The organism is Uliginosibacterium sp. 31-16 (assembly GCF_030730865.1).
GTDB lineage: Bacteria > Pseudomonadota > Gammaproteobacteria > Burkholderiales > Rhodocyclaceae > Uliginosibacterium.
This window is the reverse complement of sequence record NZ_JAVALZ010000005.1, coordinates 56,281-113,951: the sequence shown is the minus strand read 5'-3', so window position 1 is coordinate 113,951 and position 57,671 is coordinate 56,281. Positions and strand designations below refer to the sequence as shown.

At 61.7% G+C, this 57,671-nt stretch carries 48 protein-coding genes, 3 tRNA genes and 1 riboswitch (1 of these 52 running past the window's edge); of the genes, 30 read left to right on the top strand and 21 right to left on the bottom strand.

The genetic code is table 11. The features are described 5' to 3' along the window. Positions 1–161: 161 nt before the first annotated feature. The 5 genes from Q9Q94_RS16640 to Q9Q94_RS16620 form a co-directional block, all read right to left on the bottom strand. Positions 162–1,307, bottom strand: coding sequence for a sugar ABC transporter permease (locus Q9Q94_RS16640; protein WP_305981254.1), 1,146 nt, complete (start codon positions 1,305–1,307; stop codon positions 162–164). Positions 1,308–1,411: 104 nt separating this feature from the next. Beyond that, positions 1,412–2,959: a D-xylose ABC transporter ATP-binding protein gene (gene xylG, locus Q9Q94_RS16635; protein WP_305981253.1), complete on the bottom strand. Its 1,548-nt coding sequence runs from the start codon at positions 2,957–2,959 to the stop codon at positions 1,412–1,414. Between the two features lie 138 nt (positions 2,960–3,097). Further along, positions 3,098–4,114: a D-xylose ABC transporter substrate-binding protein gene (gene xylF, locus Q9Q94_RS16630; RefSeq protein ID WP_305981252.1), complete on the bottom strand. Its 1,017-nt coding sequence runs from the start codon at positions 4,112–4,114 to the stop codon at positions 3,098–3,100. 197 nt (positions 4,115–4,311) lie between these two features. After that, positions 4,312–5,214 carry a permease-like cell division protein FtsX gene (gene ftsX, locus Q9Q94_RS16625; RefSeq protein ID WP_305981251.1) on the bottom strand — a complete coding sequence of 301 codons (903 nt, stop codon included), beginning with the start codon at positions 5,212–5,214 and terminating at the stop codon, positions 4,312–4,314. Continuing rightward, positions 5,211–5,864, bottom strand: a complete 654-nt coding sequence (locus tag Q9Q94_RS16620) for a cell division ATP-binding protein FtsE (protein ID WP_305981250.1) — start codon at positions 5,862–5,864, stop codon at positions 5,211–5,213. Before Q9Q94_RS16620 ends, ftsX begins: the two co-directional genes overlap by 4 nt. Positions 5,865–6,072: 208 nt before the next feature. Here Q9Q94_RS16620 and Q9Q94_RS16615 point away from each other — a divergent pair, with 208 nt between their 5' ends. Then, positions 6,073–7,620, top strand: a complete 1,548-nt coding sequence (locus Q9Q94_RS16615; RefSeq protein ID WP_305981249.1) for an AAA family ATPase — start codon at positions 6,073–6,075, stop codon at positions 7,618–7,620. 420 nt (positions 7,621–8,040) lie between these two features. On the opposite strand, the gene Q9Q94_RS16610 is transcribed toward Q9Q94_RS16615, so the two are convergent. After that, complete coding sequence (locus tag Q9Q94_RS16610; RefSeq protein WP_305981248.1) at positions 8,041–9,159, bottom strand: dienelactone hydrolase family protein; 1,119 nt, start codon at positions 9,157–9,159, stop codon at positions 8,041–8,043. A gap of 61 nt (positions 9,160–9,220) precedes the next feature. Continuing rightward, positions 9,221–10,222 (bottom strand): signal recognition particle-docking protein FtsY, encoded by a 1,002-nt coding sequence (gene ftsY / locus Q9Q94_RS16605; RefSeq protein WP_305981247.1) that lies wholly within the window; start codon positions 10,220–10,222, stop codon positions 9,221–9,223. Positions 10,223–10,293: 71 nt separating this feature from the next. Between ftsY and Q9Q94_RS16600 the strand changes: the two genes are divergently transcribed. From Q9Q94_RS16600 to Q9Q94_RS16575, 6 genes are all read left to right on the top strand, one after another. Further along, positions 10,294–11,685 carry a pitrilysin family protein gene (locus Q9Q94_RS16600; protein ID WP_305981246.1) on the top strand — a complete coding sequence of 464 codons (1,392 nt, stop codon included), beginning with the start codon at positions 10,294–10,296 and terminating at the stop codon, positions 11,683–11,685. Positions 11,686–11,698: 13 nt separating this feature from the next. After that, positions 11,699–12,994: a pitrilysin family protein gene (locus Q9Q94_RS16595; RefSeq protein ID WP_305981245.1), complete on the top strand. Its 1,296-nt coding sequence runs from the start codon at positions 11,699–11,701 to the stop codon at positions 12,992–12,994. Between the two features lie 239 nt (positions 12,995–13,233). After that, complete coding sequence (gene rsmD, locus Q9Q94_RS16590; RefSeq protein WP_305981244.1) at positions 13,234–13,782, top strand: 16S rRNA (guanine(966)-N(2))-methyltransferase RsmD; 549 nt, start codon at positions 13,234–13,236, stop codon at positions 13,780–13,782. Then, positions 13,775–14,263, top strand: coding sequence for a pantetheine-phosphate adenylyltransferase (gene coaD, locus Q9Q94_RS16585; protein WP_305981243.1), 489 nt, complete (start codon positions 13,775–13,777; stop codon positions 14,261–14,263). Before rsmD ends, coaD begins: the two co-directional genes overlap by 8 nt. Before the next feature lie 76 nt (positions 14,264–14,339). Further along, positions 14,340–14,588: a YfhL family 4Fe-4S dicluster ferredoxin gene (locus Q9Q94_RS16580; protein WP_305981242.1), complete on the top strand. Its 249-nt coding sequence runs from the start codon at positions 14,340–14,342 to the stop codon at positions 14,586–14,588. Positions 14,589–14,727: 139 nt separating this feature from the next. Next, the gene (locus Q9Q94_RS16575; RefSeq protein WP_305981241.1) at positions 14,728–15,231 is read left to right on the top strand and encodes a hypothetical protein; all 504 of its coding nucleotides are present in this window, start codon (positions 14,728–14,730) and stop codon (positions 15,229–15,231) included. A gap of 68 nt (positions 15,232–15,299) precedes the next feature. Here Q9Q94_RS16575 and Q9Q94_RS16570 read toward each other — a convergent pair whose 3' ends face one another. Beyond that, positions 15,300–17,261: a dynamin family protein gene (locus tag Q9Q94_RS16570; RefSeq protein ID WP_305981240.1), complete on the bottom strand. Its 1,962-nt coding sequence runs from the start codon at positions 17,259–17,261 to the stop codon at positions 15,300–15,302. Between the two features lie 114 nt (positions 17,262–17,375). Further along, complete coding sequence (gene mutM / locus Q9Q94_RS16565) at positions 17,376–18,197, bottom strand: bifunctional DNA-formamidopyrimidine glycosylase/DNA-(apurinic or apyrimidinic site) lyase (protein WP_305981239.1); 822 nt, start codon at positions 18,195–18,197, stop codon at positions 17,376–17,378. Between the two features lie 86 nt (positions 18,198–18,283). On the opposite strand from mutM, the gene Q9Q94_RS16560 reads away from it, so the two are divergent. The 11 genes from Q9Q94_RS16560 (at position 18,284) to gluQRS (ending at position 27,174) form a co-directional block, all read left to right on the top strand. Further along, positions 18,284–19,918 carry a tetratricopeptide repeat protein gene (locus Q9Q94_RS16560; protein WP_305981238.1) on the top strand — a complete coding sequence of 545 codons (1,635 nt, stop codon included), beginning with the start codon at positions 18,284–18,286 and terminating at the stop codon, positions 19,916–19,918. 12 nt (positions 19,919–19,930) lie between these two features. Then, a complete protein-coding gene (lolB, locus tag Q9Q94_RS16555) occupies positions 19,931–20,503 on the top strand; it encodes a lipoprotein insertase outer membrane protein LolB (protein ID WP_305981237.1) in 573 nt (190 codons plus the stop codon). Beyond that, entirely contained in the window at positions 20,500–21,363 is an 864-nt protein-coding gene (ispE, locus tag Q9Q94_RS16550; RefSeq protein ID WP_305981236.1) for a 4-(cytidine 5'-diphospho)-2-C-methyl-D-erythritol kinase, read from the top strand. The genes lolB and ispE overlap by 4 nt, the downstream gene beginning before the upstream one ends. Before the next feature lie 57 nt (positions 21,364–21,420). Then, positions 21,421–21,494, top strand: a tRNA-Gln gene (locus tag Q9Q94_RS16545). An 81-nt stretch (positions 21,495–21,575) separates the two neighbouring features. Then, positions 21,576–22,532 (top strand): ribose-phosphate pyrophosphokinase, encoded by a 957-nt coding sequence (locus Q9Q94_RS16540; RefSeq protein WP_305981235.1) that lies wholly within the window; start codon positions 21,576–21,578, stop codon positions 22,530–22,532. An 86-nt stretch (positions 22,533–22,618) separates the two neighbouring features. Further along, positions 22,619–23,230 (top strand): 50S ribosomal protein L25/general stress protein Ctc, encoded by a 612-nt coding sequence (locus Q9Q94_RS16535; RefSeq protein WP_305981234.1) that lies wholly within the window; start codon positions 22,619–22,621, stop codon positions 23,228–23,230. Further along, positions 23,230–23,823, top strand: coding sequence for an aminoacyl-tRNA hydrolase (gene pth, locus Q9Q94_RS16530; protein WP_305981233.1), 594 nt, complete (start codon positions 23,230–23,232; stop codon positions 23,821–23,823). Before Q9Q94_RS16535 ends, pth begins: the two co-directional genes overlap by 1 nt. After that, entirely contained in the window at positions 23,820–24,911 is a 1,092-nt protein-coding gene (gene ychF, locus Q9Q94_RS16525; protein WP_305981232.1) for a redox-regulated ATPase YchF, read from the top strand. Before pth ends, ychF begins: the two co-directional genes overlap by 4 nt. Then, on the top strand, positions 24,911–25,327 hold the full coding sequence (gene arfB / locus Q9Q94_RS16520; RefSeq protein WP_305981231.1) for an alternative ribosome rescue aminoacyl-tRNA hydrolase ArfB: 417 nt from the start codon (positions 24,911–24,913) through the stop codon (positions 25,325–25,327). The genes ychF and arfB overlap by 1 nt, the downstream gene beginning before the upstream one ends. Positions 25,328–25,667: 340 nt before the next feature. Continuing rightward, a complete protein-coding gene (locus Q9Q94_RS16515) occupies positions 25,668–26,261 on the top strand; it encodes a response regulator (protein ID WP_305981230.1) in 594 nt (197 codons plus the stop codon). Positions 26,262–26,271: 10 nt separating this feature from the next. Continuing rightward, positions 26,272–27,174: a tRNA glutamyl-Q(34) synthetase GluQRS gene (gene gluQRS, locus Q9Q94_RS16510; RefSeq protein WP_305981229.1), complete on the top strand. Its 903-nt coding sequence runs from the start codon at positions 26,272–26,274 to the stop codon at positions 27,172–27,174. A 107-nt stretch (positions 27,175–27,281) separates the two neighbouring features. Here gluQRS and clsB read toward each other — a convergent pair whose 3' ends face one another. From clsB to Q9Q94_RS16490, 4 genes are all read right to left on the bottom strand, one after another. After that, entirely contained in the window at positions 27,282–28,448 is a 1,167-nt protein-coding gene (gene clsB / locus Q9Q94_RS16505; protein ID WP_305981228.1) for a cardiolipin synthase ClsB, read from the bottom strand. After that, entirely contained in the window at positions 28,445–29,191 is a 747-nt protein-coding gene (locus Q9Q94_RS16500) for an endonuclease/exonuclease/phosphatase family protein (RefSeq protein WP_305981227.1), read from the bottom strand. The genes clsB and Q9Q94_RS16500 overlap by 4 nt, the downstream gene beginning before the upstream one ends. A gap of 25 nt (positions 29,192–29,216) precedes the next feature. Beyond that, positions 29,217–30,317, bottom strand: a complete 1,101-nt coding sequence (nadA, locus tag Q9Q94_RS16495; RefSeq protein WP_305981226.1) for a quinolinate synthase NadA — start codon at positions 30,315–30,317, stop codon at positions 29,217–29,219. 79 nt (positions 30,318–30,396) lie between these two features. After that, positions 30,397–30,849 (bottom strand): rhodanese-like domain-containing protein, encoded by a 453-nt coding sequence (locus Q9Q94_RS16490; RefSeq protein ID WP_305981304.1) that lies wholly within the window; start codon positions 30,847–30,849, stop codon positions 30,397–30,399. Positions 30,850–31,209: 360 nt separating this feature from the next. Here Q9Q94_RS16490 and glnA point away from each other — a divergent pair, with 360 nt between their 5' ends. The 9 genes from glnA to zapD all read left to right on the top strand — a co-directional run bounded on the left by glnA (position 31,210) and on the right by zapD (position 39,635). Further along, positions 31,210–32,610, top strand: coding sequence for a type I glutamate--ammonia ligase (glnA, locus tag Q9Q94_RS16485; protein ID WP_305981303.1), 1,401 nt, complete (start codon positions 31,210–31,212; stop codon positions 32,608–32,610). Between the two features lie 168 nt (positions 32,611–32,778). Further along, positions 32,779–33,252 (top strand): DUF4124 domain-containing protein, encoded by a 474-nt coding sequence (locus Q9Q94_RS16480; RefSeq protein ID WP_305981225.1) that lies wholly within the window; start codon positions 32,779–32,781, stop codon positions 33,250–33,252. Positions 33,253–33,294: 42 nt separating this feature from the next. Further along, the gene (glnL, locus tag Q9Q94_RS16475; RefSeq protein WP_305981224.1) at positions 33,295–34,371 is read left to right on the top strand and encodes a nitrogen regulation protein NR(II); all 1,077 of its coding nucleotides are present in this window, start codon (positions 33,295–33,297) and stop codon (positions 34,369–34,371) included. Positions 34,372–34,419: 48 nt separating this feature from the next. Beyond that, complete coding sequence (gene ntrC / locus Q9Q94_RS16470; RefSeq protein WP_305981223.1) at positions 34,420–35,835, top strand: nitrogen regulation protein NR(I); 1,416 nt, start codon at positions 34,420–34,422, stop codon at positions 35,833–35,835. Positions 35,836–35,875: 40 nt separating this feature from the next. Beyond that, complete coding sequence (locus tag Q9Q94_RS16465; RefSeq protein WP_305981222.1) at positions 35,876–36,679, top strand: biotin--[acetyl-CoA-carboxylase] ligase; 804 nt, start codon at positions 35,876–35,878, stop codon at positions 36,677–36,679. A gap of 5 nt (positions 36,680–36,684) precedes the next feature. Next, positions 36,685–37,434, top strand: a complete 750-nt coding sequence (locus tag Q9Q94_RS16460) for a type III pantothenate kinase (RefSeq protein ID WP_305981221.1) — start codon at positions 36,685–36,687, stop codon at positions 37,432–37,434. Positions 37,435–37,480: 46 nt separating this feature from the next. Further along, positions 37,481–38,191: an SPOR domain-containing protein gene (locus Q9Q94_RS16455; protein ID WP_305981220.1), complete on the top strand. Its 711-nt coding sequence runs from the start codon at positions 37,481–37,483 to the stop codon at positions 38,189–38,191. Continuing rightward, a complete protein-coding gene (coaE, locus tag Q9Q94_RS16450; RefSeq protein WP_305981219.1) occupies positions 38,166–38,819 on the top strand; it encodes a dephospho-CoA kinase in 654 nt (217 codons plus the stop codon). Before Q9Q94_RS16455 ends, coaE begins: the two co-directional genes overlap by 26 nt. A 60-nt stretch (positions 38,820–38,879) precedes the next feature. Continuing rightward, positions 38,880–39,635 (top strand): cell division protein ZapD, encoded by a 756-nt coding sequence (gene zapD, locus Q9Q94_RS16445; protein ID WP_305981218.1) that lies wholly within the window; start codon positions 38,880–38,882, stop codon positions 39,633–39,635. Positions 39,636–39,693: 58 nt separating this feature from the next. Here the strand turns inward: zapD and Q9Q94_RS16440 are convergent. From Q9Q94_RS16440 to Q9Q94_RS16415, 6 genes are all read right to left on the bottom strand, one after another. Continuing rightward, a tRNA-Lys gene (locus Q9Q94_RS16440) sits at positions 39,694–39,769 on the bottom strand. A 28-nt stretch (positions 39,770–39,797) separates the two neighbouring features. Beyond that, a tRNA-Lys gene (locus tag Q9Q94_RS16435) sits at positions 39,798–39,873 on the bottom strand. A gap of 90 nt (positions 39,874–39,963) precedes the next feature. Next, the gene (gene metF, locus Q9Q94_RS16430; protein WP_305981302.1) at positions 39,964–40,800 is read right to left on the bottom strand and encodes a methylenetetrahydrofolate reductase [NAD(P)H]; all 837 of its coding nucleotides are present in this window, start codon (positions 40,798–40,800) and stop codon (positions 39,964–39,966) included. Between the two features lie 57 nt (positions 40,801–40,857). Then, complete coding sequence (ahcY, locus tag Q9Q94_RS16425) at positions 40,858–42,318, bottom strand: adenosylhomocysteinase (RefSeq protein WP_305981217.1); 1,461 nt, start codon at positions 42,316–42,318, stop codon at positions 40,858–40,860. A gap of 23 nt (positions 42,319–42,341) precedes the next feature. Beyond that, positions 42,342–42,436: riboswitch (S-adenosyl-L-homocysteine riboswitch) on the bottom strand. A gap of 324 nt (positions 42,437–42,760) precedes the next feature. Beyond that, positions 42,761–44,398 carry an electron-transfer flavoprotein:ubiquinone oxidoreductase gene (locus Q9Q94_RS16420; protein ID WP_305981216.1) on the bottom strand — a complete coding sequence of 546 codons (1,638 nt, stop codon included), beginning with the start codon at positions 44,396–44,398 and terminating at the stop codon, positions 42,761–42,763. Between the two features lie 10 nt (positions 44,399–44,408). Further along, on the bottom strand, positions 44,409–45,335 hold the full coding sequence (locus Q9Q94_RS16415; RefSeq protein ID WP_305981215.1) for a LysR family transcriptional regulator: 927 nt from the start codon (positions 45,333–45,335) through the stop codon (positions 44,409–44,411). 114 nt (positions 45,336–45,449) lie between these two features. Here Q9Q94_RS16415 and Q9Q94_RS16410 point away from each other — a divergent pair, with 114 nt between their 5' ends. Genes Q9Q94_RS16410 through Q9Q94_RS16400 form a run of 3 tightly spaced genes read left to right on the top strand, consistent with a single transcriptional unit; the run spans position 45,450 to position 47,911 of the window. Further along, positions 45,450–46,202, top strand: a complete 753-nt coding sequence (locus Q9Q94_RS16410) for an electron transfer flavoprotein subunit beta/FixA family protein (protein WP_305981214.1) — start codon at positions 45,450–45,452, stop codon at positions 46,200–46,202. Then, entirely contained in the window at positions 46,199–47,131 is a 933-nt protein-coding gene (locus Q9Q94_RS16405) for an electron transfer flavoprotein subunit alpha/FixB family protein (RefSeq protein WP_305981213.1), read from the top strand. Before Q9Q94_RS16410 ends, Q9Q94_RS16405 begins: the two co-directional genes overlap by 4 nt. Positions 47,132–47,134: 3 nt before the next feature. Continuing rightward, positions 47,135–47,911, top strand: a complete 777-nt coding sequence (locus Q9Q94_RS16400) for a ferredoxin--NADP reductase (protein WP_305981212.1) — start codon at positions 47,135–47,137, stop codon at positions 47,909–47,911. Between the two features lie 588 nt (positions 47,912–48,499). Here the strand turns inward: Q9Q94_RS16400 and Q9Q94_RS16395 are convergent. Beyond that, positions 48,500–51,721, bottom strand: a complete 3,222-nt coding sequence (locus Q9Q94_RS16395) for a transglutaminase family protein (protein ID WP_305981211.1) — start codon at positions 51,719–51,721, stop codon at positions 48,500–48,502. Between the two features lie 193 nt (positions 51,722–51,914). After that, on the bottom strand, positions 51,915–57,671 hold the 3' portion of the coding sequence (locus tag Q9Q94_RS16390; protein WP_305981210.1) for a carboxypeptidase regulatory-like domain-containing protein. Its footprint extends 2,013 nt past the window's final position; 5,757 of the gene's 7,770 nt are visible here — the last part of the coding sequence; the start codon falls outside the window, past its right edge — the gene reads right to left on this strand; its stop codon occupies positions 51,915–51,917.

The window sequence follows — 57,671 nt, the reverse complement described above, 5'->3', positions numbered from 1 at the left end:
GATAGCCGCACGACGCTGATCGCCCATGCAAAACGTTGAGTCTGTGAGGCGCGCCTCTGAAAGCCGCGCGCAGCGGCCGTCTTCGGCATGCATCAACGGGAATGCTTGCCAATGGCTGCTCTCCAGCCAGCACCCTTGGAGAAAGCCGCCCGGCGCGGCTGTCAGCGCTCGCTTGACCCGGACATCACGTCGATCCAGACCGCCAGCAGCAGGATCGAGCCTTTGACGATCATCTGCCAGTAGCTCTCCACACTGAGCATGGACATCCCGTTATCCAGGCTGGCCATGATCAGCGCACCGATCAGCGCGCCAAGCACGGTGCCGGAACCGCCGCGCATCGAGGTGCCACCGATGAAGCAGGAGGCGATGGCGTCCAGCTCGCCCATATTGCCTGCCGAGGGTGAGCCGGCGGCCATGCGGGCGGTGGTGGTCAGACCGGCCAGCGCACACATCAGGCCCATCACGCCGAAGAGCGCCATCTTCACCAACCGCGTATTCACACCGGACAGGCGGGTGGCTTCCAGATTCGAGCCCACCGCGTAGATGCGCCGGCCAAACACGGTGTTGCGCGCCATGAACGAGAAACCGCCGAGAATCGCCAGCATCAGCAGCACCGGCACCGGAATGCCCTCGTTGCTGTTGAGCGCCTCGACAAAACCCGCAATGATCAGCGCGATGATCAGCAGCTTGGCGCCTTCCTGCCACAGCGGCGGCACGGCCAGCTGATAGCGCTGGCGATTGGCGCGGCTGCGGAATGTCATCACCACCAGGAACAGGAATACCGCGGCACCGATGAAGTAGCCCAGCATCATCGGCAGATGACCCTGGCCGAAGCTGACGAAGCTCTCCGACTCGATCGGCGTCGTCGTGCCCTTGGTCACCGCCAGCAGGATGCCGCGGAAGATCAGCATGCCGGCCAGCCCGACGATGAAGGACGGCACGCGCAGGTACGCCACCCAGTAACCGTTGAACAGCCCCAGCACCAGCCCCAGACCGAGCACGATGGCAAAATTCAACGCTACCGGCAGCTGGTAGGTTGCATCCAGCACTGCCGCCACGCCGCCAAGCAGACCGAGCAGCGAGCCGACCGAGAGATCGATCTCGCCGGCGATGATCACGAAGACCATGCCGGAGGCGAGCATGCCGGTGATCGCCATCTGGCGCAGCAGGTTGGCGAAATTGCGTGCGGTCAGGAAGGCGCCGTCGCTCTGCCAGGTGAAGAAGGCCCAGATGAGCGCGATGGCGATCAGCAAGGCGAGGATCTTGTAGCGGGAAAAAACCTGCTGGATCGAATGAAAAATGGTCATTGGTGCACCTGTCCGGTTTGTCTCGGCACTCACTCAGTTTCGTAGGTCGGACTTCAGTCCGACTCCCTGTTGCCCGCGCCGGTCGGAAGTCCGACCGGACTATTTCAACATGCAGTACTCAATGCGTCCTCTTTCTGCCCGATGGCTGCGGCCATCACGGTTTCCTGGCTCAACCCGTCATTGACGAAATCACCGCGCAGGCGCCCTTCGCCAATGACCAGCACGCGGTCGCTGACGCCGAGCACTTCGGGCAGTTCCGAACTGATCATGATGATGGACATGCCTTCCTTCACCAGTTCCATCATCAGCTTGTAGATCTCGTACTTGGCACCCACATCCACGCCGCGGGTCGGCTCGTCGAGGATCAGCACGCGCGGGGCCGGCAACAGCATCTTGGCGAGCACGGCCTTCTGCTGGTTGCCGCCGGACAGCCCCTTGATCGGCAGCACGGGGGTGGCGGTCTTGATGCACATGCGGCTGATCATCTGCTCGATGATCAGCATTTCGGCCGGCGGGTCGATCACCCCGAAGCGGCTGTACTTCTCCGGCACCGACAGGGTGATGTTGTAGCCCACGCCCATCAGCGGCACGATGCCGTGCCGTTTGCGGTCTTCCGGCACCAGACACAGGCCGGCCTGCACAGCGGCTTGCGGCGAGCGGATTTCCAGGCTCTTGCCATCCAGCACTACGGTCGCCTCATAACGCCCTGGATAGCAGCCGAAGATCGCCATCGCCAGCTCGGTCCGCCCGGCGCCGACCAGCCCCGCCACGCCGAGGATCTCGCCCTTGCGCAGCTGGAAGGAGATGTTGTCGACCCGCTTGCGCGCGGGGTTGTCGACGTCATGACAGGTCACGTTGCGCGCTTCGAAGATCACCTCGCCGATGGCGTGTTCTTCGCGCGGGAACAGGTTCTTGATCTCACGCCCGACCATCAGGGTGATGATCTGGTCGACCGACAGCTCGCCCATCGGCCGGGTTGCCACATGCGTGCCATCACGGATCACGCTGATGGTGTCGCACACGGCGGCGATCTCGTCGAGCTTGTGCGAGATCATTACGCAGGCCACGCCCTTTTTCTTCAGGGCCAGGATGATGTCGAGGAGGATTGCGGTTTCGGCCTTGGTCAGCGAGGAAGTGGGCTCGTCGAGAATCAGCAGGCGGGCCTTCTTGTTCAGCGCCTTGGCAATCTCGATCAGCTGCTGATGACCGCCGCCGTATTGGGACACCGGCAGCGCCACATTCACTTCCGGCATTTTCAGCTCGGCCATCAGTTCGGCCGCACGCTGATACATCGCGGCGTAATTGAGCGTGCCGCCGGGGCCGGTGATCTCGTTGCCAAGGAAGATGTTCTCGGCCACCGACAGGTGCGGCACCAGCATCAGTTCCTGATGGATGATGACGATACCGGCCGCCTCGGTTTCGCGGATGCTGCGCGCGCGCAAAGGCTGGCCATCCCACAGGATCTGCCCCTCCCACTCCCCGTAGGGATACACGGCGGAGAGCACTTTCATCAGGGTGGATTTGCCCGCGCCATTCTCGCCGCACAAGCCTACACATTCGCCGGCGCGCACCGCCAGGTCGATGCCATCGAGCGCCTTGACCCCCGAAAAGGCTTTGACGATGCCACGCATTTCAAGCAGGAATTCGGACACTCCGCCTCCGACAGCCGCCTCTGGATTGACTCTGCAGCACACCTGCCGCAAGAGCAAGGCAGGAAGCCAATCACCAGAGAGGCTGCCTGCACAACAAGGCGGCAAGCCCCTTGCGGGGATGCCGCCTTTTTACCGGACTTACTTCAGTCCCAGCTGATCCTTGGTGAAGAACTTGTCCGTCACCAGCAGATCGACATTGGCCTTGGTGATGATGGTTGGCGTCAGCAGCACCGAATCCACCTTCTTCATGCCATTGTCCAGCTTGGCGTTGTAGGCCGGCGCCTCACCCTTCACGAGTTGCACCGCCAGCTTGGCGGCGCTGGAAGCAATCAGCTTGAGCGGCTTGTAGACGGTGAGCGCCTGGGTACCGGCCACCACCCGCTTGACGGCAGCCAGCTCCGCATCCTGCCCGGAAACCGCCACCTTGCCGGCCAGCTTCTGGGCTGCCAGAGCCTGAATCGCACCGCCTGCCGTGCCGTCGTTCGAGGCGATGATCGCGTCGATCTTGTTGGCATTCTTGGTCAGCACGTTCTCGGTGATCTTGAGCGCTTCTTCCGGGCTCCAGTCCTTCACCCACTGGTCGCCGAGAATCTTGATGTCACCCTTGTCCACAAAGGGTTTGAGTACCGACATCTGCCCGGCACGCAGCAGTTTGGCGTTGTTGTCGGTCGGCGCGCCACCGAGCAGGTAGTAGCTGCCCTTGGGTACCATCTTGACGATGCCTTCAGCCTGCAGCGCGCCGACGCGCTCGTTGTCGAAGGAGATGTAGGCGTCCACATCGGCATTCAGGATCAGGCGGTCGTAAGACACCACCTTGATGCCGGATTTCTTGGCTTCCTTGATGGCATTGGTCAGCACCTTCGAGTTGAAGGGCACGATCACCAGCACGTCGACCTTCTTGGCGATCAGATTCTCGATCTGTGAGATCTGGCGCTGCTCGTTGGCATCCGCCGACTGCACATTCACCTCGGCACCGAGGCCCTTGGCTGCTTCGACGAAATAATCGCGGTCCCGTGCCCAGCGTTCGACGCGCAGGTCATCAATGGAGAAACCGATGACCGGCTTGTCCTTCGACGCAAAGGCCGGCAAGGCAGCGAGAGTGGAAACGGCGGCCAGAACGGCCAGAACGGTACGGCGGGTAGTGAAAATGCTCATCAGGGTCTCCTTTGGTTTGGCGAAGAGAGACCGCGGCCTCTCTCGATTCCCGCCGCAGGCTATCCGGCAGCGGGGTCCAGCGGCACATCAGACGAACTGTTCTTGTTCTGAAACTACGGACGCCACCTTAGTGCGAGAGTCGGACTTTCGCAATAGCGGCTGACCCTGTGCAGCCTACCAAGCGCCTCGATCAACGTTCAGTCCACCGCCCCATCGTGCAGGTGTCGGCGCACCGACAGACCAGCCCCCAGCCAGCCCAGTACTGCCGCAAAGACCAGCAGCGCAAGCCCCTGCCACACGCTTGGCCCAGCCAGATCCACCACAATGTTGTAGGCCCGCGCCAGAGCCTGTACGCGCGGCGCAATCAGCAGAACCAGACCCTGCACCATGCCCCAGGCCAGCACGCCACCGAGCAGCCCCTGCAGCAGACCGAAGTAGAGGAAAGGTCGCCGCACGAAAGCCCGCGTCGCCCCCAGCAGCAGGCTCACGGTAATTTCGTGGCGCTGCGTGAGAATCTGCAGGCGGATGGTATTGAACGTCACAATGATCAGCGCCGTGCCAAGAAGCGCGGCCAGCAGCAGCGCCACCCAGCGCCCCAGTTCAACCGCCGCATGCAGCCGCTCGACCCAGGCCGAATCAAGCTGCACGTGCAATACCTCCGGCATGGCCGTCAGGCTGGTGCGAATGGCCTCGAAGACCTTGGGATCTTCACCACCCGGCTCAAGAATGAAGGCATCCGGCAAGGGGTTTTCGCTCAGCGCCCCGGTCACGTCAGCGAAACCGCCGCGCGCGGCGAGCTGCTTGAGTGCGGTATCGCGGCCGATGAACCGGATGGCCACAATACGCTTGTCGGCACGCAGGCGGTTCTCCATTGCCTGGGCTTTCTCGGCCGTCACTTCCTTCTTCAGGAACACGCTGATCTCGGGCTTGCCCGTCACGCCATTGGCGAGGCTGGCCAGATTGTCGATCAGCACGTAACTCAAGGCGGGCAGCGTCAGCGCAATCGCCACCACCAGTGCGGAGAGCAGCGTGGACAGCGGTTTGCCAGCAAGGCGATGCAGAGCCTGACGAAATGCCATGCCATGGGGAAGAAAACTCATGCCAGCAACCTCCCCTTGGCCAGTTCGATGCGTCGTGCGCCATAGGGCGAGAACAGGGTGTCATCGTGCGTCGCCAGCAGGATGGTGACACCGGCGGCGTGGAATGAACGGAACAGCGCGGCGATCTCGCGCGCATAGGCCGGGTCGAGGTGTGCAGTCGGCTCATCGGCGATCAGCACCGAAGGGCGATTCACGATGGCCCGGGCAATTGCCACGCGATGTTGCTCGCCGCCAGACAGCGTCAGCGGCATGGCTTTTTCAAATGTTCCCATGCCGACTTTCTCCAGTGCCACGCGCACCCGCTTGGCCGCATCCCTGGGCGGATAGCCCGTCACCAGCAGCGGCAGCATCACGTTGTCGTATACCGTGCGATCGGTCAGCAGGCGGTGCTCCTGCATCACCAACCCAAGGCTGCGGCGCAGATACGGCAGCTGATTCTGGCGCAGGCTGCCCACATCCTGCCCGGACACCCAGACCTTGCCCGCCGTAGGCTTCTCCAGCCCGGCAATCAGCTTGATCAGCGTGCTCTTGCCCGCGCCGGAATGCCCGGCCAGCACCAGCAGTTCACCGTGGCGGATTTCAAGGCTCACGTTCGCGAGGGCTTCATGCCCTCCGTCGTAACGCTTGCTGACGTGTTCGAAACGGATCATGAAAAAGAGAAAATCGCGGCAAGGAAAGGCGCCAGTTTACCCGCAAGCTCCATCTCGCGCCGCGCAACCGGTCAATCCGGGCAGCTTGCTAGAAGATCTCCGCTGAGCGGCAAGCCTGCCCGGGAAGAGGCCGACGCGGTGCCGGGCCACAGGCAGCGAACGCGTTCGGCATACAATCGGCGTTCCCTCATGCTCTGGCCATGCTCCGATGAACGATATCGACGACCTCCGCACCGCGCTCTCCGCGCGCTTTCCGATCCTGTGCATCGAGACCCACGAGGAGCCGCGGGCGCGCGCCCTGCTGCACAAGCTGGCCCTCGAACAGGGTGGCGGCCTCTATGAGTGGAGCATTGCCGATGGCCTGATCCACACCAATTTCCAGTATGGCAGCGAGCGCCGCGCCAGCTGGCAGACCGTCGAAGGCTGGCAACCGCCACGCGAAGAGGCCAGCGGCCAGCGCCGCGTGGTGGAGCAGACACAGGAACTGCAGGCCGCGCTGCAGCACATCGACAAGGCCGGCGAGGCCGGACTGTACCTGCTCTTCGACGTACATCCCTTCCTCGAACAGGCCGCCGTCCAGCGCCTGCTGCGCGAAATCGCCTTCGCCCACACCGACAATCCCCGCACCCTGGTGCTGATCGGCCCGAGCATCGTGCTGCCGCCCGAAATTGCCCGCCATGCCCTGTTTCACACCCTGCGTCTGCCGGACGCGGTGCGCGTGCGCGCCATCTTCACCGAGGAGATCGAACTCTTCGCCCACTCGCGCGAAGGGCGCAAGGTGCAGGGTGAGCAGGCCATCGCCGACCTGCTGGTGCAGCATCTGGTCGGCCTGTGCGAGGAAGATGTGCGGCGCCTGCTGCGCCTGTCGATCCGTGACGATGCGGCGATCACCCGCAGCGACATCGCCCGCATCGTGCAGGCCAAGCGCGAGATGTGTGCCGAATCGGCGCTGGAAATCGAATTCGCGGTCGCCGATCTCGCGACCGTCGGCGGCATGCCCAACCTGAAACGCTGGCTGGCCCTGCGCCAGATGGCCTTCGCCGGCCAGGCACCGAACCTGCCCGCACCGCGTGGCGTGCTCCTGCTGGGTGTGCAGGGGGCCGGCAAGAGTCTGGCGGCCCGCACCATCGCCGGCGCCTGGAACGTGCCGCTGGCACGACTGGACATGGGCAGCCTGTTCGACAAGTTTCATGGCGAAACCGAACGCAACCTGCGCAAGGCGCTCGCCGCCGCCGAATCGCTCGCCCCCTGCGTGCTGTGGATCGACGAAATCGAAAAGGCGCTGGCACAGGGCTCGGCCGAGTCCGACGGCGGCGTCGGTCGGCGCGTGCTGGGCACCCTGCTGACCTGGATGTCCGAACATGATGAACGGGTCTTCATCGCCGCCACCGCCAACGATATCCGCGCGCTGCCGCCGGAGCTGATGCGCAAGGGCCGCTTCGACGAAATCTTTTTCGTGGATCTGCCCGACGCCGAGACGCGGCGCGAGATTCTCGGCATCCACCTCGCCCGCCGTGGTCACGCCGCCACCGGCTTCGACCTCGAACAGCTGGCCCGCGCTAGCGAAGGTTTCACCGGCGCCGAAATCGAACAGGCCATCGTCGGCGCCGCCTTCGAGGCCCACGCCAGCCGCCAGCCGCTGGCCACCGGCCACATCGCCGGCGAGATGGCGCGCACCCGCCCGCTCTCGGTGCTGATGGCCGAAACCATGGCTGAGTTGCGCAGCTGGGCGCAGGCGCGCACCGTGCTGGCCTGAGACCACCCGGAGAGCCGCATCTGACGGACTTCTCCGGCACGCCATACCTGAAAGCGGCACTGCACCTTCTTCTCCGGCACACCTGCCGGGAGAGCAAGGCGCCATGCGGCTCTGCAGCCATCCCTCGCAGGAGCGGCAAATCGCCGCTGGCACAAAAAGGGGCTCTGTATGCGTCAAGTGTTGCAACACTCCTCGCCGGGCGTTGCCCTTTCCAACCGTTCGGGTCGAGTGATGGGCGCAGCCCATCGTATCGAGACCGGGGCCGTGCCTCTCGCCCTGCCCTCGATACACCGCGCAAGCGCGGCACTCGGGCCGAACGGACTTCGGGACCACAACAGCTAATTCCGACAGCGCCAAAAAAGGGCGCCCGCAGGCGCCCTTCGACTTTCGACTTTCGACTTTCGACTCCCTACTCCCGACTCACCGCTTGATCCCGAATTGGCGATCGAGCCAGTCGTAGGCGTAGTCCTGCTGCGGCGCTTCAAACACATGGCCGCCAGCCCAGATTTTCGACTCGAATTTGTCCGCCGCTTTCCACGCGCCCCACACCTTGCTCATCTTGCCAAAGGCGGCATTCACCGAATCGAGCGGGAACAGGGTGTCCTTCTCGCCCGCATAGATCAGCATGGGTTTCGGCGCTGCCAGGCTGGCCACATCCGGATAGTCCAGATAGTGCAGCAGGCCCGGGTGCAGCATCTGCCAGGCCGAGCCGCCACGCAGCTGGTTATTGCCCGGCACCATCAGTCCGTCGGCGGTGGCCATCCAGTTCACGGCGACCGAGGCGGTCACCGCATCCGACAGCGCGGCAGCTTGCCAGGCACGGAAAGCGCCCATCGAGAAACCGACGGCCGCCACCTGCTTCTTGTTCACTTCCGGCAGGCTGGCCAGGAACTCGGCGGCGCGCGCATCTTCCAGCGCCATCAGGCCGGCCATCGAGCTGCCCATGTTGAACATGTTGGCGGCCAGCGCCTGCTGCATGTCATACGTCATGCCGGCGCGGTCGCCCCAGCCCAGCGCATCGCTGGCGAAGACGACGTAGCCGCGTTTGGCCAGCTCGTCGCCAGGGAAACGCTCGGTGAAGAATTTCTTGGCCCAGCCCTTGGCTGAAGCCAGCTTGGCATCATCGCCCCAGGGCTCGATCCACTTTTCCTTGCCGATGTCGAACTTGGAGCCGTGGTCGTGATAGAACACCGCCGCCGGGAACGGACCCTTGCCCTTGGGCAGCAGCAGCAGGCCGGACACCCGGCTATCCGCCGTAATGTTGAAAACGACCTTGCGCGCAACATACGTGCCGCGATCCACTTCATCGATGACCTGCGCGTCAAAAGGCGTCTTGTCCGGCGCCTGCCAGGTCAGCTCCCAGGCTTTGGCCACACCGGCCTTGCGCCAGGCAGCTAGATTTTTGACCTGCTCATTCCAGCCCAGCGGAAAAGTCAGGCGCGACTTGATCTGCGCGGCCATCACCGGCAGGTTGTCCTTGGTCGTCCCGGCGGTCTGGAAATCCGGACTCGCGGCCACGCCGGTCCCTATCGCGCTCATCGCCACGATTCCTGCCAACAGCCTGCTGCACACTCCCATGATGTCTCCTTCATGATCGGTTTTATGAAGATGCCTCGGCAGCGGCCGTGTTACCGGTCGCCAAGAGTGCGTCAACATACTCCGTTGCCATGAAAGGCTGCAAATCCTCAATGCCTTCGCCCACTCCGATAAAGCGCAAAGGCTTGGGATGGGTGCGGGCTATCGCGGCAATCACGCCCCCCTTGGCGGTGCCGTCGAGCTTGGTGATGATCAGGCCGGTGACGCCGATGGCCTTGTCGAAAGCCTTGAGCTGGGCCAGCGCGTTCTGGCCGACATTGCCATCGAGCACCAGCAGCACTTCGTGCGGCCCCGTCGGCTCGGCTTTCTGGATCACCCGGCGCACCTTGGCGATTTCATCCATCAGGTGCATCTGGGTCGGCAGGCGACCAGCGGTGTCGATCATCACCACGTCGATGCCGCGCGCCTTGGCCGCGCTGATGGCATCGAAGGCCACGGCAGCCGGGTCACCGCCATCCTGGGCGATCACCGTCACGTGATTCCGGTTGCCCCATTCCACCAGTTGCTCACGCGCTGCAGCGCGGAAGGTGTCACCCGCCGCGAGCAGCACGCTCTTGCCATGCTGCTGGAAGAAGTTCGCCAGCTTGCCAATGGAGGTAGTCTTGCCCGCGCCATTCACCCCGGCGAGCATGATGATGAAAGGCTTGTGCGACTCGAACGCCATCGGCTGCTGCAGCGGCCTAAGCAGCTTCACCAGATGCTCGGCGAGTGCGGCGCGCAGTTCTTCGCCGGTTTCCAGCTTGTCGTGCTTCCAGCGCCGGCGCAGTTCCGCCAGCAGGGTGTTGGTTGCCTCCACGCCGCAATCGGCCATCAGCAAGGTGGCTTCGAGCTCTTCGAGCAGCTCTTCGTCAATGCGGCGCAGCGAGAACACGCTGCCCAGCTGCGAACTGGTACGCGACAGGCCTGCCTTCAGGCGTGTCAGCCAGGATTGGCTGGGCGCCACCTCGGCAGCAGGGGCGGATTGGGCTTCTTCAGCCTTGTCGGATTTTTTGAAGAAACTAAACATGGGGATCTTGAGTCTATGATGCGGCTCGGCACGGATGCGCCGACCTGTAAAACGGAGAGGAAGTCTATCAGATGCGTTTGATTGATCTGTTTCGCCCTGCCCTGCTCGCCAGCGCGCTGAGCCTTGGCATGGCCTGCCTGCCTGCGGCGGCCAACCCTTTCGAAACCACCCTGCCCAACGGGCTGAAAGTGATCGTCAAGGAAGACCATCGCGCCCCCACCGTGACCCACATGGTCTGGTATCGCGTCGGCAGTCTCGACGAGACTACCGGCACCACCGGCGTGGCCCATGCTCTGGAACACATGATGTTCAAGGGCACGCAAGCCCATGGTCCGGGTGAATTCAACAAATTGGTGGCGGCGCTAGGCGGGCAGGACAACGCCTTCACCACGCAGGATTACACCGCCTACTTCCAGCTTGCCCCGCGCGAGCGCCTGCCCGAACTGATGGGGCTGGAGGCAGACCGGATGGCCAATCTGGTGATTGACGATGCGCTGTTCAGCAAGGAAATCGCCGTCATCAAGGAAGAGCGCCGCTGGCGCACCGACGATCAGCCGCGTTCGAAAGCCTACGAGGCCCTGATGGGCACGGTGTATCACGCCCACCCCTATGGCCGCCCGGTGATCGGCTGGATGAACGATCTGGACAACATGACGGCACAGGATCTGCGCGACTGGTACGCGCGCTGGTATGGCCCCAACAATGCCACGCTGATCGTCGTGGGAGATGTCGAACACGCCGCCGTGTTCAAGCTCGCTGCCGACACCTACGGCAAGCTCTCGGCCCGCCCGCTGCCGGTGCGCAAACCGCAAGGCGAGGCCCCGCAGAGCGGCATCCGCCGCGTCACCGTCAAGGCGCCAGCGGAGCTGCCCTACCTGATGCTGGCCTGGCGCGCACCATCGCTGAACACCATCGACGCAAAACAGCCCGCCGTGCGCGACGCCCTCGCCTTGCAGGTGCTGGCGGCCGTGCTGGATGGTTACGACGGCGCACGCCTGGGCCGCACGCTGGTTCGCGAGCGCAAGCTCGCGGTGTCGGCCGGGGCCGGCTACGACCCGATTTCGCGCGGCCAGCAGAGCCTGTTCATGCTGGAAGGCGTGCCCAGCAAAGGCGTCAGCGTCGCCCAGCTTGAAGCGGCCTTGCGGGCCGAGCTGGACAAGATCGCCAAAGACGGCGTGCGCGCTGCGGAACTGGCCCGCATCAAGGCCCAGCTGCTGGCCAGCAAGGTGTTCTCGCGAGATTCCAACATGGGCCAGGCCATGCAGATCGGCGGACTGGAGATGACGGGCTTCTCCTGGCGCGACGAGGAGGCCCTGCTCGACGCCCTGCGCAGCGTGACGCCAGCCGAAGTGCAGGCTGCGGCAAGAACGCTGCTGGGGAGCGATGCACTGACCATCGCCGATCTCGTGCCCTTGCCGATTGACCCGAACGCGCCCAAGACTGCGCCGAACTTCAAATACTGACAGGAAGCCCGCAATGAGAAACCTGCTTGCCTGCCTCGCCCTGAGCATGACCGCCCTGACGGCACAGGCCGGGGTGCCCATCCAGACTTGGCACACACCCAACGGCGCCCGTGTGCTCTTCATTGAAAACCACAATCTGCCGATGCTCGACGTGCAGGTCGACTTCGCCGCGGGCTCCGCGCGCAGCCCCGCTCCGGGCGTCGCGGCCATGGCGCACAGCCTGCTCGACGCGGGCATCGGCAGCGGCAAAACGGCGTTGAATGAAAACGCCATCGCCGACCGCTTCGCCGATGTCGGCGCCCATCTCGGTGGCGGGCTGGATGCCGATCGCGCCAGCCTCAACCTGCGCGTGCTGAGCAACGCAGCCGAGCGCGATGCGGCGCTCGGCCTGCTGCGCCAGATTCTGGCCCGGCCGCAGTTCCCGGCGGCGGTGCTGGAGCGCGAACGGGCCCGCGCCATTGCCGGTCTGCGCGAAGCGCAAACCCAGCCTGCGGCAATCCTCGACAAGCGCTTTGCGCAACTCACCTACGCTCGCCATCCTTACGGCCAATCCACCGAAGAAGCAGACCTGAAGCGCATCACGCGGCAGGCGCTGGTCAACTTCCACCGCCAGCATTACACCGCCCGCGCTGCGCAGATCACGCTGGTCGGCGATCTGCAGCGCAGTGACGCCGAAGCGATTGCCCGTGATCTGGTCGCCGATCTGCCCAGCGGGAGCGCCGCCGCTGCCCTGCCCCCGGTCGAACTCCCGCCGGGTCGCAGCGAGCGCATCCCGCATCCGGCGGCGCAGGCGCACATCGCCATCGGCATGCCCGCGCTCAAGCGCGGCGATCCGGACCAGATGGCGCTGTCCGTCGGCAATTACACCCTGGGTGGCGGCGGTTTCAATTCGCGCCTGATGCAGGAGATCCGCGACAAGCGCGGCCTCGCCTACGGGGCCTACAGCTATTTCGCGCCGATGGCCGCTGAAGGGCTGTTCCAGATCGGGCTGGAAACCAAGGCCGAACAGGCGGAAGAGGCCGTCAAGCTGGCGCAGGACACGCTGGCAAAATTCCTCGCCGAGGGCCCGACTGAAGCCGAACTTGCGGCCGCCAAAGCGAATCTGATCAACAGCTTTTCCCTGCGTCTGGACAGCAATGCCAAGCTGCTCGGCCAGGTTGCCGACATCGGCTTCTACCAGCGCCCGCTCGACTCGCTGGATACCTACACCGCCCGCGTCGAGGCCGTCACGCTGGCCGACATCCGCGCCGCCTTTGCGCGCCATGTGAAGCCGGAGCATCTGGTGACGGTGATCGTCGGCGGAAAATGAGCCCTGCCTGAAGACCCGCATGCAGCGGGGCTCTTCAGCCACCCACACCGCACAGCCTTGCTGCATGCGGGGTGGCGGGCATGCCCGCCGGAAAGAGCCGCCCGATGCGGCAGTACAGGCAGGCCACCACCGGCCTTTGCCCATGTGCCCGGTGTTCCCCGCACTCACCACGCCGAAGGGGCTGTTGAAGCCAGCAAGGCGTGCGAAAATGCGCGCCTTTCCACTTCCGTGAGCTTGCCGTGAGCAAAGTTCGCATCGTGGGCGGCACGCACCGCTCGCGTCTCATCGATGTGCCCGACGCCATCGGCCTGCGCCCGACGCCAGACCGTGTGCGCGAAACCCTGTTCAACTGGCTGGGGCAGGATCTGGACGGTCTGCGCGTGCTTGATCTTTTCGCCGGCAGCGGCGCGCTGGGCTTCGAGGCCGCTTCACGCGGCGCGGCCGAGGTGGTGATGGTGGAATTCGCGCCGAAGGTGATGGCCCATCTGCGCGCGGCACAGAGTGCCCTGAAGTTCGACAATGTGCGCCTGCTGCCCGGTGACGGGCTGAAATTCCTGCAGACCGCGCCAGCGCGGTTTGACGTAGTCTTCCTTGACCCACCCTATCGCCAGGGCTGGCTGGAGCGCCTGGCGCCGCATCTGTGCCAGGTCCTTTCGCCCGGCGCGAAGGTCTACATTGAAGCCGAACAGGCCGTGGAATCTTTCGCCGGTTTGACGCTGCTGAAGCAGGGCAAGGCCGGTCAGGTACACTACCAGCTGTTTTGCGACCCTCAGGACGCCCATGAATAGCCATCTCGCGATCTACCCCGGCACCTTCGACCCGCTCACGCGCGGGCACGAGGATCTGGTGCGCCGCACCGCCCGCCTGTTCGATCACGTGATCGTCGGCGTGGCCGGCAGCCCCGGTAAACGCCCGCTCTTCGAACTCGACGAGCGCGTCGAACTGGCCCGCGAAGTGCTGGCCGATGTGCCGAATATCGAAGTGCTTGGGTTCACCGGCCTGCTCATCGACTTCATCCGCGAGCATGGCGGGCACATCATCGTGCGCGGCCTGCGCGCCGTGTCGGACTTTGAATACGAATTCCAGATGGCGGGCATGAACCGCCGCCTGCATCCGGACGTGGAAACCATCTTCCTCACACCCGGCGAGGAGCACATGTTCCTCTCCGCCACCATCGTGCGCGAAATCGGTCTGCTCGGCGGCGACGTCAGCACCTTCGTGCACCCCTGCGTCGCCGAGCGCATCCGCCAGAAACTGGCGACGCGCTGAAAACATCGCTCCGCGCCGTCATTCCGGCGCAGAGCAGAATGCATCCATACACTCAAACTCTCTGAAGGAAACAAGCATGGCCCTGATGATCACCGACGACTGCATCAACTGCGATGTGTGCGAGCCGGAATGCCCGAACAGCGCGATTTCGCAAGGCGAGGATATCTACGAGATCGACCCGGCGAAGTGCACCGAGTGCGTCGGCCACTATGACGAACCGCAATGCCAGCAGGTCTGCCCGGTCGACTGCATCCCCCACAATCCGGATGTGGTGGAAAACCACGACCAGCTGATGGCCAAGTTCATCAAGCTGACCCAGAAGTAACCCCCTCTGAAGAGCCGCCTGCAGCAAGGCTCTTCAGCCCCCATGCTGGCAAACCCACGCCCTGAGCGGATCTGCCCGGGGAATGCCTGCACAAGCCCGCCGCAAGCGGCTCTCCAGCCAGCCCTTCAAAGGAAAACGGATGCGTAAAATTCTGCTGGGCGTGCTCGCGGCGGGGGCGGTGTGGTATCTGGCCATCGGCGGCCGCGAGCTGAAAGAGGCGCACATCTACGAGGCCTACAACGCTTACTGGAGCGCCTTTCACGACAACAACAGCGAAGCCGCCTGCGCGCTGTTCGATACGGCGTACAGCGCGAAGATCCGGACCCGCACACCGGCAGGCAGCGTTGAGGAAAGCGCCGACCATGCGGCAGCCTGTGCCGGCGTGGCGAAGTTTTACGCCCTCAAGCAGCAGATGGAAAGCGCCACCGGCCAGACCTTGTATTTCAATTCGGAATTCAATGTCGAACGCATCGATATCACGCCCGACAAGAAACTGGCCCGCGCACAGGTGCGCAGCGAAATCCGGATCGGCACGGAACAACGCCTGTTCCTGAAAATCACCGAGCAGCGCACCGACGTGTTCGCGCGCAGTCTGGGCAAGACGCGCATCACCGCCTCCGACGGCAGTGTCTCGATGTTCTGACGGACGCAGCGCCAGCCCCATGAAAAAACCGGGCCGCAGCCCGGTTTTTTTCTGTGTGCGGAGTGTCCTCAGGCCGCCAGCTCGTCCTCGCGATGCGAGCCCTCCAGCGATCCGCCCAGAGCACTTTCGATGACCTTGCGCATCGCATCGATTTCCTCGACCTGACGCAACAGCGCACCTTCCGCCTGCAGCAGCTCCTTGATGCGTTCTTCCAGCGTGCCGGTGGCTTCATGCACGCGTTTGACGCTCTCCAGCCGGCGCTTGAGCTGCAACTGGTATTCGCGCACCTGGGTTTCCAGCGGCGACATCACCACGCGCAGCCATTGCTCGACATCCCGGTTGGCAATCTCGAAGGTCTTGCGCGCTTCCAGCGCCACGGTCTCGAAGAAACGCTGGGTCAGCGTGCCCTTGGTGTGCGTGACCATCGACGCCAGCGTGTTGATCTCTTCGTTGAAGGCGGATTCCAGGCGCAGGATGTCGCGCTCGTAACGCATCGTCGAGAAGCTGTTCGGCGGTGCCAGCTTGAGGCCATGCTCCACCGCAAAGCGCTTGTACATGGCGTCGAGCATCTTGCTGATTTCGTTGATGTCCTCGGACGAATCACGCAGCTTGCTGCGCAGGGTCTCGAAAAACTCCTGCATGGCCGAACGCAGGTCGCGCGAGAAGGTGGCGCCGCCCATCGCGTCACGCGTGCGGCGGGTTTCGGAGCGCACCGCATCCATGCCGATGTGCGAAAACACCTTGTTTGAAAGATTCGTAAATACGCTGCGCACGGCGTGGTACTTCTGCAGGCCGCGATCGAACTCGTCCTTCTCGGCGCGCACCTTGCGCATCATGTATTCGATCACGCTCTGGTTCTTGCCACGCAGGTCGGCCATTTCCTTGAGCTGTTCGCGCAGCCCGATCAGCCGGGTGTGCAGCAGTTCGCTGGCGCGGTGAATGATTTCGCCGGTTTCCAGCAGCGCGTTTTCACGGATGATCTGCTGGCGCGTGGGCAGCAACTCGGTCGACAACGCAGTTTCCAGCGCACCGATGCGTGAGCGCTCAAGCAGGGTGGCGTCCTGGCTGACCTTGGCCAGCAGCGCCTTCTGTGCCGAAACCGGGAAGACCATGTCGTCGGACAATTCGAGCGTGGTCGCAACCGAATGCACCTGCTTGTCGATCTCGGCGTTGATCTCGGCTTCGCTTCGCAGACCATCCCACAGACCGTCGATCTTGTTGAGCACCACCACGCGGCCATGGCGCTGGGTCCGCCCGACATTGACGTGACGTTGCCAGACCTGCAGATCACTGTGGGTCACGCCGGTGTCGGCCGCCAGGATGAACAGCACGGCATGTGCCGAAGGCAGCAGCGACAGGGTCAATTCCGGCTCGGAACCGATGGCGTTCAGCCCCGGGGTATCAACGATGACCAGTCCCTGCTCCAGCAGCGGATGCGGGAATTGCACGATGGCGTGGCGCCAGCAGGCGATTTCAACCATCCCGTTGGCGTCCGGCCGGGTGCCTTCGACACCTGTATCGTCAACCGCGAAACCCAGCGACTCGGCCTGCTCGCGCGGCACCAGACGAGTTTCCGAAACGCGCGAGAAGGCACGCTGCAGGCTTTCGGCATCATTCAGGCTGATCGGCTCGAAAACCCATTCAGCCGGCATGCGCCGCAGATCGGCCACGCTTTCCTGACGGTCCCGCGTCTCGATCGGCAGCAGGCGCACACCCGGCTGCTGTCCGGCCTCCCATTGCAGCTCGGTCGGGCACATGGTGGTGCGGCCGGCGCTGGAGGGCAGGATACGGCTGCCATAGTGCGAGAAGAAGACGGCGTTGATCAGTTCCGACTTGCCGCGCGAAAACTCGGCCACAAAGGCCACCACCAGCTTGTCTTCCTTCAGACGGTCAAGCACGCACTGCAGGCGCAGATCGGTCTGGGCGTCACCGATGTCGTTATGGTTCAGCCAGCCACGCAGGTGCTGCACGGCGTTGCCGACATCGGCACGCCAGCGGGTGTAGGCGGAAAAACTGTCAATCAGGGCCATCCGTGGCTCCTCCTGGTGATGCTGTTGCGGCCCGCCAGCAAACGGCAGGCAGAATTGATCTGGAAGCGTAGCATACCCCAATGCAATCAAGGCGTTGCCGGACAGATCGAGAAATCACTTTGACTTGCGCTGACAACGCGGACAGAAGAAGGTGGCCCGCTGCCCCATCACCAGACGCCGGATCGGCCCGGCACAGACGCGACAGGCCTCGTCATCACGCCCATAGACGTAATACTGCTGCTGGAAATAGCCTGAGGAACCGTCGCTGTGCACGAAATCGCGCAGGCTGCTGCCGCCTGCGGCCAGGGCATCCTGCAGCGTCTCGCGAATGCAGGCGGCAAGCCTGTCACAGCGGGCTTTAGAGAGCTTTCCTGCCGGTGTCTGCGGATGAATGCGGGCGCGGAACAGGCTCTCGGAGGCATAGATGTTGCCCACCCCGACGAGCAGGTGACCATCCATGATCAGCAGCTTGATCGGCGTACTGCGCCCGCGGCACAGGGCCTGGAGGGCGGTGCCATCGAAGCCGGCGTCCAGCGGTTCCAGTCCAAGCTTCGCCAGCAGCGGATGAGTCTCGGCCGGATGCTCCAGCCACAGCGCCGCGCCGAAACGGCGGGGGTCGCGCAGACGCAAGGCCTCGCCGCCAACCTCCAGATCGAAATGATCATGCTTTTCGGCGGGCAAGCCGGCCGCCACGATGCGCAAACTGCCGGACATGCCCAGATGCAGCAGCAGACAGCCTTCAGAAAAGTCCAGCAGCAGGTATTTGGCACGCCGCCGCACAGCCAGAAGCGTCTGCCCTGTCAGTCGCTGCGCCAGATCGGCCGGCACCGGATAGCGCAGGCGTGGCTGGCGCACCCGCACCGCCGTCACAACCTTCCCGAGCAGATGTGGCGCGATCCCGCGACGGGTGATTTCAACTTCCGGCAACTCGGGCATGCAGACATCCTTCGGGCGGGGTTTCCAAGGCAAAACTCTACACTGCTGTTAAGATTCCACGCACAACCGCCCCCGCAAAGATCATCATGGCTACCCCCTTTCGCTTGCGCCCGCTGCTTCTGGCTCTTGGTTGCACCTTCGCGCTGAGCGGCGCCGGCACTGCCTTTGCAGACACGCCTGGCGCCAAGTCAGAACCAGCACCAGCCTCCAGACCGCGTCCGCCGCTTTCCAGCGCCCAGTTGCTGCTCCAGATGATGCTCAGCGAGATCGCCTATGCACGCGGCGACGTGGACGGCGCTCTGGCAGGCTACGTCGACCTCAGCCGGCGCAGCGACGATCCGCGTATCGCCCGCCGCGCCAACGAGATCGCCACCACCAGCATCCTGCTCAACGCTTCCGGCAATCCGGCCGAAGCCGAAGCGGCGATCAAGGCGGCACTGACTCGCCAGGAAGCCATGCGCGGCACACTGCTGCTGCAACTGCCGGCATTGTTCGGACGCAGCCAGGACAAGGCGGCCGTAGCCCAGACCATCGAACGTCTGACCGCGCCTTACCTCAGTCTCCCGGAAGCTCAGCTGGCCCGTGCCCAGGCGGCCCTGGATGCCGGACAGAACTCCACTGCCTACACCGCCTCCAGTGAGGCCTTGCGCCTCAAGCCGGACTCCGAGCGTGCGGCCCTGCTGCTGGCCCAGAGTGCCCCGCCCGAGCGCCGCAAGGAAAGCATGGAGGCTCTGGGAGTCTTCGGTCAGCGCCATCCGCAAGCACTGGATGCACGCCTGAATTACGCACGCTGGCTGGCCATGGAGAAACACACCAGGGAAGCGAGCGCGCAGTACCAGAAACTGCTCGGCGAATACCCGGAAAATGACCAGCTGGCTTTTGCCATTGTCGGCATTGCTGCCCAGGCAGGCGACATGGCGACAGCCGAAGACCTGCTGAAACGCCTCATCCAGAATGGCTGGGGCGACGTCGAGCGCATACGCCTCCTGCTGGGCGAAGTACAGGAAGAGCGAGGGCGTCACGCTGAAGCCCTGCAGAGCTACGACAGCGTCCGCCTCGGCGCGCAGTTCGTTACAGCACAGATCCGCAAGGCCCGTCTGCTTGCCGCCCAGGGCAAGACGGATATCGCCCTGCAAAGCTTGCGTGATGCCGCCGCACGCAGCAGCGAACTCACCCCGCTGCAGGCGGCAGAAGCACAACTGCTGCGCCAGAACGGGCAACTCGAAGCCGCCCACAAGGTGCTGCTGGGCATCCTGGCGCGCGAACCGGACAATCTGGAGGCCCTCTACGATGCTGCTCTGGTTGCCGAGCAGTTGTCGCAGACCGCGCTGATGGAACAGCGTCTGCGCCGCGTGATCGAACTCAAGCCGGACCACGCACACGCCCTGAACGCGCTGGGCTATTCCTTTGCCGATCGCAACCAGCGTCTGGACGAGGCCGATGGCCTGCTGGCCCGGGCCATTGAACTGGCGCCGGACGATGCGGCTATCCTCGACAGCGTGGGCTGGCTGCGTTTCCGCCAGGGCAAGCAGGATGAAGCCCTGAGCGTCCTGCAGCGCGCCTATACCCTGTTTCCGGATGCCGAGGTCGCAGGCCACCTGATTGAAGTTCTGTGGGTCAGCGGCCAGCAGAACGCGGCACGCAAGCTCATGGCCGATGCACTCAAGGCCAGCCCGTCAAGCATCCCGCTCAAGGCACTGGCCGCCCGCCTCGGTCTGTAACAAGGAGTTCGCTTGACATCACGGTTTCACAAGTTCTGCATCGGCCTGTTTGTCTTGCTGCTGGCCGCCTGCAGCAGCCAGCCAAAGCCCGACCTACCCCCTCGTCCGTTACGTGACAGCCTGCAGAAATTCACTCTCGAAGGTCGCATCGCATTCAGTCAGTCAGGCCGCTCCAGCACCGTAAGGCTGAGCTGGGAACACGCGCCCGAAACAGACCTGATCGGCTTTGCCAGCCCGCTCGGCAATCAGCTTGCAGAACTGCAGCGCGATCAGCAGGGCGCACGCTGGACCACCTCCGACGGGGAGCGCTATGAAGCTCACAGCGCCGATCAGTTGCTCACCCGCCTGACCGACACGCCGATACCCCTCGACAGCCTGTCCCTGTGGGTCCTCGGCAGGATTGGTCGCCAAGGAGAAATTCTGGAGCGCGACGCGTCAGGCCGCCTGCTTGTGGCCATCGACAACAACTGGCGCGTGCGCATCACCGCCTATGAAAGCGAGCAGCCAAACGCCCTGCCCAAGTCCCTGGAAGTAGAAGGCAGCGGCTTGCGCGTGAAACTCGCCATCGAGGCCTGGCAGCTATGAGCGATTTCCTGCTCTGCCCGGCACCCGCCAAGATCAACCTGTTCCTGCACGTCACCGGCCGTCGTCCGGACGGCTATCACCTGCTCCAGACAGCCTTCCGCATGCTGGATCACGGCGACACGATCGGGGTACGCATCCGCAATGATGGCGAGATCCATCGCGTCAATGACATCCCCGGCGTGCCGGCTGAATCCGACCTGATCGTACGTGCAGCCCGCCTGCTGCAGGCCAGGACCCACTGCCGCCTGGGTGCCGACATCCGTGTCGACAAACGCCTGCCCATGGGCGGCGGCCTCGGCGGCGGCAGCTCGGACGCGGCCACCACCCTGCTTGCCCTGAACCACCTGTGGGCGCTGGACGTTCCCCGCAGCCGCCTGCAGTCCTGGGCACTGGAGCTCGGCGCCGACGTACCCTTCTTCGTTTATGGCCGCACCGCACTGGCTGCAGGAGTTGGCGAAGAACTCCAGCCGCTGGAGCTCACCCCTGGCTGGTACGTCATCATCGAGCCACCCGCGTCGGTGCCTACCGCAGAAATTTTTTGCGCAAAGGAATTGACTCGCGACACCGAGCCCCTCATAATTGCGGGCTTCGCAGTTGCCGAAACAGAAAAACGCCTGAATCAAGGGCGCAATGATCTGGAGCCGGTAGCTTGCAGCCGCTACCCGGTGATTCAGAAGGCGCTGGACGCTCTGAAACCCTTCGGTAGCCCTCGCATGAGTGGCTCGGGAGCCTGTGTGTTCCTGCCGTGTGGGTGCCAGGCTGAAGCGGAGACAGTAGTAAAGATTTTGCAGGCGGAATGGAAAATCTGGTGCGCTTCGGCGCTGGATAAACACCCGCTGCTGGCTTGGGCCAGAGATTGAAAGTTTTTTTGTTTGACGGATTCAAGCGTTGGGGTCCGGCAAGCAGCAAAGGTTTGTTGGGGAGTCGCCAAGTTGGTCAAGGCACCGGATTTTGATTCCGGTATTCGAAGGTTCGAATCCTTCTTCCCCAGCCCCATATGATCGGGCAGGTCACAGCCGAGGCTGTCGGCCTGCCCGATTTTTTTCTGCCAACGCAATTTCATGAGGTAGTCATGGCTTACCGCAGCCTGATGGTCTTCACCGGCAACGCCAATCCCAAGCTGGCCGCCGACGTCGTAAAACGCCTGGGCATTGCCGTCGGCTCCGCCACGGTCGGCCGCTTCTCCGACGGAGAAGTGAATGTCGAACTGCTTGAGAACGTCCGGGGCAAGGATGTTTTCGTACTGCAGCCAACATCGGCTCCCACCAACGACAATCTCATGGAACTGATGATCATGGTCGACGCGCTCAAGCGCGCATCGGCAGGACGCATCACCGCCGCCATCCCCTATCTCGGCTATGCCCGTCAGGATCGCCGCCCGCGCTCGGCGCGCGTGCCGATCACCGCCAAGATGGTGGCCAACATGCTGCAGGCCGTGGGAGTGCAACGCGTTCTCACCGTCGACCTGCACGCCGACCAGATTCAGGGCTTCTTCGATATCCCGGTCGACAACATCTACGCCACCCCGCTGCTGCTGTCTCACCTGCGCAAGGCTGAGCAAGGCGGCAACCTGATGGTGGTTTCGCCTGACGTCGGTGGCGTCGTCCGCGCCCGTGCCGTAGCCAAGCAGCTTGAAACCGAACTGGCCATCATCGACAAGCGTCGTCCGAAAGCCAACGTTTCCGAAGTGATGAACATCATCGGTGACGTGAAGGATCGCACCTGCGTGATCGTGGATGACATCGTCGACACCGCCGGCACCCTGTGCAAGGCTGCGCAGGCGCTCAAGGAACATGGCGCCAAACGCGTGGTGAGCTACATCACCCATGCCGTGCTGTCGGGAGCCGCCATTGCGCGCATTCAGGATTCCGAGCTGGACGAACTGGTTGTCACGGACACCATCGCCCTGCGCGACGACGCCAAGGCCTGTCCGAAGATCAAGCAGATCTCGATTGGCTCGCTGCTGGCAGACACCATGCTGCGCATCAGCAACGAAGAGTCCGTGTCCTCGCTGTTCATGGATGAATAAGTTTTCGGGCGGCGCCTTCGGTTCCGCCTTTTTGTGTCGGTGAAAGCCTGGTCGCGGGCCGCCACCCTTTAAGTCTGGAGATTCACATGCAATTCAACGTTAAAGCAACCAAGCGTGACGTGACAGGTACGGGTGCGAGCCGCCGCCTGCGTAACGCTGGCACCACCCCCGGCATCATCTACGGTGGCGACAAGGCTGCCGTTCAGATCTCGCTGGATCACAACGATCTGTTCCACGCCCTGCGCAAGGAAGCCTTCCACAGCTCCGTGCTGAACATCGAAGTCGACGGCAGCACCGAAACCGCCGTGCTGCGCGATGTGCAATGGCACCCGTTCCGCCAGATCGTGCTGCACATTGACTTCCAGCGCGTCGATGCCACTCACGTCACCCACATCAAGGTGCCGGTCCACTTCATCAACCACGACGTTTGTCCTGGCGTGAAGCTGCAAGGCGGCGTGTTCTCGCACACCATCAACGAACTGGACCTGAAGGGTCTGCCGGGCAAGCTGCCGGCCTTCATTGAAGTCGACATGAAGGATCTGAACGTTGGCGGCGTGATTCACCTGTCCGACATCAAGCTGCCGGAAGGCGTCGAGCTGGCTCACGCCACCGAAGGCTCCAAGGTTGTCGCTTCCATCGTCGCTCCGCGCGGCGGCTCTGCCGAGCCTGAAGCGGGCGAAGACGAAGCCAAGGCCTGATGAGCCCATCGGCTCCCAAGCTGATTGTCGGCCTCGGTAACCCCGGGGCCGAATATACCGAAACCCGGCACAACGCCGGGTTTTGGTTTTGTGAGCGCCTGGCGCAGGATCTGGGCGCCCGCCTCAATCATGAAAGCCGCTTTCACGGCTTCGTGGGCAAAGCCGGTGATACCTGGCTGCTGCTGCCACAAACCTTCATGAACCGCTCAGGTCAATCGGTACTGGCCCTGGCGCACTTCTATCGCATCCTGCCCGGCGAAATTCTCGTGGTGCACGATGACCTCGACATTCCTCCCGGTCAGTTGCGCCTGAAATTCGGCGGCGGGCTGGGCGGCCACAACGGCCTCAAAGACATTACTTCGCGCCTGTCGTCGCAAGACTACTGGCGCCTGCGCATCGGCATCGGACACCCCGGTGACAAGAACGAAGTGGCAAACTTCGTCCTGAACCGGCCGCGCCGCGAAGAGCAGACTGAAATCGATTCGGCCATCGACCGGGCTCTGCTGGCCTGGCCCAAGATAGCCAAGGGCGACTGGAACGCCGCCACCCAACACATCAACGCGCGCCCTGCGGCGCCCAAGGAAAAAGCATGAGCCTCAAGTGCGGCATCGTCGGCCTGCCCAACGTCGGCAAATCCACCCTCTTCAACGCCCTGACCAAGGCCGGCATTGAAGCGGCGAACTACCCGTTCTGCACCATCGAGCCAAATGTCGGCATCGTCGAGGTGCCGGATGTGCGCATGCAGCAGCTCGCCGAAATCGTGAAGCCCCAGCGCATGCAGCCCGCCATCGTCGAATTCGTCGATATCGCCGGTCTGGTTGCCGGGGCATCGAAGGGTGAAGGCCTGGGCAACCAGTTCCTCGCCAACATCCGCGAGACCGACGCCATCGTGAACGTGGTGCGCTGCTTCGACGACGAAAACGTTGTTCACGTTTCCGGCCGCGTTGACCCGATCGCCGACATCGAGACCATCCTCACCGAACTGGCCCTGGCCGACATGACGGCGGTGGAAAAAGGCATCCAGCGCGAAAACAAGAAGGCCCGCTCCGGCGACAAGGATGCGCAGAAATTCGTCGCCGTCCTCGAAAAGCTGCTGCCGCACCTGAACGAAGGCAAGCCGGCGCGTACCTTCAAGCTCTCGGAAGAGGATCTGGAGCAACTCAAGCCGCTGTGCCTGATGACCCTGAAGCCCGCGATGTACGTCGGCAACGTCAAGGAAGACGGCTTCGAGAACAACCCGCACCTTGATCGCCTGCGCGAGCATGCCGCCAAGGAAGGCGCGCCGGTCGTCGCCCTGTGCGCGCAGATCGAAGCCGAGCTGGCCGATCTGGATGACGAAGACAAGCTGGCCTTCCTTGCCGATATCGGCCTCGAAGAACCCGGTCTGAACCGCCTGATCCGCGCCGGTTACGATCTGCTCGGCCTGCAGACCTACTTCACCGCCGGGGTGAAGGAAGTCCGCGCATGGACCATCCACAAGGGCGACACCGCCCCGCAAGCGGCCGGCGTGATCCACACCGACTTCGAGAAGGGCTTCATCCGTGCCCAGACCATCGCCTTCGAGGACTTCATCCAGTACAAGGGTGAGCAAGGCGCCAAGGAGGCCGGCAAGATGCGCTCGGAAGGCAAGGAATACGTCGTCAAGGATGGTGACGTGCTGAACTTCCTGTTCAACGTCTAATGCCCGCAGACTCGCCGGAATTCGACATTCCGGCGCATGAGATCGAAATCACCGCCACGCGCTCACAGGGCGCGGGCGGGCAGAACGTCAATAAAGTCTCCAGCGCGATTCACCTGCGCTTCGACATCCCGGCCTCCTCGCTGTCCGACGCGCACAAGGCCCGCCTGCTGGCGTTGAACGATCAGCGCATTAGCCGCGAGGGCGTGCTGATCATCAAGGCGCAAACGCAACGCAGTCAGGAACTCAACCGCCTCGACGCGCTGCGTCGCCTGCATGAGCTGGTCGCCAGCACCGCCCGGGCGCCGCGCCACCGCACCCCCACCAAACCTACGCGCAGCTCGCAGCGCAAGCGTCTGGAAGGCAAGGCGCAGCGCGGGCAGGTCAAAGCCCTGCGCGGCAGGATCAGCACCGAATAATCGCACGCCCGCAAAGCCGCACCCGGCGGACTTCTTCAGGGCATATCCCTGCAGATCCGCAAGATTGCTGGCTATGCAGCACACCATCCTGAAGAAGTCCGCCAGAAGCGCCTGACCGGGCAGGCCCCGTTCCGTTCGCAGAGGAAGGCGCTGCCGTTGAGGGGCGCAGCTCGCGCTTGTGTCAGAGCGTGACACAGCACTGACTTTGTCCGGATCGCGAACCATACTCTGATCAAGCACAAGCTTCCGGGCATCGCGGCCCGATGGACGTGCCTTTAACTAAAGTTATAGGTATGCTGCGCTGGAACTACATCCCGGCGCCACTTGTTCAGGAGTTCTGATGTCTGCCCGTGTCACCCCTGCATTCCTTGCCAAAACGCATCTTGCCTTTCCACTGCAAGGCTGGAATCTGGCGGGCGACACCGCCGAGCCGGCGGCAGAGGGAAACGACGAGTTGTTCACGTTCCAGGAAGAAAGCGAAGACGCCGGACGTTCGTCCCTGCACAGCCAGACGCCTTGGGTGCTGCTCATCGTTGATGACGAGCAGCAGGTGCACGAAGCCACAACCCTGACCCTGCGCCGCGGCCGCGTCGCCGAACGGCCATTCCGTTTCCTGCATGCACATTCCGCCGCCGAAGCGCGCGAGATCATCAACGCTGAACCACAGATCGATCTGGTGCTGCTGGATGTGGTGATGGAAACCCGTGACGCCGGGCTCAAGCTGGTGACCCAGTTGCGTGGCCCGATGGGACGCAATGACCTGAAGATCCTGATCCGCTCGGGCCAGCCGGGTTTTGAAAACGACGCGACCGTGCGCGAGCGCTACCCGGTCGATGGCTACATGCAGAAAACCGCGCAGACCTATACGCTGCTGATGGAAGTCATCGGCAATCTGCTGCTGGGAACGACACCGGATCACCACAGCGCCTGCTAATCTTGCGCGCATGCACAACCATGCGTACATCGGCCGCTTCGCCCCTTCTCCCACCGGCCCGCTGCACATCGGCTCACTGATTGCCGCCCTCGCCTCCTGCCTGGAAGCGCGCGCTCACCACGGCCAGTGGCTGGTCCGCATGGAGGACGTGGATGCACCGCGGACCATCCCCGGCGCGGCCGACACCATCCTGCATCAGCTGGATGCCTGCGGCTTTGAATGGGATGGCCCGGTGCTGTGGCAGAGCCTGCGCCTGGAGGCCTATCGCGACGCGCTCGACACCCTGCTCGCGCAGAAGCTGGCCTACCCGTGCGGCTGCACCCGGCGCGAGATCGCCGACTCTGCACTGATCGCACCGGATGGCGCCCACCGTTATCCGGGCACTTGTCGCGATGGCTTGCCCGCTGGCCGCAGCGCCCGCGCCTGGCGCGTCAGGACCGACACCGGCACCCTGCGCTGGCACGACGCAATTCAGGGGCCGCAGCAGGAAGATGTTTGCGCGGCCGTAGGGGATTTCGTGCTGCTGCGCGCCGACGGCCAGTTTGCCTACCAGCTGGCGGTCGTGGTCGACGACGCCTGGCAGGGTGTGACCCACATCGTGCGCGGCGCCGATCTGCTGGATTCCACCGGACGCCAGATCTATCTGCAAGGTCTGCTCGGAGCGCCGCTGCCGGCCTACGCTCACCTGCCGGTAGCCAGCAATGCGGCGGGCGAAAAACTCTCCAAACAGACGCTGGCCACGCCGCTCGATGCCCGCAACCCGGTGGGCGATCTGCTGCGTGCATTGCGCTTTCTGGGCCAGAATCCGCCCACCGATCTGTGCGGTGCCAGTCTGGCTGAAGTCTGGTACTGGGCGCGGGAGCACTGGTCGCTGGCGAGCGTGCCGCGCGTTCGACAGCAGACGATTGCCTGAAAAGCCGCGTCCAGCCTGCCTCACGCAGCAGGCAGGCTGCACAGCGGCGGCTGACGGACATCTCCGGCAGCACTACCTGAAGAAGCCCGCTGCATGCGGCTCTTCAGCTATACGGATTGCCGTCCGCCATACCCGGCCAGGCCCATCGCCGCACGCACGGTGCCGTAGGCAAACCAGCTGAGGCAACGCAGCCACAGCCCCTGGCGCTGCCAGCGCTCGGGCGTGAGATCTACGCCGCCATCGACGATGGCGCGCTCCAGACATCGGCGCAGCCTTGCCGCAAACACCTTGTCGCGCACCACAATATTCGCCTCGCGCGCCAGCAGCAGACTGAAAGGGTCGATATTGCTGGAGCCCACGGTAGCCCAGTCATCGTCCACCACGGCCACCTTGGCGTGCAGGAAGCTCTTGCGGTATTCGACGATGCGCACCCCGGCGTTCAGCAGGTGCGGATACAACACACGACAGGCGTGAAACAGCAGCCAGTATTCGACCCGCCCCTGCAGCAGAAGGGTAACCTTTACGCCCCGCCCGGCCGCTTCAACCAGCGCGTGACGGAAAGCCCGGCCGGGGAAAAAGTAGGCATTGGCGATCAGCACTTCACGCTGCGCACCTTGCAGGGCCTGCAGATAGGCGACCTCAATGTCACGCCGGTGGCCCAGATTGTCGCGCACCAGAAAATCCGCGCGCATCCGGCCAACCCGCTTGCGCACCGGCGTCACCCAGCGCAGGGGCAGCTGGCGGCGCTTGAAACTGGCCCAGCTCATCATCCGCCACAGACGCACCATCGCACTGTGGATGCGCACCACGAGCGGCCCTTCGATGCGCACCGCAAAATCGAAACGCGGCGGGATCTGGCCCGGCGTATCCATGTCGTCAATGATATTGATGCCGCCCACAAAGGCGATCTGCCCATCTACGACCACCAGCTTGCGATGCAGGCGGCGCAGGCGATGTCGGCCCAGAGAGAGAGGACGAATTTCGCGCCGGTAGATGAAAACCTCCACGCCATCGGCGGCCATGTCCGCCATGAATTCATCGGCAAAATTCCGCGCACCGAAGCCATCGACCATGAGCCGGACCACGACTCCACGCAGGGCCGCGGCACACAGCGCAGCAGCCACCGAGAGCCCCGTTTCATCGCGCGCGAAGATATAGGTTTCGAGCAGGATTTCACGTTGTGCGGAATGGATCGCCTCAAGCAAGGCGGGGAAATACTCGGCCCCGGATTCGAGCAGCTTGAGGCGATTGCCGGAAAGGGAACCGTCGCTCATGGCAGGCTAACCTGTACGGACAACAAGGCATGATCCGACACGCCCGACCACGGCTTGCCCCAATGCACGGCAACCATTCTGGCCACCATGCCGCGCAGATAGATCCGGTCCAGCCGCAAGACCGGCAAGGAGCTCGGATAGGACCGGGCAGGCGCACCGGTCAATTCGGTAAACGCTTCCGTCAGCCCCAGGCGGAGCGGCAACCAGTCGTTGGCACGCACCCGCCAGTCATTGAAATCCCCGGCAATGATCAAAGGTGCCCGGCGTGGCACATGGTGCTCCACATACTCCGAAAGCAACTCGAGCTGGCGCTGACGCTGGCGCTCGGTCAGCGACAGGTGCACGCACAGACAGTGCAGCTCCTCACCGTCGGGCAAGCGCACCTCGCAATGCAGGATCCCCCGCTTTTCGAGCCGGGAGAGACTGACATCACGATTACGCGTCCGCTGGATCGGAAAGCGCGAAAGCACCGCGTTGCCATGGTGTCCGTGCTCGTAGGCGGCGTTCGCGCCGTATGCGGAATGCCAGTCGGTCCCGGCAAGGAACTGGTGCTGCGGCTGGTCCGGCCAGTCATGATGCCGTCGCTCATGCTTGTGGTGCAGCCCCTGCACTTCCTGCAGCAGACAGATGTCGGGGTCGAGCCCACGCAGACATTCACGCATCTGGTGAATCGCCATGTGGCGATTCAGATGCGAAAAGCCCTTGTGTATGTTGTAACTGCAGATCCGCAGGGTTGTTGGCATAGACCTTACATGCGAACCATCGGGTTCATGACACGGCCAGCATGCGCTCCAGCGAAAGTTTCGCCAACTCGGCCTCGTGGGCAGGCACGCTGATCTGATTGACCACACGACCTTCGGCGAGATTCTCCAGCGTCCACGCCAGATGTTGCGGATCGATGCGCTGCATGGTCGAGCACATGCACACCATCGGACTCATGAACTGCACCAGCTTGCCCTCGTGCTTCACTTCTTCGGCGAGACGATTGACCAGATTCAGCTCGGTGCCAACCAGCCATTTCGTACCGGGTGCCGCGTCCTTCACCACCTTGATGATGTATTCGGTGGAGCCCACGTAATCGGAGTGCTGGCAGACCTCGAAGGCCGACTCCGGGTGCGAGATGACAAAACCATCCGGATTGGCCTTGCGCCAATTGGCGATGTGCGAGGGCTGGAACATCTGGTGCACCGCGCAGTGGCCCTTCCACAACAGCATTTTGGCCTTCTTGATCTGCTCCGGCGTCAGGCCGCCATAAGGCTGGTCCGGATCCCACACGGCCATGTCTTCGAGCGGGATGCCCATCTTGTAACCACTCCAGCGCCCCAAGTGCTGGTCCGGGAAGAACAGGATCTTCTCGCGCTGGGCAAAGCTCCACTCGAGGATCTTCGGCGCGTTGCTGGAGGTGCACACGATGCCGCCGTGCTCGCCACAGAAGGCTTTCAGATCTGCGGCCGAGTTGATATAGGTAACCGGCGTCACCTGCTCGTCGGGCGTGCCCAGCACTTCGCGCAGATCACGCCAGCAGCGCTCGACCTTCGACAGATTGGCCATGTCCGCCATCGAACAGCCCGCAGCCAGGTCCGGCAGTATCGCGATCTGGTTCGGCTTCGAAAGGATGTCAGCCACCTCGGCCATGAAATGCACGCCGCAGAACACGATGAACTCGGCATCGGTCTCGCCCGCCAGACGCGAAAGTTTCAACGAATCGCCGGTCAGGTCGTGATGCTGATAGACGTCGGCACGCTGGTAGTGATGCACCAGCAGGACAACGCGCTTGCCAAGTTTCTCCTTGGCGGCGCGGATGCGTTCGTGCGCCTCGGCGTCCTGAAGGGTATTGAAATGGTCGAAGGAGATGATGGAGGTCTGCATGCGGGGACGGAAGTCGGTAAGGGGCCAGGCCCCGGAAAGCCGCAGATTCTACTCCTCCCGCCCGTCTCCTTGAACCACGCTAGCTTTGTTGCCATGGCAGGCCGGCATGGCGCCAGCCACCAACCCTGCCACGCTGACCATTGGCGTCCTTGTCACCCTCAAAACCTTCAAGAACATTGTAGCAATCGGGCATGCCGGCTTCGGTCGCGGCGATCGCCGCATTGTGCGAGCGCGCGCCGCTGCGACAGATGAACAACAGCAGCGACTCGGGATCTGCCTGCTTTTTCAGATGCGTGACGAAATGCGGGTTCGGCACGCCGCCGGGGTAGCTGTTCCATTCGATTTCAATGGCCCCAGGAATACGCCCCACCCAGTCCAGTTCAGCGCGCGTGCGCACATCAACAATGCGCGAGCCCGGTGCAAGCTGCAAAACGGTATGCGCCTCCTGCGGGGTCAGAGCCCCTTCGTAAGGCAGGCCCATTTTTTCGGCGCGCTCCTTGGCAAGGCGCAGGATATCGGTCAGGGTTCCCATGATTATTTTTATCCGTAGCAAGTCAGACAGATGACAAGTATGCGACGCGCAAGTCATTTTCCTCAACGCCCTGAATTGGTGCAGAATTTCCGCAATACGCACCAATTCAGGGCGTTTACGCAAAGCCACGCGCAGCAATGGCCTTGTGGCACAATCGCGACTTCCTGTGAGCCGGCAATGTGCCGGTCTGTATCGGGATACGGGCATTCTGCGGCCACGACTGGCATAGTCCATGCTTTATCTCGAAGAGTAACGCACGGCCTGAGAGTACGCCCTTTGTACTGGCAGCTGATGGCGGACAGGTACCGCAACCGATCAATTCTTCATTAGTTAGGAGCTGAAGTGAGCACGAAGACCCCTCTGGACGTTATCAAGCTGATCAAGGAAAGCGAAGCCAAGTTCGTTGATCTGCGCTTCACCGACACCCGCGGCAAAGAACAGCACGTGACCGTGCCGTCCCACGTTGTGGACGAAGAGTGGTTCGACCACGGCCACGCCTTCGACGGCTCCTCCATCGCAGGCTGGAAAGGCATTCAAGCCTCCGACATGCTGTTGTCGCCGGACGCCTCCACCGCCAACATCGACCCCTTCTTTGACGAAACCACGGTCATCATGACCTGTGACGTCATCGAGCCGTCCGATGGCAAAGGCTACGACCGCGACCCGCGCTCCATCGCCAAGCGCGCTGAAGCCTATCTGAAGTCCTCCGGCCTGGGCGACACTGCCTTCTTCGGCCCGGAACCCGAATTCTTCATTTTTGACGGCATCAGCTGGCACAGCGACATGTCCGGCTGCTTCGTCAAGATCAACTCCGACGAAGCCGCATGGGCCTCCGCAGAAGGTCAGGACGGCAGCAACATCGGCCACCGTCCCACCGTCAAGGGCGGCTACTTCCCGGTTCCCCCGGTCGACAGCCACCAGGATATCCGCGCCTCGATGGTGCTGATCCTCGAAGAACTGGGCATCCCGGTTGAAGTGTTCCACCACGAAGTGGCCACCGCCGGCCAGAACGAAATCGGCACCAAGTTCAGCACCCTGGTGCAACGCGCCGACTGGACCCAATTGCTCAAGTACGTGGTGCACAACGTTGCTCACCAGTACGGCAAGACCGCCACCTTCATGCCCAAGCCCATCGTTGGCGACAACGGTTCCGGCATGCACGTGCACCAGTCGATCTGGAAAGACGGCAAGAACCTGTTCGCCGGCAACGGCTACGCCGGCATGTCCGAGTTCGCCCTGTACTACATCGGCGGCATCATCAAGCACGCCAAGGCACTGAACGCCATCACCAACCCGGGCACCAACTCCTACAAGCGTCTGGTTCCGCACTACGAAGCGCCGGTCAAGCTGGCCTACTCGGCTCGCAACCGTTCCGCTTCGATCCGCATCCCGCACGTGCAGTCTGACAAGGCTCGCCGTATCGAGACGCGCTTCCCGGATCCGCTGGCCAACCCGTACCTGTGCTTCTCCGCTCTGATGATGGCCGGTCTGGACGGTGTGCAGAACAAGATTCACCCGGGCGAGCCGGCCGACAAGAACCTGTACGACCTGCCGCCGGAAGAAGACGCGCTGATCCCGACCGTGTGTGCTTCGCTGGAAGAAGCGCTGGCCGCTCTGGACAAGGATCGCGAGTTCCTGACCCGTGGCGGTGTGTTCAGCAACGAATTCATTGACGCTTACATCGAACTGAAGATGGGCGAAGTGAACCGCACCCGCATGACCACGCACCCGGTCGAATTCGACATGTACTACTCGCTGTAATTGGCGATACGTACAGGGGCTCCGGCCCCGGCGTGAAAAAGGACGGGCTTGCCCGTCCTTTTTTTGTACACCCGGCTGCCCTGCCCTGCGTTGATCAGGCTCTGGCTTGTATTTTGGCCTGTCGCGCATACACTTCGCGCTTACCCGAAAGTTCTTCAGGATCTGCTCATGAACCGGACTCACCTCCTTGCCGTCATCGCCACCAGCCTGCTGGCCTCAACCGCTCAGGCTGATATATACAAGTGCATGGATGACAGTGGCCACACCACCTACACCAACGGCAAGCCTGAAGCCGGCCAGAAAAACTGCGCTCTGATGACCAAGGATCAGCCCGTCAGCACGGCAGCCCCGCAGAAAAAAGCCTCTGCCACACCAACTCCGGCCTCTTTCCCAAAGGTTGATGGCGACACGCAAAAAAGTCGCGACAATGATCGGCGCAAGATCCTCGAAACCGAGCTGGCAACCGAAACGAAGGCCCTTGCCGCAGCTAAAAAAGAACTTGCCGAGCAGGAGGCCACCCGCCTTGGCGACGAGAAGAATTACCAGAAGTTCATCGACCGCGTTCAGCCCTACAAGGACAAAGTTGCGTTGCACGAACGCAACATTGACGCGCTGAACAAGGAAATAGCCAAGCTCAAATAGCCTGGCATGGCTGGGCGTACTTCTTGCTAACGTACATTCTTCATGAGCCCCCCCAGCCTGAGTTCACCTGAAAAAACCCTGTCATCCTCCACTGCGGGGCTTGAACTGCTTTCCTCCGCCGTCGTGATGGTCAGCGCCGACCGCTCGGTGTGCTACGTCAACCCTTCGGCAGAGCATCTTTTTTCGACCAGCAGCCGACAATGCCTGGGGCACCACCTCTCCGCCCTGCTGGGTGATTTGCCCGGCCTGTGGGCGGCACTGGACAATGCGCTGGCCAACAACTGGAGCCACACGGGCCAGAACCTGACCATCAAACGCCCCAAGCTGCCAGCCCTGCATCTGGACTGCACCGCCTCCCCGGTCGACCTGCCTCCAGCACGCCTGCTGCTGGAGTTCCGCCCACTGGATGCCCAGCTGAAAGTGGCCCGCGAAGAGCGCTTGGCCGAACAACAGCAAGCCAACCGCGAACTGGTGCGCAATCTCGCCCACGAGATCAAGAATCCACTTGGCGGTATCCGCGGCTCCGCACAGCTTCTGGAGCGGGAGCTGGACGATCCACAGTGGAGGGAATACACCCAGGTCATCATCGCAGAGGTTGACCGCCTGCAAGACCTGATGAACCGCCTGCTCAACTCGCATCGCATGATGCACCCTTCCATCGTGAATGTTCACGATGTGCTGGAACGCGTGTTGCGACTCATCCAGGCAGAGTTTCCCGACGTGACCGTGCGCCGTGACTATGACGTCAGCCTGCCGCACCTGACTGCTGACCGAGAACAGCTGATCCAGGCGGTGCTAAATATTTCACGCAATGCGGCGCAGGCCATGCAAGGTCAAGGCATCGTCGTATTGCGCACGCGAGCTGCCCGTCAGGTCACCCTGGCCAAGCGCCGCCACAAACTGGCACTGGAATTGCAAGTAATCGACAACGGACCGGGCATCCCTGCCGACATCCGTGACACGATCTTCTATCCTCTGGTTTCGGGGCGGGAAGGCGGCACGGGGCTGGGGCTGTCAATCGCACAGAGCTTTGTTGAGCAGCACCAGGGCACCATTGACCTGGATAGCGAACCCGGCCGCACCTGCTTCACGATTCTCCTGCCGATCACTCAATCGTGACCGGGCGTGAAGCCCTGACTCGCAACAGAAAAAACGGATTACCAGAACATGAATGCTGTCTGGATTGTTGATGATGACCGCTCGATTCGCTGGGTGCTGGAAAAAGCGCTAGCCCGGGAGAACATAGCTTTCCGTAGCTTCTCTGCTGCCTCCGAAGCCCTGGCGGTGCTGGATGCCAATGGCACACCTCCCAAGGTCCTGATCTCGGACATTCACATGCCCGGCGACTCAGGTCTGGTCTTGCTGCAGCGCGTGAAGGAAAAACACCCGAGCTTGCCGGTCATCATCATGACGGCTTATTCCGATCTGGACAGCGCAGTCGCCGCATTCCAGGGAGGGGCGTTCGAATACCTGCCCAAGCCGTTTGACGTAGACCAGGCTCTCGATTTGCTGCAGCGCGCGCTCAAAGAGAGTTCGCACCAAAGTGGTGCGAACGAATCTGCCACAGCCGTGCCGGAAATCCTCGGTCAAGCCGCCTCGATGCAGGAAGTATTCCGAGCCATCGGCCGCCTGTCCCAATCATCCGCGACCGTCATGATCAACGGCGAATCAGGGACTGGCAAGGAACTGGTTGCACAGGCCCTGCATCGCCACAGCCCGCGCAAGGACGGCCCCTTTGTCGCCATCAACACTGCCGCGATTCCACGTGATCTGCTTGAATCCGAGTTGTTCGGTCATGAACGGGGCGCCTTCACCGGTGCAGCAGCGCAGCGTCGCGGGCGCTTTGAACAGGCAGAGGGCGGCACCCTGTTTCTCGACGAAATCGGCGACATGCCTTCGGAGCTGCAAACACGTCTGCTGCGCGTACTCTCAGACGGCAATTTCTATCGCGTCGGCGGTCACTCCCCTGTCAAGGCCAATGTCCGTGTGATCGCGGCGACCCATCAGCATCTTGAGCAGCGAGTCCGCGACGGATTGTTCCGGGAAGACCTTTTCCACCGTCTCAACGTCATCCGTCTGCGTCTGCCGCCACTGCGTGAGCGCCGTGAAGACGTCCCCATCCTCGCCAAGCATTTCCTGGCGCACAGCGCGCAAGAGCTTGGAGTGGAAACCAAACGTCTTTCTGAAACGGCCCTGCGGCGTCTGCAAAGTTTTGATTTTCCTGGCAACGTGCGCCAGCTGGAGAACATCTGTCACTGGCTGACAGTCATGGCCCCGGGTCAGACGGTTGACGAAGCCGATCTGCCCGCAGACATGCGTGAAACCCTTGCCAGCAGCGGAACCGTAGCGGGCACAGACTGGGTGAGCGCGCTGAACGCCGAAGCAGACAGTCTGATTCACTCGGCTCCAGGTGAGGTTTTTGATCGTCTGAGCAGGGAGTTCGAGAAAAACCTGATCCTGCGCGCACTTGCGGCTACGGGAGGACGTCGTGTCGAAGCAGCCCAGTTGCTGGGCATTGGTCGCAATACGATTACCCGCAAGATTCAGGAACTGGGCATTGATGCCGGACGTGGCGAAGAGTAATTCGCGCTAGACTGCCGGCTTTTCCGGCTCTCTGCATGCCATGCCCGCCACACCTCAGGACGGACTTGACTACCCGCTGTTGTTGCAACATCTGGACGACGCGCGCACGCGCTTCGATGTCGACTGGCTTGCCGAATGCGAATCCACCAATACCGTGCTGCTTGAGCGGGCGGCACGGGGCGCTCCGTCGGGATCTGTGCTGGTCACCGACAGACAAACCGCCGGCCGCGGGCGCCGTGGGCGCAGATGGCTATCCTCGCCCGATTGCAGCCTGACCTTTTCCCTGCTCTGGCGACTGCCTCCGGCAATCTCGAGCGCTGGACTCAGCCTCGCGGTCGGGCTGGCTGTCGCACAGGCACTGGAGAACCTCGGCATACAGGGCATCGGTCTGAAATGGCCCAACGACATCTGGCAGCACGGGCGCAAGCTCGGTGGCGTTCTGATCGAGGTTGCCTTTGATCATGAAGGACTGGGCCTGATCATCGGTATTGGACTGAATCTGCGACGCGATCCGGAGTGGCAGCACCATCTCGATCAAGCCAGCGCCGCCCTTGGCGACGACGGCGCGCAATTCCACCGGGAAATTGTACTCGGCAGCGTTCTGCGCCAACTCGCCAAGATTCTGGATTGCTTCGGCAAAGAAGGCTTCACGCCCCTGCGTGACGCCTGGTGCGTACGCAATACCCTGCTTGGGCAAGCGGTTCGCATCAGCTCTGAAAATGGTGAACATCTGGGTATCTGCGGCGATGTGGCGGCTGATGGAGCCTTGATCCTGCATGTCAATTGCGGCGCCCATCTGCTGATCACCAGCGGCGATGTCAGCCTGGCGCCCATTCAAACCTGAATATCATGTATCTGCTCATAGATTCCGGCAACTCCCGCCTAAAGATTGCCTGCCATGACGGGCACGACTGGCGGCTGCGCCAAGCTCTGGACAACGCCAGCCAGATCCCTGCAGCACTACCAGCAGACTTCCAGCCACAGCGAATTGTCATCGCCAATGTTGCCGGGTCAGCCATGTCCGCACAGCTGGAGCATGTCATTCGCAGCCTCAATGCCCCTTCCATTGAGTGGCTCCGCGGCAGCCCAGAGCGCTGTCATCTGCGCAGCGGCTATGCCGACCCTCGCCAACTGGGGCCTGACCGCTGGGCTGCCGCAATTGGCGCATGGCAATGCATTGGCTCAGACTGCCTTGTTGTTTGTGCGGGAACTGCCACAACGGTTGATGTGGTACGCCAACCAGGTATCTTCGCCGGAGGATGCATCTTGCCCGGACTGGATCTGATGCTTGACGCACTCTCCACCAGAACTGCCGCGCTACCTCGTGCGCAGCCCGGATTGCCGCCAGCCTCCCTGCAAAGCCCCCCAACCGAAACCCATGCAGCCATCACTGCGGGCTGCCTGCACGCCCAGCTTGGTGCCATCGAGCGTATTTCAGCCATGCTGCCAACGGATAGCCCCATCCTGCTGGCAGGCGGATACGCAGCCACACTCGCCTCTTTTCTCGGGTCACGCGCCCAGCTGCAACCATGGTTGGTCATGGACGGGCTACTCGCCATCGCCAGAGACTATCCTCAAAATGCAGCAGCACATTCCTGACGAGAGACCTTGGAGCGAATCCATTGGCGCGGGATAATCCATCACCATGAAGACTCTGCGCCCCTTCTTCTATCTGCTGCTCGCCGCCAATATCGTGCTGGCGGTCCTGTCCGCCTTACCACTACTGGGCATTCGGCCTCCCTGGGCGCCCAGCGGGGAGGCTGATCGCCTCGCCCGTCAGCTTACCCCTGAAAAAATCCAGCTCATCACAACCGAAACCAGAGCTGCACCGGCTTCGGTCAGCACGGCAATTACCCCAACCACAGACATCCGGACAAACATCGATCCGAATGCATTGGCCTGTGCTGCCTTACGCAATCTCAATCTGGAAGCCACGCAACAATTGAGCGACCGTGCAGCCCGCCAAGGTGACGGGCTGTCAGTACGCCTCATTGGTGTTACGCCAACATCCTACTGGGTCAATATCCCGCCCAACGGGGGTAAAGAGGGTGCTAGCAAACGAGGCGAGGTTCTGACCAAGGTCGGCGTGGAAGACTATTTCATCGAGCGCAAACCCGGCCCCAACCAGTTCGCCATTTCGCTTGGCCTGTATCTGAATGAAGATGCCGCCAAGCGCCAACTCGAACAGCTTCGCAAAAAAGGCGTCACCACCGCCCGCATCACAGTGCGCGACAACACCGGCAACAATGCCCGCGCCGAAATCAGTGGGCGCAATGAATATCTGGAGCCCTTGATCAAGGACTTCCTCGCCTCGCACAAGGACGCCCAGCGTGAGTCCTGTCAGCCAGGCAACTGAGGCGCGCCAACGCATTTTCACCGTCGGCCTGACCGGTGGCATCGGCAGCGGCAAAAGCACGGTTGCCGATAGCTTTGCCGAACACGGCATCTGCATCGTCGATGCGGATGAAGTCTCGCATCGCCTCACCGCTCCTGGCGGTGCTGCCATGCCAGCCATCAGGGCCGGTTTTGGCGCAGCCATGCAGGACAGCAGCGGCGCACTGAATCGGGCCGCAATGCGGCAACTGGTGTTCACCGACAGCGCAGCACGCACGCGCCTCGAAGCCATCCTGCACCCGATGATCCGCACCGAATGCACAAGGCTTCTGGGGCTCGCTAACTCCCCCTACGCCATGCTGGTCGTTCCGCTATTGCTCGATTCGCATGCGTGGCGCACGCACTGTGACCGCATTCTCGTTGTCGACTGCCCGCCAGAGCTTCAGATCAAACGAGTGATGGAACGCAGCGGCTTGAGTGAGGAAGACGCGCGCCGCATCATGGCAGCGCAAGTCAGCCGGGAAACCCGTCTCGCAGCGGCCAGCGAGGTCATCGACAATTCTGGCACCCTGCCAGCCCTGCAGGCCCGCGTAGAAGCCCTGCACCAGCACTATCTCCTTGAATCCGCAAAGCCACCCGGCAATTCTTGATGTTATGATGCAGCAGCACTCAGGCCCATATACGCATCAATACAAGAACAGCGAATTGCGGTGATTACCTACGAATATCCTCTGAGCGAACGCATCCGCACGCTGCTGCGCCTGGAAGACCTTTTCGACAAGGTGCTGCACTTCTCGCTCGCGGACGGCGCCTACGAACACCACACCGCCCTCCTGGCCCTGTTCGAGATCCTTGATGTTGCTGGTCGTGCAGATCTGAAAGTCGACCTCGTGCAGGAGCTTGAGCGCCAACGCCAGATCCTGCTGGCCTTCCGCGACAATCCCCAGATTTCCGAAGAAGCGCTCTCCGGTGCTCTCTATGAGATTGAGCACGCAAGCAGCGCGCTGCTCGCCATGGCCGGGCGTATCGGTCAATATCTGCGCGAATCTGAGTGGCTGATGGCCATCCGCTCCCGCACCGCAATTCCAGGCGGTGTCTGCGAATTCGATCTGCCCTCTTATCACTTCTGGCTCAACCGCGATGCCGACAAGCGCCGGCGCGACATTCAAGGCTGGCTTGCCCCGATGCTGCCGATCCGCGATGGCCTCACCATCATTCTGCGCTTGCTGCGCGAGAGCGGACGCGCCGAAGACCAGATGGCCAAACGCGGCAGCTACCAGATCATGATGTCTGGTCGACACGCTCAGCTTGTGCGCGTCCGCCTTGATCGTGACGCCTACGTCCTGCCCGAGATCAGCGCCAACAAGTACGCCTTCAATATCCGCTTTGTCGCCCCCGACGTAGCCTCGCGTCCGCGCCAGGCCGAAACCGACATCCCGTTTGAACTGACCTTCTGCAGTCTGTAGCGCCTGTCAGGCGCCAGACAAACAAAAAGCCCAGTCCGAAGACTGGGCTTTCTGATTTTGGTAGGGGCAGTAGGATTCGAACCTACGACCAATTGATTAAGAGTCAACTGCTCTACCAACTGAGCTATACCCCCAAAATCTGTTTCGCTTCTACCTTACGATTGGTAGGCCGTGCGGGATTCGAACCTGCGACCAACGGATTAAAAGTCCGCTGCTCTACCAGCTGAGCTAACGACCCGCCGTAAGCGAAGCCACGCATTCTATTCAAAGCCCCTCACCTGCGTCAAGCATTTCCCTGCATCTTGCGCGAAAAATATCCCGCCCTGGCTCAAACCAGACCCAGGCGCCGACAGAGCTCCGTTGTCAGTCCTGTCTGGTTCAGCGAATAGAAATGCAGACCCGGCGCGCCACCGGTGATCAGGCGCTCACACATGGCCGTCACCACGTCCAGACCGAAGGCGCGTACGCTTTCAGCATCATCACCAAAGCCCTCGAACTTGCGCCGCATCCATTGCGGGATCTCGGCGCCACAGCTTTCGGAGAAACGTGCGAGCTTGCTGTAGCTGGCGATCGGCATGATGCCGGGCAGGATCGGAATGGTGACGCCGGCCTTGCGCGCAGCGTCAACGAAGTGGAAATAGGCGTCGGCATTGTAGAAATACTGCGTGATCGCCGAGTTGGCGCCCGCCTGCACCTTGCGCACGAAGGCTGTCAGATCGGCCTCGTAGCTGCGCGCCTGCGGATGCACCTCGGGGTAGGCAGCGACCTCCAGGAAGAACTCGTCGCCGGAATCCTTGCGGATGAATTCGACCAGCTCGTTGGCATAGCGGAATTCGCCGGGGTCAGCCATGCCGGACGGCAGATCGCCACGCAGGGCGACGATACGCTTGACGCCGATCTCGCGAAATTCGGCCAGATGCTCACGGATGCTGGCTTGCGTTGCGCCAATGCAGGACAGGTGCGGGGCGGCGTCCAGTCCGGCCTCACGGATCTCGCGCACGACTTGCAAGGTGCGGTCGCGTGTCGAGCCGCCTGCGCCGTAGGTGACCGAGAAAAACTCGGGCTTCAGGGCGGCGAGCTGATCGCGAACGCCGCGCAGCTTTTCGACGCCCTCAGGTGTAGCAGGCGGGAAAAACTCGATGCTGAAATGGGGTTTGCTGCTCATCATTCACAACTCCGGAAACTGCGCTGCCACTCGCGGGAATGGCAGCGCAGACTTGCATCAATAGCGGTAGTGATCAGCCTTGTACGGACCTTCCACCGGCACGCCGATGTAGGCGGCCTGATCCGGACGCAGCACGGAGAGCTGGGCGTTGAGTGTCTTCAACTGCAAACGCGCAACCTTCTCGTCCAGATGTTTCGGCAAGGTATACACACCTACCGGATATTCGGCCGTACGCGTAAACAACTCGATCTGTGCGATGGTCTGATTCGCGAAGGAAGAAGACATCACGTAGCTCGGGTGGCCCGTGCCGCAGCCCAGGTTCACCAGGCGCCCCTTGGCCAGCAGGATGATCCGTTTGCCATCCGGGAAGATGACGTGATCGACTTGCGGCTTGATCTCTTCCCACTGATACTTTTCCAGCGAGGCGACATCGATTTCGTTGTCGAAGTGGCCGATGTTGCAGACGATGGCGTTGTTCTTCATCGCAGCCATGTGGTCATGCGTGATGACGTGGAAGTTGCCGGTGGTGGTCACGAAGATGTCGGCCTTGTCGGCGGCATATTCCATGGTCACGACGCGATAGCCTTCCATGGCGGCCTGCAGGGCGCAGATCGGGTCGATTTCAGTGACCCACACCTGGGCCGACAGCGCACGCATGGCCTGGGCGCAGCCCTTGCCCACGTCGCCGTAGCCAACGATCACGGCAACCTTGCCGGCAATCATCACATCGGTAGCGCGCTTGATGCCGTCGACCAGCGATTCGCGGCAGCCATAGAGGTTGTCGAACTTGCTCTTGGTAACCGAGTCATTGACGTTGATCGCCGGGAACTTCAGCTCACCACGTGCGTGCATCTGATACAGGCGATGCACGCCGGTGGTGGTTTCTTCGGTCACGCCCTTGATGGCGGCCAGACGCACGGAATACCAGCTCGGATCAATCGCCAGCTTGGCCTTGATCGCAGCGAACAGGATGGTTTCCTCTTCCGAGCCCGGCTTGCTGATGACAGACAGATCCTTCTCGGCGCGGGCGCCCAGATGCAACAGCAGGGTGGCGTCGCCGCCGTCATCCAGAATCATGTTCGAGTAGCCGCCGTCGGCCCACTCGAAGATGCGGTGGGTGTAATCCCAGTAGTCGACCAGCGTTTCGCCCTTGACGGCGAAGACCGGGATGTTCGCAGCGGCAATCGCGGCAGCGGCATGATCCTGGGTCGAGAAAATGTTGCACGAAGCCCAGCGGACTTCGGCGCCGAGAGCGGTCAGCGTCTCGATCAGCACGGCAGTCTGAATGGTCATGTGCAGCGAGCCGGTGATGCGCGCGCCCTTGAGCGGCTGAGCCTTCGCGAATTCTTCGCGGATTGCCATCAGGCCCGGCATTTCGGTTTCGGCAATGAGGATCTCCTTGCGGCCCCAGTCGGCCAGCTTGAGATCGGCAATCACGTAATCATTGAATTGAGCCACGGTGTTCTCCTTGAACAAGTGGCCGGTACGAGAGAAGGGAGGCTTGATGCAGCTCACCATCCACCCCGTGCCCGGCACGGTTGAACTGGTGAGCGCCGTTGAAACTTGACCTGCTGCATGCGGCAACAGGTTCCGAGCCTGGGATCGGGGAATGGATCTCGCAGCGCTCCTCGGAGGAGCTGGATTATAGCTGTTTACACCGACGAAGCCAGAAGCCTGAAGACCCGCATGCACAGGCAGTCTTCAGGCACTGCACGCCAGAAGCCAGGACTGGCGCTGGTCTTCATCGCACATCGATGAAAACACACGCCACTCCTGGCTGTACGGACGGTATTCCTGACCATTGAAGCCGACAGCTTGACAGGCAGGACCCCCGGGATGTCCTTGAAAACCGTCAACGGTGGTCCGCTGATGGCAGCTCTTCGTAACACGTTCGGTGGCGTTATGGTCGCTTCCCAGCAGCAAGGGCTGAACGCTGTTTGTTGCGTGGACGGGCTGATCGCTACATTCCCACATACTGCGGCCCACTGCCGCCTTCGGGTGGATGCCACAGCAGGCTGTGCTCGGGATCGCTGAGTTCGCAGGCCTTGCAGTGCAGGCAGTTCTGGCTGTTGATGCGCACCGCATCCCCTTCCAGTTCATACACACCTGCCGGGCAATAACGGGTCTCCGGCGCACCAAAGCGGATGATCCTCACGCTCTCCTGAGCGGGGGTGTTCTGGCGCCGCAGATGAGGGGGCTGATCGTGCTCGTGACTGAGGTTGGCGAGCATCAAGGAGCTGTTGCGGTCGAAAGTCAGCACCCCGTCCGGTTTCAGCGGCGGCCGTGGCGGATAATCGCGGCCCCCCGCCATCCCGCTGCGGGCGGGGGCCGGGTGGCGCAGAGTCCAGGGCAGGCGGATGCCGGCCGCCAGCAGCCACATTTCCAGGCCACTGCAGAGCGCACCGAACAGGCTGCCGAAACGCAATAGCAGTGGTTTCACATTGCGCGTGTCACGCAACTCCTGTCCGATCCACGAGGCGGCCACAGCCACCGGGAAGTCGCTCAGCACGTCGTGCTGGTGCCCGGCACTCAAGGCTACCGCCACCGCCTCGGCAGCCAACATGCCGGATTTCATTGCAGTGTGCGTACCCTTCAGACGCAGCACGTTGAGAAAGCCCGCGGCACAGCCCAGCAATGCACCACCGGGGAAAACCAGGCGCGGCAGCGACTGCAGCCCGCCTTCGTTGATGCTGCGCGCGCCATAACCGAGGCGTTCGCCCCCCTCCAGCAGGGCGGCGATGCGCGGATGGGTCTTGAGGCGCTGGAACTCGTCATAAGGCGAAAGCTGCGGGTCACGATAGCCGAAATGGGTGACCAGACCGAGCGCCAGCAGATCCTCGCCGTAGTGGTAGAGGAAGCCGCCGCCACCAGCCGCGCGGCCCAGCGGCCAGCCGAGGAAGTGCTTCACCATGCCGGCGCGGTGGCGCGCGCGCGGAATGCGCCAGACTTCCTTGATGCCCAGACCGTAGTGGCTTTCGCCCACGCCTTCGCGCAGGCGGTAATGCGCTTCCAGTTCGCGCGTCAGCGAGCCGCCGGCGCCTTCGGCCACCAGGGTGTAACGGGCGCGGATCTCGATGCCGGGCGTGAAGCGCGCGGATTGCTCGCCGGCTGCATTGATCCCCATGTCGCCGGTGATCACGCCGGTGAGCGCGCCCTGCGCGTTGAAGCACGGTGCTGCCGCCGAGAAGCCGGGATAGAGCTCCACGCCCAGCGCTTCGGCCTGCTCGCCGAGCCAGCGGCACAGCTCGCCCAGGCTGCCGGTGTAGAGGCCGCGATTGTCGAGCTGCGGCGGCAGGCTCCAGTGCGGTGCGGCGAGGGCGCCGCGCGCGGTGAGCCAGAGCATTTCGTCTTCGGTGACCTGAGTCTGCAGCGGCGCGCCGCGCTCGCGCCAGTCCGGCAGTAGTTCGTCCAGCGCGACCGGGTCGATCACCGCACCGGAGAGGATGTGGGCACCGATCTGAGCGCCTTTTTCAAGCACGCAGACGGAGATTTCCCGTCCGTTCTCAGTGGCCAGCTGGCGCAGGCGGATGGCGGCGGCGAGGCCGGCCGGGCCGGCGCCGATGATGAGTACGTCGTATTCGATGAGGTCGCGGGTCATGATCTGCTTCTCAGGCAACGGGCGCGAGGGCGATGTCGTCAGTGGACGTGGCATCGCCGGTGAAGGCGCGGATGTGTTCGATCAGGGTGGCGAGGCCGCCCGTGACATATTTGTTCTGATGGCGCACCAGATAGAAGGCGCGGCCGAGGTCGAGCCCCTGCACCGGTAGCGGCACCAGGCTGCCGCGGCGGAAGGCGTCGCGCAGCGCGAGGCGCGAGATGCAGCCCAGGCCCAGGCCGGCTTCCACCGCGCGCTTGATGGCTTCGGTGTGTTCGAGTTCGAGGCGCACGCGCAACTGCTGGCGCTCGCTGCCGAAGGCATGATCCAGCGTGGCGCGCGTGCCCGAGCCGGGCTCGCGCAGGATCCAGTCGCAGGCCAGCACCTCGGCGCGGCTCACGCGGGCCTTGGCGGCGAGCGGATGATCGGGGGCGGCGAACACCACCAGCTCGTCATGCAGCCAGGGCTCGGCGACCACGTCCGGATGCTGGACTTCGCCCTCAACTAAGCCCAGATCCAGCTCGAAGCGGGCGACGGCGGCAACGATGTCGGTGGAGTTATGCACGGCAAGCTGCACGCGCGAGGCGGGATGCCGCTTGAGAAAGTCCGCCACGAACAGCGTCGCGAGATAGTTGCCGATGGTCAGGCTGGCGCCCAGGCGCAAGGGGCCGACGGCGGACTGGGTGCTCAACGTGTCTTCCAGCTCCTGCGCGCGGTCAAGCAGCTCGGTGGCGCGCCCGAGCAGCCACTGCCCGGTGTCGTTGAGGCGCAGGGTCTTGCCAACGCGGTCGAAGAGCACCTGCGAATAGGCGCGCTCCAGTTCGGCCAGTGCGGTGCTGGTGGCCGACTGCGACAGCGCCAGGCGCTCCGCCGCCCGGCTGGCCGAGCCGCTCTGGGCGATAGCGACGAAGATCTCGAGTTGTCTGAGGGTAAATCTCATGGTTGCCTTTTATATCTATTTTGTAGATAAACAACTTCAACACAATCCGTTTTGTAGATAGTTTATCGATCCCTAGAATGGGCTGCAAGTCATCACCCAGAAGGAAGGCCCCAGATGAAGATCATCGTTTCCATCAAGCGCGTCGTGGATCCCAATGTGCAGGTCCGGCCGCGCAGCGATCAGTCGGGCGTCGAGCTTGCCGGCGCACGCATGAGCATCAATCCCTTCGACGAGAACGCGCTGGAAGAAGCCGTACGCCTCAAGGAGCTCGGGCTGGCCAGCGAAGTGATCGCCGTCTCCTTTGGCGACGCGGGCGTGCAGGATTCCCTGCGCCAGGCGCTGGCCATGGGCGCCACCCGCGCCATCTGGGGGCAGACGCCGGCCGGGCTGGACCAGCTCGCCATTGCCCGCCTGCTGCAGCATCTGGCGCAGCGCGAAGAGGCTGCTCTGGTGCTGCTGGGCAAGCAGGCGATAGATGAGGATGCCGGCCAGACCGCGCAGATGCTCGCAGCCTTGCTGGACTGGCCGCAGGCCATCGCGGTGTCGGTGCTGGCGCTGGAGAACGGCGGGCTCAGGCTGCGCCGCGAAGTGGACGGCGGCACCGAAGCGCTGGACGTGCAGTTGCCGGCGGTGGTGTCGGCCGACTTGCGGCTCAACGCACCGCGTTTCGTGAAGCTGCCGGATCTGATGAAGGCCAAGCGCCTGCCGATCGAGTCGCTCGATTGCGCAGCACTGGGGCTCGATCTCGCACCGCGCATCCGCGCCATTCGCATCGACACGCCGGCGCCGCGTGCGGCCGGCCAGCGCGTCGGCTCGGTGGCCGAACTGCTCGAAAAACTCCGTCATGAAGCACAGGTGATCGCATGAATACACTCGTCATTGCCGAGATCGTTGCGGGCGACATCGCCCGCGCCACACGCCAGGCCGTCACGGCCGCGCAACACTGGGGCCAGCCGGTCGATCTGCTGGTGCTGGGCGCCAGCGATGCTGCGGCCCACGCTCGCATCAGCGGCGTGCGCCGCGTATTGCAGGCTGACGCCCCCCATCTCGCCCAGCCCACGGCCGAAGATCTGGCGAAGCTGCTCGATACGCTGGCCGATGAGTACAACGTCATTCTCGCGGCGCATGCCAGCCTGGCGCGCAACGCGCTGCCGCGTCTCGCCGCGCGCCGTGACGTCGGCATGATCAGCGAGGCGGTAGCCCTGCTCGGCCCGCATACTTACCAACGCCCGATCTACGCCGGCAACCTGCTCGCTGCCGTTGAAAACACGCCCGGCCTGCAGGTGCTGACGGTGCGCGGTTCGCGCTTTGCGCCAGCTGCGCTCGAAGGTGCGGCCGAAGTGCAGCGCATCGAGGCGCCCGCTGCTGATGGCCGCTCGCGCGTGACCGGTCGGCACAGCGCGGGTGGCGAACGCCCCGAGCTTGCCAGTGCCCGCGTGGTGGTGTCGGGTGGCCGGTCGCTGGGCAGCGAAGCGCAGTTCAATGCCTTGCTCGAACCCCTAGCCGACCAGCTCGGTGCGGCGCTGGGCGCCACGCGCGCAGCGGTCGATGCCGGCTATGCGCCGAATGAATGGCAGGTCGGCCAGACCGGCACGGTCGTCGCGCCCGATCTGTATATCGCGGTCGGCATCTCGGGTGCCGTGCAGCACACCGCTGGCATCAAGGACAGCCGCGTGATCGTGGCCATCAATCAGGATCCGGATGCTCCCATCATGCAGCTCGCCGACTATGCGCTGGTCGCCGACATCTTCGAGACCGTGCCGGCCCTGCAACAGCAACTCTCCGCCAAGGTCTGAATCATGAGCACGCTTGCCACCGAAACCGTTACCGACGTCCATCACTGGAACGACAGCCTGTTCAGCTTCAAGACCACCCGCGACCCTGGCCTGCGCTTTGCCAACGGCCAGTTCGTGATGATCGGCCTGCAGGGTGAGAGCCGCCCGCTGCTGCGTGCCTACAGCATCGCCAGCGCGAACCATGAAGAGCATCTGGAGTTCTTCAGCATCAAGGTGCCCAACGGGCCGCTCACTTCGCGCCTGCAGCACCTCAAGCCCGGCGACGAGATCTTTGTGAGCCGCAAGCCCACCGGCACGCTGATCATCGACGACCTGAATCCGGGCCGGAACCTGTTCCTGCTCAGCACCGGCACCGGTCTGGCGCCATTCCTCTCGATCATCAAGGATCCGGAAACCTATGAGCGCTTCGACAAGGTCATCGTCACCCACGGCGTACGCTCAGTCAGCGAGCTGGCTTATGCCGACATGATCGAGCGCGAACTGCCGGAGCATGAATTCCTCGGCGACTATGCACGCGACAAGCTGCTCTACTACCCCACCGTGACGCGTGAGTCTTTCCGCAATCAGGGCCGCCTGACCACCCTAATCGAGAGCGGCAAACTGTGCAGCGACCTTGGGTTGCCACCGCTGGATGCCGCACACGACCGTGCCATGCTGTGCGGTAGCCCGGCCATGCTGCAGGAACTCTCCGACATGCTGGATGCGCGCGGTTTCAAGGTTTCGCCCAACATCGGCACGCCCGGCGATTACGTGATCGAGCGAGCTTTTGTCGAAAAATGACTTCGCGGAGAAACTGAGTCGCCGAATGGCAATGACTAATCAGACTTTATTGCTATTCCGGACAATTAAAGTCGAAAACTCGCCCCCCACAACCATGCGGGTTTGCAGAGAGTATTTCAACGCTGCCACACATCTAAAGTCGAAAACAAGTCTGGAAGCCGTTTTTCGCAGGTTTTCACACCCTCTCACTATAGCAACATGCGATCCCCACATCCTTGCCCCACCCACCTGAAAAAATCCGCCAGATGCGGCTCTTTGGGCATTATTTCTCAGCAGACAAAAAGCGAGAGCTGATTATTTTCGAGAAATATCGCAGTACAAGACTTTCCCCCATGCATCTCTCTGTGGTGGTAGGGGTGTGGACGAAGTCGGCGAACTCCTAATTTTTTTCTTCCAACAGCACTTGAAGCTACCAAAACGTAGGCAATGGAAATTTTCCATCCGTGCACTGTGTGACATAAAGTGCAACTAACACGTAGGCTAAGACACTTCCCAAGGCCACACCCTTGGCCTGCCCCGTCCAAGCAGGATGCCTAAAGGTCACAAACATCCATATCTCTTTTAACAAAGGCATAAATTCACCCCAAACTAAAAATTGCCATATCCATAAAAAGCGGCAATTAATCCTGCCAATTTTAGTCCTAGCATTACTGTAAAGGCAGCCATTCCCAATCCGGTCACAACAAACGGAGCCAAGAGCGCCATTGCCAAAATAACTAAAGACAATTGATATTCCGCGATCACTAGCTTTTGGTCGGCATCCATGTTCGATGTTGCCAAATACATCACCAAGGCACTAAGAATGCCTAACAACGCCGCGATAAAAATAGGGGCTGCAGACAAAACTCCGATGATTGCAATCATTGAGAGGCCTGTAGCCAAAAGCAACACTCCGATAAAACCCCCATTAGCCCCCCCCGAAATCTTGTAAGCCCCTGCCCCGGAGTCCTGATCCAGAACGATGTAACCACTCCCCACCCAGCCATTCTGGGTGATTGGTTTCTCATGGACCGTGACTTCTTTGCCATTTTGTAGGGCGCTCGAAATCTCGCTTCGTGCATCTTCATCAATGGATATTTGGCTCAAGCTTGCAGCGTTGGCCTGGGTCAGCGTATAGATTTTTTGGCCTTGTGCGCCAGCTAGCGCTAGCGCTTTAACGGCACTCACGCCCTGCGGCTGGCTCGGGTCATCTGAGGCTTTGAGCGGGTCCGCAAACAGCTTTTCCGGCACGGCATGTTCAAACGCACTCCCGGCGGAACCAACCTGGCGCATGTAAGTGAGTTTGTTCGTCTTATCCATGTCTTTGGCTTCGACATGCATAAAGACACGATCCACATCCATCATCATGCCCGGGAAGCTCACGCTGCGCACGATCCCAAACCAGTAGCGTGGCTGGGCATTGGCCATGAAGGCGCCATAGCTGGGGAGGCGGTAAGCGACAATATTGCCGCTACTGCGGGCGGTGAACTGGTCGTTGCCATCCACGCTGGCGAAGTAGCCGAGGATTCCGCTGTAGAGCAAGTCGCCCGAGAGATCTTCTTTGCTCAGCCCTTGAATCGACGTGGTGTCGCTGGTGTTGGCCTGGTACTGCTGCAGCTTGGCTTGCGTCACCTGCAGCTTGGCTTTGTGCTCTTCCAACTGGCTCTTGGCCACGCCCTGCAAATCCAGCGCAATGGCATGGTATCCGCCGGCAATGGGCTTGTTGGGCTCGCCCTCTTCCCAGGCTTGCGTGCCGGGGTTGTACATCGCAGTGGCCTGCAGGAGCTCGGTGCCCATGCTGACGCTTGTGGTGCTCTGGCTGATGAGCTGGCCGTTTACGCGAATCTCGGCTTTGAGCTTGAGCAGGTAGCCGGGCAGGCTGCTGGGTAGTTCGCTGGGTTGAATCGGGGTGCCGTCTGCGTGCGGTTTGGGCAGGTAGCTGTTGATGAGGTCGGTGTCGGCCTGTGTGGCAGGCGTGAAGCTGATGGTGATCTTTTTAGCCGCGAGGCTGGCAGTGGATTGGCTGAGGCTGACCAAGTCGGTGCCCATGACATCGCCAAAGTAGTCGACGCTGCCTTCGACCAGTTGCGTACGGTATTTCCAGCGCAGGCTATCGGGGATGCTGGCGAAGCGTCCACCGGTGGCGAGGACAGGGTAAGGCAGTGAGCCGAGCAGGATGGCGTCGTTGCGCACGATGGACTTCTTGGTGCCCAGTACGTCACCAACCGTTGCGCCGGGCTTTTGGGTGTCGACGTAGGTTTTGACTTGCGCCTGGTAGCTGCTCAGCGTGCTTTGCAGGGCGGCGCTATTGAGGTTCTGTACCCAGCCTTCGGCTTCGTTGAGGGTGGCGCCGGTTTTGAGTTGGGCTTGCAGAGCAGCGGCATCGAGCGGCACGCCTTGCTTGATGTTCATACCTGCGGTGTATTGGTATTGCTTGTAGCTGGCATCCATGGGGATCCAGCTATCCCCGTCTTTATGCTTGGCGCCACGGCTGGGGATGTAATCGACCCAGGCTTCGACCCAGACGTGTTCGAGTTTGACGTGGGTAACTTGCCCGCCGCTTGTTATCAGGATGTTGGGGATGCCGCCTTGGCCGAGCAGGCTTTGTACGGCCGCCGGTGCGGTGACGCCACCGACCCAGTTTTTGGCTTGCTCGATGGGTAGCCGCACGGTGCCATATACGTAGCGAGCACTGATATTGGAGGCGCGCAGCAGGGCGATGAGCAAACTGGCGGTGTCGAAGGCGTTGCCGCGCTGGTTCTTGAGGGTGAGATCACTGCCCTGGATGCTGCCGTAGCTGGGGATGAACTCAATGTTGTTGCGCACCCAGTTGTAGATCTTGACCGGGTCTTTATTCAGTTCGGTGGCTTTGGCAATGATGGCCGGGGTGAGCTGGACATCTTCGGTGGGGGCCATGTCTTCCACGACGGGTGTGGTGGTCGGCACAGAGATGCCGGGCAAGAGCATGGAGACCGGCGAGGCGCCAAAGCCACCGGCCAGTTTGCGCATCGGAAGGCCGGGCTGGAAGCCGAGCGCGGCGCTTTGTTTGCTGTAGTCGGCTTCGTTCTCTATCGGGGCGCGCACCTTGCTGCTGGGGCTCCCCCAAGGCAGATGCTTGGGGTCTGAGGCGGTATGGCCGGCACTGGCGGGGTACTGCTTGAAGAACTGAGCCAGAGCGGCGGTGGCGATTTGCTGGCTGGCGCTGTCAGGGGCTTGCTGCACGGCTTGGGCAAGCTGACTGAATTGTTCGCTGCGCGCCTGGAGTTTTTCCATGGCGGCATCGTGACGGGCGAGCAGTTCGGTGCGGGTGCCTTCGCTGATTTTGAGTTGCTGAAGGCTCTGACGCGTGCTGGAAAAGTCGGCGAGTTGCCGGGTTTGCGCCTGGGCTTGTTGGGCTAGCGCTTGACGCAATTCGCTCTGGGCGTCGGTGCGAGCTTTGCCTTTGGGTGTGAGGGCGGCGATTTGTTTGGCTTGGGCGCTTTGCTGGATTTCGACTTTGAAATCCGGGCCGATGGCAGCGAGGCGTTTGTCTGGGGCATTGCCTGCATTAGCGGAGACGCCAGTCTTGGCTTGCGCACTATCTTGCGTACCTTCCTTGACGCCCGCCTTCGCGTTCGGCGCAGCGACGAATACTTCGGGGTTCAGTCGCTTGACGAGTGATTCGATGCGCTGCAGACGCACTTGATCCGGGTCTGCGGAAACGATGCCTGTCTGGGTTTGTTGTGCGGCGGGCACGACGCCCAGCTTTTGCGCCAGCAGGGGATTGCGTTTCGCTTCGCGTCGCACGGCTTCCATGGCCTCGGCCTGAAGCTGTCCCGGCTCTTTGGCCATCACACTCAGGGGCTGAAGGGCCAGCGCAATGTGCGCAAATATCAGAACGCGGCTCAGGGGGCGGGATATGCGGCGAAGGTAGTGCATGTACAACCTCGTTAATCTTTGATGCCTGGTATGGGTTGGTCGTCATCCTGAAGCGGGATGACGCTTGGCCCCGCACCACTCACGCGGCGCGGGGCTAAACAACTGCTTAAGGTTTGAGTGTCATCGTCGCACTGGACAGGGTTTGCGTTACCCCCTTGACCGTTGCCACAAGATCGACCTTGATCTGATCGCCCACTGCGCCGCTGGAAAACCAGTTGTAATTCCCGCTGCTGGTTTGGCCAGGGTTGAACGTCAGGGTCTGGTCATAGGCTCCAGCCGGCTTGGCTTGCGTGACATTAGTGAAATGCAGGCTCACCGGTACGTCTTTGCCCAAGGCCCCACTGTTTACGACTTTCCAGCCGATATTCAGGTTGTCGCTAGCGCGTGGGTTGCTTGGCAAGGTAAGCGTCCCGGCCAGCTTGGGCGGCAGCACCACGATCTGGAAGCTCTGCCGATCAAAATGCAGGTAGTGATTCATCCAGACAGCACTCAGATCCAGGGACATGACATCCCCTTCCTGTCCCAGAGCCTGCCAACCGGCTTGACGCAGATTGTTCTGATAGCCCGGGATGGTGAGGTTGTCCCACAAGGTCAGTTCCGTCGCTCCTGTTCGCTCACGAATCAACAGCCCCGTTACAGGAATGTCCTTGATCTGCGGCGGGCAGTTGTTATAGACCGTGCGCCCCATGACGATGTTGTTTCCAAGCTGTATTTCACGAGTTGCAAAACTGACGCTGCCCGTAATGCACCCAAGCATCTTGCATAGCGGGGCCGATGCAGACTCAAGTGCCTGTGAAATCGCCAGACGAGGCGCATCCGTATTGACACTACTGATGCTGCGGATCTCATCAGCAGCCAGGACCAGGCCATCCAGTGCGGCTTGATAGCTCGCCTGCGCCAACGCGGTATTTGCTTGCGCCAGCTGAGTCAGCGCACGGTCACGTGCAGCAAGCTCGTTAGCTACGCTCGGCACAAGGGCCTGAACGACCGGCACGGTGTTTGCCGAGATGGCTGCGGCGGCCAGCACATCGACACCTAGCGTGTAGCTAGCCGTAGGCAAAGGAGCACCCAGAACACCATCGCTGGACACGGGGGTCAATACAGCCTCAAGCGGCAAATCGAAGTGACCGGCAGAGGTACCAGCACGCAGTCGCAGCACAACGTCCTTGTTATCGCCTGGAGCAGAGTTCAAAACCCAACTCAGAACGGTTCGGCCATCTGTCAGCACCTGCTGCGCGACCGTAGTTTGCGGATAAGCCTCCTCAAGTTTGAAGCCAACCGGCAAGGTCAAACGAAGCGAGGTGTTGGCGAGCAAGGCTCCGCTATTGGTGAGCTGAATTCGCGCACCGAACGGACGACTTGCATGAGGCGCCGTCAGCACAGGGGCTACTGTACTCAGGCTACGCGAGACAACGTCACGCAGGTTATCGCTTTGCGCAGCAGTTTGTGCCGACATCATGTCCGCCAGATCAAAGGCAAACAGCAGCGCATGACCCTGACCAAATGCATTCAGCGTCACGGCCGGCGAAACATCCTGCACCCCCGGAACGACGGTAAAACTCGCGATTTGCTTGGCCGTGCTCAAGGTCACTCGCAGATCTTGCCCGGCCGTATCCATCAGGCCAGCCGCGATCGTGTTGTCACTGCTGAACTGAATCTGGGTTGAACCATGCGGTAGCTTGCCACTAAAGGTGACGCCCAATACCTCCGGCAGAATCTGCGGACCCGCAGTACTGGCATTACGCAAACCATCGACGATCAGACCATCGCCACGTTCAACAGCTTCGCGAACCTCCTTGGCCATGGTGGTGTCGAGCTTATGCACGCCACCATTGACCCAGTAGGTGTTGTAGATGCCACAGTGGAAGGCTGTCGCAAACTCTTCCTTGGTAGTGACGATCTTGTGACTGACCCCTAGCACGGTGAGGTAGTCATCCAACGCTTTGACACGAGCAGCGACACACGAAGCGATATCGGCGTGTGCTTTTCCATCACTCGAACCGTCAACATCCAGCCCGGTACCGGCTGAACCACCTGTCGTTGAAGTTGGGCACGACACGAGCGCCAGAACACGCGCCTGCGCATCCAGGCTCGGCACAAGGTCGACCTTGACTGCGGGCTTGAGCAACTGGAAGGTGTCTCGCGCAAGGATGATTTCCTTGTCGCCAATCTTCGCGATCAGCACTGCGGCCAAAGTCCTGTCAGCCAAAGATGCGCCGCTTTGCCAAGACTTGACGCCTTGGGCGTTGCCATCAATTGCCACATCAGCCTTGCCCGCCAACTCAGCCACAACAGCACTGGCATCGGCAGCAAGCGGATCAATGACGCGCACACTCAAGGGCAAGCCACTCAGCGCACTGTTGCCACGATTGCTCAACGTATAACTAAATGCGATCTGATCACCGGCATTTGCCGACTTGGGCAACGCACTCAAGCTGCCAGACAGGCCGGCTCCATCCAGCGACGTGTCACGCACGCTGAAACGTGTACTAGCAGCGGCAAGACTTGCGCCTTGTGCATCAAGCACGCTCAGCGTAACTGTGTAGCTGCCAGCCGGTGCGCTGGAGAAGCCAACGCCATAGGACAACTCCTTGCTCACACCACCGAGCAGTTGTGCTACTGGCTCAGTCGTCTGCCACTGAGTTTGACCGTTCGGGTTCAGCACAACCGTTTTTAACGAAAGCCCTTCGCGTACAGAGTTTGCAATCAGATTGCTCACCCGGTCAGTGATCTGCACGGTATCGCGCGGATTGTAGACCGCACGATCTGTCGTCACACGGGCACTAACCTGCTGCGCGGCGGAGGCCGAGATTTCGAACGGCAACGTGATCTGCGTGACTTGGCTACCATTTGCATCAAATAGCGTCACGAGCACGGAGTACCCAGGCGCGTGCAGACTGCTGCCCGTGTTCCAAACGGCATTGGTCCCGCCACTCACCCCTGCGGCAATATTGCCCGTCGGAAACACGCCAAGATCACTCACCAACTTTCCGTCCGGCGCAAAAATCTGGAACTGGAGACTCGCACTGGCCATTGCACCCGCACCGTTGATCACGGACGCGGAAACCAATACAGGACTATCCGAGCCATAGACGGACTTGTCAGTCGCAGCATTCAAGTCGAGCTTCGCTGTGGCGGTGATCTTGGGAATATCGATCGGTGCGTCAACAAGCTCGTTCGTGAACGAATTCTTGAAGCTCAAGAACGCGGCACTCGCAGCAGGACGTTGCTCATTCGGCAGCAGATTGCTCAAAGCAAGATCAAACTCAACGTTACGCCCCGCAGACGTCACGCCAGTCATGGACCATTTATGGACGTAACTACCATCCGCTTGCATGGTGGAAGTGGTCGGGACCGGGTTGAATGCAGTCGCGGTCGACGTTGCCGGAATACTCAACGAAAGATCAGTGTCGATACCACCCAAGCGATCCAGCATCACCGGCAACCAGATCGAAACCCAAGTTGTGGCAGCCAAATCAGTTCCCGCTATTGGGCTGTGCCAAGAGCCCCCCGCTTTTTGCGTAGCCAGAAGCCATTCAACAGCCTTACGAACCAGGGGGTCACTGGGTGAGGGATTTGTGTAGTCCAACGCAACCCCCACCTGCGCAGTCGCCATGGGGTCACTGGTTTGCTTTAGATAACGCCCCCAACCACCATCCACGTTGACATTCGATCGCAGGCGATTGGCGATCTGCGTCATCTTGGCGGCTATAGCTTCAGACCTCGCGGGCTCTGTTGCCCGATAAAAATTGCGAGCCTCACCCAATCCAGCCAAATGCTGAGCAAGCAAAAACGTATCTGTACTAGCCAGCGAATCTCTCGACATTAACCATGTCGTCGCACGATCAATGGCAACCACGTATTTCGACAAGGAAGGAGCTACATCTACCTGAGTACTCTCAATATCCTCCATATACCCACTGTTTTTGACGACCACAAACCGGCCGCCAGGGAGCTCGGACAATTGGCCTGTAACACCGCTGAACCAGATGCGCTCGCCTTCCCAGTCCTCGTTGAATCGGAAAATCCCGCGATCTCCTGCGACATACCAACCGTCAGCACGGTGCAGAACTGAAATCGATCGGCCGTTCGCAAGTTCCAGAACTTTGGAATACGTCTTGTCAGGATTGAAACGCAGGACATAGCCCATACCGGAGTAATTGGTTACATACAGCCGCCCGGATGCATCCATGGCCATACCGCCAGGGGTGCTCAACAACCCACCAGACACCCAAACCTCACTCGACCAATCGGCGGAAATCCGATAAATCCGATTTTCCTGCGAGCTATTACTATAAACATACTGGCCGTCTGGGCTTACTACCAATGCTCCAAAGGTTGTTCCAGTATTTACCCGAACCTGAGTTCCATCTTCGAGCAACTTGTACAAGCCGGTCTTAGTGGCGACAACGATGCTGCCTTGGAATTCTGCCACTCCGCTAGGAGAGCTCAAACCAATCCAAGTCCCGCCAATACTGCCATCGCGATTAATCTGCGCTACTTTCCCCGATGTAAACGTCAGGTAAGTCCGCCCCGCTGAGTCAGTAGCAACGCAACACGTCGCAGAACCAAATTTCTGGTAGAGAGCCACTGCGTCAGGCTTGGCAGTAACCGAATATGTTCTTACTTTTTCAGGGGCGACCGTTGACAGCAACTTATATGAATCAACGAGACTCCGCAGATTCATTCCCGTGGTAGCTTCGTTGGAGCATGACCACAAATCACAACGGTCAGAGTACCAGCGCCCTCCGGCCTCCTGACTAGAGACGGTCCAGTCCGCAGCTTTTTTGATGCTAGAGGCGACAAAAGGTCTGTCGTGGTAAGCACCAAGCGCCCACAAGCCCAGCATCGTCATCTCGCGAGGATAGATTCTGGAGTACCCTTCATTGTACGTACCGTACTCCGTTTGGTTAAGTGTGGTGTTATTCAAAATGGTTGCGCGGGCAAGCTGATCATAAGTACTCAGCTTGCGGTTGGTTTCGCCACCGACTAACGCTTGCGTTTGAATATGACAACCTTGGCAGCCATTGTTATTGACGGTCCAAGTACGAGCCGCTGCATCATTAAAAGTTACTGATTTTTGTATCGCAGCCTTAATCAATGGAACCAATGGGTCGCTAATTACACCCGTGGTTACATCCTGACCTGTAACAGCAATTTTGGCGCGAACAGACTGGTTCCCCGTTGGGACCAAAGACGGGGTCACACTAAAAATCGCCGACCCCGAGTCGCCGACATATAGCTTCCCACTCGCGGAGCCCTGAAGATCGGCAGATATCGCACTGACCGATACTATGTAATTCCCGGAGGCTGCGGCTGGCCAGCTTCCAAAGTCGAGCTTGCTCAATGCAGAAACATCCATCCCTGCACCACTGACGGTAGTTTCGTACACAACTGCCGCAGAAGTTGCGTCCGCAACCCTGACCCGATAGTCCTGCGAAACGAGCGTGGTATTCCCAACGTTCTGCAACGTAGCGTAGAGATGAACCTGACTGTTAAGACCTGCACGCACCACAGGTGGAGTTACTGTTACAGAACCTGCAACCCTTGCATCTTTGCCGACCGTCAGCGGAGAGCCACGCTCCGCGATTGATACGCCAAGGGGTACTGCTCGGCTGCGCGAGCCGGGCTCAATCAACCGTACGACAAATTGATAGGGGCCCGGAGTGTACTGAGCGCTGTTCCATTTAGCATACAAGGTACGGCTTTCGCCCGCAGCCAAGGTGAAGTTGCCGAGCACGGAAAGCGTAGCATCCAGCAAGGCCCCGGTCGCGGCAACGTCCCCATTCTGATCCTGAACCAGCACAAGCCCACTCAGATCAATTGGCTTGTTGTCCGAATTCACAAGCACTACGGTTCCAAC

Bases quoted from the DNA above. Each gene is read 5' to 3' on its own strand.
- Q9Q94_RS16640 (WP_305981254.1), bottom strand. From the start codon at position 1,307: ATGACCATTTTTCATTCGATCCAGCAGGTTTTTTCCCGCTACAAGATC.
- xylF (WP_305981252.1), bottom strand. From the start codon at position 4,114: ATGAGCATTTTCACTACCCGCCGTACCGTTCTGGCCGTTCTGGCCGCC.
- ftsX (WP_305981251.1), bottom strand. From the start codon at position 5,214: ATGAGTTTTCTTCCCCATGGCATGGCATTTCGTCAGGCTCTGCATCGC.
- Q9Q94_RS16620 (WP_305981250.1), bottom strand. From the start codon at position 5,864: ATGATCCGTTTCGAACACGTCAGCAAGCGTTACGACGGAGGGCATGAA.
- Q9Q94_RS16615 (WP_305981249.1), top strand. From the start codon at position 6,073: ATGAACGATATCGACGACCTCCGCACCGCGCTCTCCGCGCGCTTTCCG.
- Q9Q94_RS16610 (WP_305981248.1), bottom strand. From the start codon at position 9,159: ATGAGCGCGATAGGGACCGGCGTGGCCGCGAGTCCGGATTTCCAGACC.
- ftsY (WP_305981247.1), bottom strand. From the start codon at position 10,222: ATGTTTAGTTTCTTCAAAAAATCCGACAAGGCTGAAGAAGCCCAATCC.
- Q9Q94_RS16600 (WP_305981246.1), top strand. From the start codon at position 10,294: ATGCGTTTGATTGATCTGTTTCGCCCTGCCCTGCTCGCCAGCGCGCTG.
- Q9Q94_RS16595 (WP_305981245.1), top strand. From the start codon at position 11,699: ATGAGAAACCTGCTTGCCTGCCTCGCCCTGAGCATGACCGCCCTGACG.
- coaD (WP_305981243.1), top strand. From the start codon at position 13,775: ATGAATAGCCATCTCGCGATCTACCCCGGCACCTTCGACCCGCTCACG.
- Q9Q94_RS16580 (WP_305981242.1), top strand. From the start codon at position 14,340: ATGGCCCTGATGATCACCGACGACTGCATCAACTGCGATGTGTGCGAG.
- Q9Q94_RS16575 (WP_305981241.1), top strand. From the start codon at position 14,728: ATGCGTAAAATTCTGCTGGGCGTGCTCGCGGCGGGGGCGGTGTGGTAT.
- Q9Q94_RS16570 (WP_305981240.1), bottom strand. From the start codon at position 17,261: ATGGCCCTGATTGACAGTTTTTCCGCCTACACCCGCTGGCGTGCCGAT.
- mutM (WP_305981239.1), bottom strand. From the start codon at position 18,197: ATGCCCGAGTTGCCGGAAGTTGAAATCACCCGTCGCGGGATCGCGCCA.
- Q9Q94_RS16560 (WP_305981238.1), top strand. From the start codon at position 18,284: ATGGCTACCCCCTTTCGCTTGCGCCCGCTGCTTCTGGCTCTTGGTTGC.
- ispE (WP_305981236.1), top strand. From the start codon at position 20,500: ATGAGCGATTTCCTGCTCTGCCCGGCACCCGCCAAGATCAACCTGTTC.
- Q9Q94_RS16540 (WP_305981235.1), top strand. From the start codon at position 21,576: ATGGCTTACCGCAGCCTGATGGTCTTCACCGGCAACGCCAATCCCAAG.
- Q9Q94_RS16535 (WP_305981234.1), top strand. From the start codon at position 22,619: ATGCAATTCAACGTTAAAGCAACCAAGCGTGACGTGACAGGTACGGGT.
- pth (WP_305981233.1), top strand. From the start codon at position 23,230: ATGAGCCCATCGGCTCCCAAGCTGATTGTCGGCCTCGGTAACCCCGGG.
- ychF (WP_305981232.1), top strand. From the start codon at position 23,820: ATGAGCCTCAAGTGCGGCATCGTCGGCCTGCCCAACGTCGGCAAATCC.
- arfB (WP_305981231.1), top strand. From the start codon at position 24,911: ATGCCCGCAGACTCGCCGGAATTCGACATTCCGGCGCATGAGATCGAA.
- Q9Q94_RS16515 (WP_305981230.1), top strand. From the start codon at position 25,668: ATGTCTGCCCGTGTCACCCCTGCATTCCTTGCCAAAACGCATCTTGCC.
- gluQRS (WP_305981229.1), top strand. From the start codon at position 26,272: ATGCACAACCATGCGTACATCGGCCGCTTCGCCCCTTCTCCCACCGGC.
- clsB (WP_305981228.1), bottom strand. From the start codon at position 28,448: ATGAGCGACGGTTCCCTTTCCGGCAATCGCCTCAAGCTGCTCGAATCC.
- Q9Q94_RS16500 (WP_305981227.1), bottom strand. From the start codon at position 29,191: ATGCCAACAACCCTGCGGATCTGCAGTTACAACATACACAAGGGCTTT.
- nadA (WP_305981226.1), bottom strand. From the start codon at position 30,317: ATGCAGACCTCCATCATCTCCTTCGACCATTTCAATACCCTTCAGGAC.
- Q9Q94_RS16490 (WP_305981304.1), bottom strand. From the start codon at position 30,849: ATGGGAACCCTGACCGATATCCTGCGCCTTGCCAAGGAGCGCGCCGAA.
- Q9Q94_RS16480 (WP_305981225.1), top strand. From the start codon at position 32,779: ATGAACCGGACTCACCTCCTTGCCGTCATCGCCACCAGCCTGCTGGCC.
- glnL (WP_305981224.1), top strand. From the start codon at position 33,295: ATGAGCCCCCCCAGCCTGAGTTCACCTGAAAAAACCCTGTCATCCTCC.
- ntrC (WP_305981223.1), top strand. From the start codon at position 34,420: ATGAATGCTGTCTGGATTGTTGATGATGACCGCTCGATTCGCTGGGTG.
- Q9Q94_RS16465 (WP_305981222.1), top strand. From the start codon at position 35,876: ATGCCCGCCACACCTCAGGACGGACTTGACTACCCGCTGTTGTTGCAA.
- Q9Q94_RS16460 (WP_305981221.1), top strand. From the start codon at position 36,685: ATGTATCTGCTCATAGATTCCGGCAACTCCCGCCTAAAGATTGCCTGC.
- Q9Q94_RS16455 (WP_305981220.1), top strand. From the start codon at position 37,481: ATGAAGACTCTGCGCCCCTTCTTCTATCTGCTGCTCGCCGCCAATATC.
- metF (WP_305981302.1), bottom strand. From the start codon at position 40,800: ATGAGCAGCAAACCCCATTTCAGCATCGAGTTTTTCCCGCCTGCTACA.
- ahcY (WP_305981217.1), bottom strand. From the start codon at position 42,318: ATGGTGAGCTGCATCAAGCCTCCCTTCTCTCGTACCGGCCACTTGTTC.
- Q9Q94_RS16420 (WP_305981216.1), bottom strand. From the start codon at position 44,398: ATGACCCGCGACCTCATCGAATACGACGTACTCATCATCGGCGCCGGC.
- Q9Q94_RS16415 (WP_305981215.1), bottom strand. From the start codon at position 45,335: ATGAGATTTACCCTCAGACAACTCGAGATCTTCGTCGCTATCGCCCAG.
- Q9Q94_RS16410 (WP_305981214.1), top strand. From the start codon at position 45,450: ATGAAGATCATCGTTTCCATCAAGCGCGTCGTGGATCCCAATGTGCAG.
- Q9Q94_RS16405 (WP_305981213.1), top strand. From the start codon at position 46,199: ATGAATACACTCGTCATTGCCGAGATCGTTGCGGGCGACATCGCCCGC.
- Q9Q94_RS16400 (WP_305981212.1), top strand. From the start codon at position 47,135: ATGAGCACGCTTGCCACCGAAACCGTTACCGACGTCCATCACTGGAAC.
- Q9Q94_RS16395 (WP_305981211.1), bottom strand. From the start codon at position 51,721: ATGGCCAAAGAGCCGGGACAGCTTCAGGCCGAGGCCATGGAAGCCGTG.